This window comes from Marinobacterium aestuariivivens (assembly GCF_042661465.1).
GTDB classification, from domain to species: Bacteria; Pseudomonadota; Gammaproteobacteria; order Pseudomonadales; family Balneatricaceae; genus Marinobacterium_A; species Marinobacterium_A aestuariivivens.
Genome location: NZ_JBHSWE010000001.1, coordinates 2,895,802 through 2,952,388 on the forward strand (window position 1 = coordinate 2,895,802; position 56,587 = coordinate 2,952,388).

Genomic DNA, 56,587 nt, shown 5'->3' on the forward strand with positions numbered 1-56,587 from the left:
CAATATCGACTGGCGCTATCTGTGGCACTCGCTGAAAATCATGATTGTGCCCAAGCTGGTCGGCGTTTTCGGCCTGCTGACACTGCCGGGCGATATCATGACGACGATCATTTTCGGCATCGTCATCGTCTATGCCATCGGCTATGTGCTGAACCGGCCCTTTCGCAGCAACCACCCCTGGGTCGACAACCTCTTCCTGATGCTCGGCGGCTACGTCAGCGGCACTTCGCTGATCGGCGCGCCGCTGATCGTCGCCGTCTACGGCACCCATGTGGCCAGACATCAGCTGCGCGATACCCTGTTCGTGCTCTGGTTCATCCTGGTGGTGATCAAGATGGGGTCCTTCCTGATCGCCGGTGTCGATCTGCAGCTGATTCACCATCTCTGGCTGTTGCCCTGCGCCCTGGCCGGCCACCTGGTCGGCGAGCGCTTCCATGCCCATATGGTGAAATCCGAAACGCCGCTGTTCTTCCGGGTGCTCGGCACCGTGCTGATCGTCGTCAGCCTCATGGGCATCGCCAAAAGTCTGGAGGTGTTGTAGTGGTGCCGTTCGCGCCGCTCAGGGCACCGTGCCTGAGTCGCTGTAGGTTGGAATGAGTCCCGAAGGGGCGAATTCCGACATGTTCCCGGAATTCGTTGCGCTCATTCCAGGCTATGGTGTCCTGTAGGGTGCCGGTGAGCGTAGCGAACCGCACCGCGACATTGCCAGACCGTACACCAACCGGGGGCTATATCCGCCTGATGATCAGTCGGCCGGCTCGAGCCTTACCAGACGCCCCGGGTTCTCGTCGGTGAGCAGGTAGACGAGGCCGTCGGGGCCTACCTTCACCAGCCGGATGCGGCCGAGTTCGCCGCGCAGCAGCTGCTCTTCCGCCACCACTTCGCCGTCCTCCAGCACCAGCCGCGACAGCAGCTCGTATTTCAGCGCGCCGACCAGCAGGTTGCCCCGCCAGTCCGGAAACCTGTCACCCCGGTAGAACGTCATGCCGGACGGGGCGATCGACGGATCCCAGTAGTAGACCGGCTGCTCCATGCCCGGCTTGTGGGTGCCTTCGCCGATGGCGGTGCCGATGCCGTAATTGACGCCATAGGTGATCACCGGCCAGCCGTAGTTGTGTCCGACCTCGAGCCGGTTGACCTCGTCGCCCCCTGGGGACCGTGCTCGAGGGCCCAGACGGTGGTGCCGTCTGCGTCCAGGGCCAGTCCCTGGACGTTGCGATGGCCGTAGCTGAAGATCTCGGGCCGGGCGCCGGGATGTTTCGCCAGGACATTGCCGGCCGGCACCGTGCCGTCGTCCCGCACCCGGATCATGGAGCCGTTATGATCGCCCAGGTCCTGGGCGCGGTCCCTGTCGCCGCGATCGCCGAGGCTGATATAGAGCAGGCCGTCGCGGTCGAACAGCAGCCGGCCGCCGAAATGGCGCCCGCCGTTCGCCTTGGGACTGGCGCGGAAAATGACATCGACGTTCTGCAGCCGCTCGTCCAGCAGCTCGGCCCGGGCGACTTCGGTACCCAGGCCGCCCGCACGGCCGGAGCCGGCCGAGTAGCTGAAGTACAGCAGCCGGTTATGTTCGAACTGCGGATGCAGCGCCAGGTCCAGCAGCCCGCCCTGGCCTCTGGCCGCGATCTCGGGCAGTCCGGCCAGCGGCGCCGACAGGGTGCCGTCGACGGCGATCCGCCGCAGCCGCCCCGGCCGCTCGCTGACCAGCATCGAGCCATCCGGCAGGAACACCAGTCCCCAGGGTGTTCCAGCTGGTCGGACAGGGTGACGGCTTTGACGGCACTGGGCGCAGGCGCCGGAGCATCGGTGATGGCCGCCAGCACCGGCGCGACGAGGAACAGCCATAGGCTCAGGGTACGCAACATCACGCGACTCCTTCAGTATTTCGGGGGCATCCGAAACAGTTTAGCCAGTCCTGAAGCGGTGGGGAGAAGTGCATGAAGCTTCGTCATGGAGTCTGCAGCCATGCCGATGTTTCACCGCTGCTGATCAGCCTGCGATCAGTTCGCGCCAGGCGACGAGGACATCGTTGAAATCATCCAGACCGCAGCCGGCCTCGAGTTCCTCGTCGTAATAGTCCAGATCCTCGAGGTCGAACCCGTCGGCGTCATGGTCCAGGCTGTGGGCACGGATGCGTGCCTCCTCCCGGTCCAGTTCAAGACGGAACTCCCGACCGTCGAGCCGGTAGTCCCGAAGCTGCCGCTGCTGAAGTCCTGCGATTGTTTCAAGCAGCTGTTCGAGGCTGGGCAGGTCGCTGCCGAGCTCCTCGCTCAGCCAGCGACCGATCGCTTCCTGCCCCATTGAAAATTCCGCGAAGTAACGCCCCAGTTCGTCGCGCCCGACCGTGTAATCCACCGCTCTTCCGTATCCGTCGAGTAAAGACGCCATAGTGCGCCATATTGGCGAAGTGGAAAAGTCCTGCCGTCGCCATCGGCAAATCTGGGCTAACCTTTCCGCAGTGGCAGCTCAGCCATGCGCGCCTTGCCGCCGGCAATCGGGGCAGGGTGCCGGCTGCGCGAGTGACAATAGAAAAAGGGTATCCCGGCATGAATACACTGGAAGAGGTGGATCTCTATTGCCCCTACTGCGGTGAACATATCAGCGTGCTGGTGGACTGCAGCGAGGCCGAGCAGCAGTACGTCGAAGACTGTCAGGTATGCTGCAGTCCGATGCTGCTGTCGGTGAATGTCGATGGCTCAGGGCTGCCGATGGTGGATGCCGCGCGCGAAAACGAATGACAGCCGGGGCCTCAGGCACCGGGGCCCGGTAAACGCAACTATTTCAGGCCAGGTTAATAAGGGTATCCGACGAGACTGGATCGGAGGAGGTACCATGCAGCTCAAGCATCCGGCGCTGCTGAAAACGCAGCTGTATATCGACGGTCAGTGGCGGGATGCCGCGACCACTTTCACCGTTCGCAACCCGGCCAGCGGCGAGCCTCTGGCCGAAATCGCCAAGGCCGGCGGCGATGAGACGAAGCAGGCGATCACAGCGGCTGAACGGGCCTTTGCATCCTGGCGCAAGCGGCTGGCCAGGGAGCGCAGCCAGATGCTGCGGCGCTGGAGCGAACTGATGCTCGAGCACCAGGAGGATCTGGCCGCGATCATGACATCGGAGCAGGGCAAGCCCCTGACCGAGGCGAAGGGCGAGGTGGCCTATGCCGCCAGCTTCCTGGAATGGTTCGCCGAGGAGGCGAAACGCGTCTACGGCGATATTATCCCGAGCCACAAGACCGATGCCCGCATCCTGGTGACGAAACAGCCGGTCGGCGTCGTCGGTGCCATCACGCCCTGGAATTTCCCGCTGGCGATGATCACCCGCAAGGCCGGCGCTGCGCTGGCGGCCGGTTGCACCCTGGTCGCCAAGCCCGCCACCCAGACGCCGCTGTGCGCCAGCGCCCTGGCGGTACTGGCGGAGGAGGCCGGCATCCCGGCCGGTGTCTTCAACGTCGTGGCCGGCGATACCCGGGCGATCGGCGAGGCGCTGATGAGCTCGCGAACAGTGCGCAAGATCTCGTTCACCGGCTCTACCGGCACCGGCAGGCTGCTGATGCGCCAGGCCGCCGACAGCATCAAGAAGCTGTCGCTGGAACTGGGTGGCAACGCGCCCTTTATCGTCTTCGACGACGCCGATATCGAGACCGCCGTAAAGGGGGCTATGGCCTCCAAATATCGCAACACCGGCCAGACCTGTGTCTGCGTCAACCGCTTCCTGGTGCAGGAGGGCATCTACGAAGCCTTTACCGAGGCGCTGGCGAAGGCGGCCTCGGGGCTCAGGGTCGCGGATGGCTTCGCCGAAGGCGCCGAGCAGGGGCCGCTGATCAACCAGGCGGCTTTGGACAAGGTCGAGGAGCATGTCGCCGATGCGGTGAAACTGGGCGGCAAGCTGCTCTGCGGCGGCAAGCGCCATACGCTGGGCGGAACCTTCTACGAACCGACCGTCATCGCCGACGCGAATCCGCAGATGCGACTGGCGTCGGAAGAAACCTTCGGCCCGGTGGCCGCCTGCTACCGCTTCAAGACCGAGGCGGAGGCGATCGCCCTGGCCAACGACACCGAATTCGGGCTGGCCGCCTATTTCTATGCCCGCGATATCGGCCGGGTCTGGCGCGTCGCCGAAGCGCTGGAAGCCGGCATCGTCGGTATCAACGAGGGGCTCATCTCGACCGAGGTGGCGCCGTTCGGTGGCGTCAAGGAGTCGGGGATGGGGCGCGAAGGCTCGAAATACGGCATCGACGACTACCTCGAGATCAAATACATGCTGATGGGCGGGATCTAAAGACAGCTGTAGGGTGGAATGAGCTTGCGAATTCCACCGGTGAGTCGCACACCGGTGAGTCGCACTCCGGTGAGTCGCATTCGAAGCCATTGGTGGAATGCGGGCCTTCGGCCCTTATTCCACCCTACGCATAATCAAGCGCAATACCTTTTCGAACAGGCTGAGGTGCGTGTCCAGGCTGTGCTCGGCGGCCTCGGTCAGCAGTGCGCCGCCGCTGTCTTCGATGGCGCCGACCATCATCAAATTGTCAGCCATGTCGAAGCGCTCGATCGTCAGGCCGTCGGCATCGGTGTCGGCGCCGTCGGCGGCGATGCGGTCGGCATAGAGTCGGCCATCCAGCGTATAGCCCCAGACCGGTTTGCCGCGCGCGGTCATGTAACCCAGCTCGAACGCTGTGCCGACGTCCATGCTCGGGCCACGGAACGGCGTCATATTGGCGATGACCAGGTCTGCCCGCTGCATCAGACCGATATTCGCGCGGAAGATTGCAAGGCCTGACTCATAGGGCGGGAGACCGGCGAGTTCGAGTTCCGTATCGAGCGGGAAGAGCCCTTCGCAACCGTAACGCTTGCAGAGATCGACCTTGGCGCGGCCGGCCTCGCGAGCGTTGGGCCAGAATACATCGGGGCCCGCGAGATAGATTTTTGCGTTAGGCATCATGGCATCTCCGTTGACGTGGCGGTCCGGGCCATGATGCCGGTATTAAGGCCGCTGTGCACCTGTCACGGACTCAACCGGCCAGCAGCCAGGGGTTCTTGCGTGCTGCGCGGGCACTGGAGCGCTGGGCCGGACTCATGTCCTCATCGGATGCGACGAACGGTGGGCGTTCGGTGACCGGTTTCTCCGGTGTACGTTGAAGGTGGCGCAGAAGTCGTTTCAGCGGATTGACAGACATGGTAGTCGTTCCTCCCATGGGAGATTCCCCTGTGAGCCGGCGGGGGCCGTACCGTACTGCGTATCATGTAATCGATCTTTCGATAACCGATACGGCAACGGCCGCTTTCAGGATCAGTCGATCATGGCGGAAATTATCGGTCGGGTAACTGAAACCTGACTGAAAATGCGGACTGCCGGGACTCGGTACTGGGTTTGGACCCGATTCAAACCTCGTCCAGCACGGCATCGACGAACGCCCGCCGCAAATCGCGGGTACTCGGGATAACCCAGGTCGGCGTCTCATAGGTAAGGGCGTTATTGGGTTCTTCCCGGTAAGTAGCGCTCGCCCGGGCGCCCAGATCGATATCCAGCGGCAACTCCTTGCGGGCGATGCTCAGGCGTTCGGATTCCCAGACGTCGATGGAGCCTATCAGGGCATCCAGTTCGACGAAGATTCGGCCGCCGAGGTCGACATACACCGTTGGGCTGACCACGGCATCGAGCCTTGCGGTCACGGCAAAGCCGTTCTGGATGTTCCACGACGGGCGTACCTGGGCATCGAGTTCGCCGTTCAGCATGGCCCCCACGGTGAGCTCGATCTCGCCCCCGCCGCGCAAAACCAGCACGCGGGCCGAGAGGCCGACCTGCAACGAGCCCTCCAGTCCCGCCTGCGCGTCCATGTGGAGCCGGCGTTGCCCTCGACGGTGGTCGCGTTCGGGTCGTCGAAATCGTAGAACACATTGAGGCGTACATCCTGCAGGGTGAAGGGGCTGGTGCGGACGTAGGCATTGAGCGAGCCGCCGAGCCTGAGCGCGACATCGGCGACGCCGATGGACGCCAGCGGAATATCGACGTCGAAGGAAGGGCGGCGGCTGCGGGGCAGCTCCAGGTCAGGCGTCTGTTCGTCGCTGAGGATTTCGATATCCTCGGTCACCTCGATGGCGCCGCGCAGGCTGATGCCGCCGTCACGGGCGAACTCGACCCCGGCGGTGGCGTCCAGCCAGGGCGTCAGGGCCAGGGTGACACTGCCGCTGCCGTAGAACACCAGCGCTTCGGTCGCCTGTCCCTCGATCGGGTTGCCTTCGGCATCGATGGCCTGGTTGGTGACACCCACGGTGACGGTGCCGCTGGCGATGTTGCGTTCGAAAGCGCTGCGCAGGGTGGAGTTGAAAATGCCGTTTTCCAGCGACCCGCTGAAGCGGGTCTCGGTAAGCCCCGGTACCCGGGAGGTGTCCAGGTCCGCCTCGATCGACCCGCCCAGGGCCCAGACACCCTCGGTATTCTTGCTGACGACGACATTGACCGTGCCGCTGTTCAGCCCCGGAACCTCCCCGGTCAGCTCGACGCCGCCCCGGACCTCGAGCCCGCGTGCCTCGCCGTAGGCCAGGTTGAGGGTGCCGCGGGACAGCCAGGGATAGCTGAAGCCGACTTCGCCGTTGCCGGTCAGCACGCCTTCCGCCCAGTTGACGCTGATAGTGCCGTCGGTGACGCCCGGAATAAGCCCCTCCTCGAAGCCGACCATGCCACCGAAACTCCAGGCGCCGGCGCTGTATCCCACGGTCAGCGTGGCGGGGTTGAACAGCGTGGATTCGAAGTTGAACTCGCCGCTGGCGGCAAGCCCGGTGTCCGGCAGCAGGCTGGCGGTGATTTCGCCCTGGCCGACATTCTCGATGCCGAAACTGACCCGGCCGTCGAGGCTCCAGTCATTGTCCAGGCTGTAGGAGACCCGCAGGCTGCACTCGTCGACGGAGAAGGGCGCCGGTACGGCGATATCGTCGGTGCTGAACTCCTTGAACACCGATACGGTGCCGTCTCCGAGGCGGATGCCGATCGTGGTGGCCTCGCTGAAGAACGGCAGGCTGACGTCGATGTTGCCCTCGGCGACGATGCCGCGGTCGCCCGCCACGTCGATGTTGTTGAAGGTGATCGGGCTGAAGTGATCGGCCTTGAGGCCGCTGATGGTGGTGCGCAGCGACTCCTGCAGAATGCCGCCGTAGCGCGCGCCGATGAAGCGGTTCAGCGGCAGGTCCACCGGCTCCGTGCTCTTGAATACCTTGTCGCGCTGGGATACGTGCACACGCAGGTAGCCGAAGTCAGGGGTCTCCACCACCGATTCCGGCTCGGTGCGGAAGTACTTGTGGGTAATGACCAGCGGCTTGAGCCAGTAGCGCTCCCGCGGCAGGCTGGACGGGACTTCCTGTTCCGCCGTGGTATCGCCACTCCAGGTGAACTCCCGGCTTACACCGCCGTTGGCGCGGGAAAAGATCCGTGCCAGGCCCGGCCCGCCGATCTTGGTCGGGTCCGCCGCCACTACCGCGCTCAGGTGGGCGCCGCTCTCGATATCGGAGCGCTCCCAGAAGTCCGTGTTGCCGACACTTGGCCCGCCGCTGCCGCGGGCGCCCTCGAACACCAGGGTGAAACCGCGCTTGATATCCGGCTCGGTATCGCCGTAGGCGCCGTCGGTGGCGCGGATAAAACCGCTGATCTTGTCACTGATCGCTTCCCGGACCATCCGGCCCGAGGTGGTGTTGGCGTTGCCTTCCAGCAGTTCGTAGTTTTCCAGCGCGTTGCCTTCGGGGCTGTGGGGCCAGTTCGCCAGCTGCAGTTCGACGATATGGTCGACATGGAAAAAGCGGGGTTCCGCCCGCGGCTGCCTGCCGCCCCAGGTGGGGATCAGGAACTCGGTGGCGAGACTGTCGAGGGAACCCACGTAGTAGCGGTTCTGCTGGGCCTTGGTCCGCACCTCGAACACATGCTGGTCGCCCGCGGGCATTTCCCCCGCATTGGCGGTCTTGAGCTTGTTCTCGAGCTCTTCGCGAATGGTGCTCTTGTCCAGCGAGGTGAGCCAGTTGTCCCGCTGCGCCGGATCGTTTTCGCCGCTGCGGTCCACACGCTCGCCCTGTCCGCGCCGCAGCGGTGACAGCGCCTGATAGCGGGTGCCGCGGTGGCCGCGGTTCTTGAATGTCGGGACGGTGATGCTGGACCAGGTGATGGTGCCGGCGGCGGTATCGACCAGGCCGGTGGTCTTGTCACCGGCGACGGCGGCGGGAGCCGCCGGCGTCTCGGGCGTTGGCTGCGGGGCGGTGGTGTCGCGCTGGATCAGCTTGGGCTGCACGGCGCCGCCACCTCTTCGCTGCTGCACCACGTGGGTCAATTCATGGGCCAGGAGCTGCTGGCCGGCGCGGGTGTCGGGTTGGTACTCCCCGGCATTGAAGAAGACATCGCTGCCGGTGGTGAAGGCTCGAGCGCCGAGGTCTGAGGCGAGACGGTGCGCGGACGGGGAGTCGTGGATCCGGGTGTCGGCAAAACGGGTGCCGAAACGGGGCTCGAAATAGCTCCGGGTGGCGGCTGTCAGGCTTTCCCCGCCACCGCGCGCGGCACCGATGCCGCGCTCGATATGGCTGTCGGGTTCGCCGACCGGCCCATCGGCCGAGGCTTGCAGCAGTTCCTCTTCCTCGTCGCGGGTGGCAACGGCGCCCTCGGGCATTCTCTGGATGGCAAGCATGTCGAGCGGGCTGATACTGACCGCCTGAGGCGTGTCCGCCGTGACCCGCTGAGCCACCTGGTCGGCCTCCCGCTCGTAGCGGTCGTTGGCCTTACCGACCTGCATCTTGGTTTGCACGGCCTTGCGGCCCGCACCGCGGTTCAGCAGGGCTTTCACCTGCCTGCTGTGGCGACTGTCGCTGCTGCGGTCGGCACCGGATGCGCCGGCCGGCTTGTGGGCGTAGGTGTGCATCTCAGTAAAACGCCTTGCCGTAGTTGGCCACCAGCCAGTCGGTCAGTGCCCGGTCTTTCTTGCTGTCGCCCAGCAGGGCGCCGTATGACTTCAGGGTGGCGTCGATCAGCTGGTCGCTGGCCTTCTTGATTTCGGTTGCGTCCTTCGGCGTCAGCGGCAGCTTCAGCGAGCCCGAGTGACCGCCCATATCGCTGACCACCCGGGCGATGCTTTCCGCCAGCACGATATCCAGCTGCGTCACCGTCTCATGGCCGGCCGCCTGGCGGTGCAGGCTGAGGCCCATCAACTTCGATATTTTCTTCAGTTCCGCAAGGTCGGCCTTGAACTTGGCGTGCTTCGACGCCAGCAGGTCCTTGCGGTATTTCACCAGCGCGAACTGCACCTCGACGGCGGCATCCCAGCCATGGCGGAAATACTCGGTCGTCGCCAGCCGGACATCGTCCTCCAGGGTCAGGGCCGCGCCGCTGACCGCCTTGCCCGGCGTGAACTCGGTATCCTTGTCGTAGGCGCTGGTGTTGAGCCAGCGACGCACAAACTCCTCGTAATGGGCGGCGTTTTGCAGCTTGCGCGTTTCCGCCATGCCGGCAAAGGCATCCTTGCCGGTGCTCGGGGGTAGTAGCCATGATCCTCGATGGCGCCGTCGGCGAGATGCGCCGCTTCGTGCACCAGGGTGGCGACGGACTCCTTGCTGTCGGTCACCATCGCCACACCGGGCTCGAGGTGGATGACCTGGTCATCGAAGTCGGCCCAGCCACCCAGGTAGAGCGCGGCGTCATCGCGGTTGTAGTCGGTGTTGACGCTTTTATCGAGGGCTGCGGTGTTGTCGACGAAGGCCTGCAGCCGGTCGCCGGCCTTCTTGTATTTGCTGGCGGCGTCGGTCTGCTTGCTGCCGAATATCCGCGTGAGCATGGTTTTCGAAGCTTCCGCCTTGCGTATGATCTTGATCGCCCACTTCATCGCCGAGCGCAGCTTCGGCCGGTCCTTGTCCTTGATCCTGGCATTGGTATCGAGCACCGACATGTAGATGACGGTGCGATCCGCAGCATCGACCGCCGTCTCGAAGGCCGCCTGGTCGATGGTACCGGGTGCGGGAAAAATGGCGTCGATGATGGTATCCAGCGAATCCTTGCTCTTGAGCCGGTTGTCTTTTTTCAGCCGGATCAGTGCCGTCTTCACCAGTTCCTTCAGTTCGGCCTGGTCGAGCCCCAGGGTCTTGCTTTCGGTGATGTCCTTGAGGTTGTTGAAGCGTGGCAGCCGGTAGCGGCGGCGGCCCCGGCCGAAATAGCTGCGTCGGACGTCGCCGGGGATGGCGAGCGAAACCCTCCCGCTGCGGGCGATCGCCGCCGGCGCTCTGGCCTGCTGGGCGCTCTGCGGCGTGGCCGGTGCAGCGACGGGGGCTCGACGCTGGGTGCGCACGGCGTCATGCCCCCTTCAGTCTGGCTTTGGCCTCGCGGCTGATGGTCCGTGCCGTGGTCTCGTCGATGCCGGCCTGCACCAGTTGGGTGGTGGTCACCTTCGATAGCTCCGCCACCGTGCGGATGTCGAGTTCGCGCAGCGAGGCGTCCACTTCAGGCGACACCGCGCTGATGCTCCGGACCGGGCGGTCAGCGGTAATTTCCCGGTTGATTTCCGTGCGCATGACTCTGATTTCCTCCAGATCGCTGCGCAGGGTGTTGAGGCCGCTGGTCAGTTCCCGGTTCTGTTCCGTCATTTCCGCCAGCTGCGTCTGCTGCCGGTCCCGTTCCGCCCGGACCTCGTCGAGCTGCTTTTGCAGCGTGCTGATTTCCGACTCGGTCTGTAGCTTCTGCGTTTCCAGCCGCTGCAGCTCCTGGCCGGCCTTGTCCAGTTCCAGTGCTGCCTTGCGGCGCTCCAGGGCCTCGAGCTCGTCTGCAGACAGGGCCAGTTCCGGTGACGTTTTTTCAACGTGGTAGAACTCGATGACGCCGTCTTTTTCGATCAGGGTGACCCTGGTGCCGGGCTCGATCACCTGAGGTGTGCCGGCATAGGCTTCGGCATAACGGCCGGCATAGCGCTCGTCGTACGTCTCGACGGTAGCGACTTCGATGCCGCGTTTTTCCAGCTCGGCCCGGGTCGTCGGGGTGTCGCTGCCAATGTAGGTTTGCTTGGACACGCCCGGCTCAGCGGTCTGGGCGCCCCGAACCCGCTGCATGCCCGCGTCCATGAAGGTCTTGCCGTAAAAACTCAGGGATTTTTTCTGCTGCTCCCATAGCGCTCCCCTATCGGTGCGGTTGAAGGATCTCTGGGTTTGCTTGATGGCACCCGCTTCGGTCAGGGCCTTTTGTCCGCTCTGGTTGTCGCGACCGGGTTCCGGCAGCAGCTTGTCCCGGAAGGCGCCGAAGACATCCGGCAGTATCGCGCAGCAGAACCTGGCGATGCCCTTTTTCAACAGCGGCAGGACGGGAATGAGCGAGGCCCAGTACTCCAGGGTGGGGAAACTTTTGACGGTCTTGCGCCTGTCGAAATTGCAGATCTTGTAGACCTGGCCATCGCGTATCTCGACGGTCGCCAGCCAGAGCTTTTCGTCGTCGTCGCAGGTTGGGCACTTCACCAGCAGGTGATGACAGAAGCAGTCTTTCAGGTATTGCAGGACATTCGAAACCAGGCCCCAGAAAGCCAGCAGAATTTCGTAGCGGTAGCTCTCCAGCGCATCGTTGAAGGCGCTGGTCGGCGCGAGCTCGCTCACCGGTGTCACGGTGACGGTCTTGCTGACGAAGTTGAGGGTGTAGACCGCTTCCATCGCGGCCGATGCGGCCATGTCCACCGGCCCCACCTGCACCGGAATGCGGGCGCTTTCGGTCGGGCGGGCATCGCGGTCCAGCGGCTGGAGACGGCATTCGTTCTCCACGGCCACCAGCAGGCGCTCACCGGGTGCGTGCCAGTGCAGCCAGAGATCCGAGGTACCCAGGCTGGTGCCGCCGGTTTCGACCATGCCGTCGGGGCTCAGCGGCAGCGGGAACGCCGATACCCGCTTGCTGGCGCCGGCGGAGCCCTGGGTGATGCAGTAAAGCCGGGCGCCTCGCTCGCCAGTGGTCGCATTGGTGCTGTCCTCGGCGCGGCTCATCGCCAGGTTGCCGCTGCCGAGCAGGCTTTGTCCCTGGGCGTTGCGCAGCGGCGTGGTGATCTGGGGCGTGAGGTTCTCGCCGCTGGCGCCGAGGTCACACTGCACGATGTTCCGATACAGGCCGTCGCTGGCGGTTTCGTCCGAGGATGCGCACCAGGCGGTCCGGCTTTCGAGGTCCACGACGACCTGCCCGCTGGCCTGAAAAGCGTAAAAAGGCGTCAACTGCGGCTTGGTGTCCGCCGCGATCACATCGGGCTCGACACGATACAGGCCCTTGCCCTTGCCGATGGCATAGATCAGGTCCTTGTCCCGGTTCGCCATCAGCATTTCGGTCACCAGGATGTCGCAGAGTACGCTCGATTGTTCCCATTCGTGGGTTTCGCCGATGCGAGCGGCACCGAACAGGGTGTCGGTGCCGCGAACCGCGGCGCAGGCGTAAAGCCGGCTGCCATCGTTGCTGAAACAGAGGGCGGTGATTTCGGCCCCTGGGCGGCGGGCATTTCCAGCACGTCCACCAGCCGTTTGGATTCGAGGTCGAAGCGGTGGATGCTGTTGTCGGTGCCGCCATAGCTATAGAGATGTTTCTGGTCGGGGTGCAGGGCAAGGCGGCTATGGTCGCCGCGGCTGAAGAGGGTGTCGATCCGGTGTTCTTCGAAGGGGTACGGCGGAAACTCCGCGTCCTGGAACAGGGCGCAGAAGGTACGGCTGCGCAGCAGGTCCCGCAGCCGGTTGTAGAACTCCAGCAGAATCCGGTGCTCCCGCTGCGAGGTCCAGACGAAGTGGCCGTGATGGCCGAACAGGAACCAGGCGATGAGGTTGAAGACACTGATGGTCTTGCGTCTCTGATCGGAGATCAGCACCCCCTGTTCGGATTCGATTTCCTCCAGCTCGTCGTCGTCCTGAAAGCGGATCTCCACCGCCAGCGCCATCACCAGGTCCTGCAGGCAGTGCTGGTAGAAATCGTACAGCAGGGTGCCGTCGAGCCAGGCGTACTTGTTGTCCTTGGACCAGGGCTCGACCACGAACCGGGGCTCCGGATCGCCTTTCTCGATGCGCAGGCAAAAGGTGCCGTCGCCGTCCACCAGCAGCGTCTCGTCCCGCTGCTGTTCCAGCGCCGCGATCATATCCAGAATCGGCACCTCTGTCGGCTGCGGGCCTTGCAGCACCAGATCCTCCCCTGGCAGGTGAGGGCATAACCCGGGGTGACGCAAAGGCTGCGGCGCCCGCCGGCACTGGCTGTGCCCTCGTCCGTGGGTTCGTCCGCCGGGTCGCCGTGCCCGGCGCAGCATTCGGCGATCAGGCCGCAGACGATGCCCCAGCCGTGCAGGTGCTTGTTGTGCCACTTCAGATCCCGCTGGCGGCACAGGTGATCCAGCGCCTCCTGCACATTGTCCACGTCGGGCATGTCACAGACGCTGTTGTCGTAGCAGACGTCTTCGGCGCGGATATCGGTCAGCGGCGGAAACTCGAAGCGCTTGCACTGGTCGCTGTCGTAGAGCCTGAATTCGCCGTCGACCACCGAGCCGATGGTCATGTAGCGGTGCTCGATGCCCTGCGGCGGGGCATCGTCCAGTAACAGTGGATCCAGCGCATGCACCGCTTCGCGCACCGCGATCTGCCAGTAGTCCCCGCTCAGCAGGGCGTTGTCGTCCAGTGCCAGTGTCAGGGTGATCGCATCCAGCACCAGGATGACGGTGCTGCCGTTGCTCACCCGGCCGGGCGTATTGGCGCCCAGCCCGGTGGAGAGTTCGACATTACGATCGAAGCCGCTGTCGAGCTGCCATTCGTCCGCGACCCGGTCTAAGGTCGCAAAGCCGTCCCAGCGGCGCACCAGCGGCAGGTTGGCGGGCTCGGAGCCGGCACTGGGGAAGCCCTGCACCAGCTCGCCGCGGGTTGCTGAAAAGCCTTCGGCGAAATGCCGGCCGAGATGCTTCTCGGAAGCGAACCCGGTGTCGGCGCCGCTGAAGAACTCGTAGCACCAGGATGCCTTGGCGAACCCGGGCGGCAGGGTATCCAGCGCATGCTGCTCGGCGCCGTTTTCCGACGACCACTTCAGCACCAGCCGCGACGGTTGTCCGCCGGCGTCGTATTCGACCCGGTGAACCTCCACCCGGAACAGGTAGTTGCCGATCTTTTCCTGCAGTGCCAGTTCCTCGGCACAGGGATCGCAGAGATCCGGCTCGGTGCTGCCTTCGCGCAGTTCCAGGCTGAGTCTTGCCGTGCCCGTTTTCGGATTGACCTGCGGGTCCTCCGGATCGATGTCGGGGCCGCACCACTTCAGCTGGCACATGACCTGGCGTCGGCTGCAGGTGTCGGCACCGTTGAGTGCGGGGTCGATGACGTCCGGATCCTCCAGCGCGGTGACGGTGCGTTCCCAGACGTCGAGGTAGAGACGGTGGTCGCCCCCGGGAAGCGGACAACCGGGGAAGTCCGCCTGGTTGCGAATATCGCCGATGCTGCCGTCCGCGGGCGCCTCGTCCGCCGCCGCGGGCACCAGCCGGGCGGCGACGCCTTCGATCACGGCATCGCCGTAGTGCAGGACGACGGCGCCCGCCGCATCGCGGCGGACGATGCCGCTGTCCCGCGGGGTGCCGGTCAGCACCGCCTGCAACAGCGCCTGTCGCACGCGCTCGCCATCGATGAAATTGAGTTCGTTCCAGTCCGCGTCGGTGAGCATACGGCCCATCTGCTGGAAAACGCCGTTGTATCGTTTGCCGGGATCGAAGCTGTTGCGCGACAGTTGGGTTTTCATAGTCGTTCCATCGTCAATTCAGGGCAGTTGCAGCAATTGAGGATCGGGTATCAACACCGCGTGCCGCCCCATGGGCAGGAAGTCGTCCAGTTTTTCCACCACGGCCTCGAACAGCCGGGTCAGGTACAGATCGTGATAGCAGCCGGCTTCGGTGCCGTCCTCCGCGGCGCGCTTGACGGCGTCGGGACTCGCCGGGTGAATCACGGCGCAGCTGCGCTCGCCAAAGCGGTGGCTGAAAAATACCGGCCGCTCGGTGGAGCAGGCATGCAGCCTGAGCCCGCCGGTCGGCTGACCGGCGGGCAGGACGCAGAACCGCAGGCAGCCGGCCTTGGGGGGCTCGTGGCTGTCGTGGTCGCTTTTGAAGTCCCCGGTGAAGATGCAGTCCGATGCCTGCAGCTGTTCGCTGAAACAGCTGTTCAGCACCGTGCAGTACTCCAGCCGGGTCAGGGCGCGCGCGCCCTGGAGACTCTTGAACAGGGTGTTGCGCGCCTTGATTACCGGCGTTTCGAGGTCAATGGCGTGGGCCTCGACCCGTCGCACCGCGCAGTCGACGAACTCCACGCGGCCGCCGTCGAGCTCCAGGCTGTTGTCCAGGATCAGGCCCTCGAAGCGGACGGTGAGGGCATCGGCGGGCCCGACGCCGCTGTCTTCCTGCAGCAGCCTGATCACCCGCCGGATGCGCACGGGCCTGTACCCGGCCTGGCCATGGGAGCGGTTGCGATAGATCCGCAGGCCCGGCTGTTCGATGATTTCGATGTGCTCGAGAAAGGCGGTACCGGGCTCGTCCTGCCACTGTACGGTGGTGATCGGCGGCTGGAAGAACCCCGGCGGTGGTGCCGTGTAGAGCAGGATACTGGCGGGGTGGTGATGTCCGGTCTGCCAGTCCGGGCAACGGATATCGACGGTGCGGCGGGATACGTCATCGAAGGCGCCGGGGTGGCAGGGGGCGCCGTGGCGGCTGGCCTGGCGCCAGACCCGGGTCTCGCCGTCGACGGTGCTCTGCTGGCTGCCGGGGCCCTGCTCCGCGGTGATGGCGCCCGCCGGTCGCGAGATGTCCGGGGTCACCGCCGGCAGCCCCGGGTGCAGCGCCGCGAATGAAGGCGGCGTGTCCGGCACATCCCCGTCGTAGCCGAAGTGACGGGCGGACACCAGCGGCATGTTCAGGCGCGGGGTAGTGGCGACCCGCTGCCAGCCTTCGTGAACCACGACCTCGAGCCCGGCGATGGCCTCGGCGATCGCTTCGAGGGTCTGCAGGCTGCCCTTGCCCTGGCGCCAGGCGACGGCATTGGCGACTTCGGCACGGCGGCCCTCGGCGGTGGGCGAGACCAGGCGGACGTCGAAGAGGTCGGCGAAATAGGGGATCAGCCAGTCCTGCAGCGGCGCCTCGTCCTGTTCCGGAGCGGCGACGAAGTTGTCGGCGAAGCGCTGTCGCAGTGTGCCTTCTATCTGGTCCAGCAGATGGCCGGCGCCGGCCAGCAGTTTCTGCAGGTCGCCGCTGTCCCGGTTACGGTAGACGGCGGGGAGGACGTCGTAGAGTACCGCGGCTGCGCCTTCGAGATCGTTGCGTGCCATCACAAACTCCATTCGTGGCTGCGGATGGTGATGCGGGACAGGGCGTCATCCAGGTACAACAGCTGCTCCGGGCGCGCGCTGATGCGGCGCACCGAGCCGTCGGGGGCCTGAACGACCCGCGCGGCGGTGGCCGGGTTGCCGTTGCCGTCCAGCAGCTGCGCATCGACGGTGACGCTGCAGTTGCTCACGCCCTCGACGCTCTCGATGGCCGCTATGATCTCCGAGCGGAACAGCGGCGTACCCAGTCTGCGCCGGCTCAGGGAAAAGGTATCCAGCAGGGCTTCGCGCACGGCGTCGACCACGATCTCGGGCTCGAACGCCGCGCTGTCCACGGCGATGCTGGCATCGACGGAGAAGATCAACGGCTGCCAGGGGGCGACCTCGACCTGGACATGGGGCTCCGCGCGCTGTTGCAGGAAACTCTGCAGGTCCTGCTGCAGGTTGCCCAACTCGCTGCCGCCCGCGGGCAGAACGACGACCCGGACGATCTCGCCGGGGCGGGCATCGGCCGGCGGCCTGAAGGCCCGCGCCTGCCAGACGCCGGACTGGCTCGTCGCCAGATGCTGGAAGTCCACCAGCGACACCGCCCGCCCCAGCGTCAGGGTCGAGGCCGGGGCATTGTCCCGCAGGGTGGCGGTATCTTCCCGGTCATTGCCGCCGCTGGCGGGCAACGGCTGCAGGAAAGCATCGATCCAGGGGTGGCTGCCGACCGTCTTGACCAGCCTGCCGGGGAAAGGTTGCCGACCAGGCCTGCGCCGCGCCGGTAACGCACGCGCACATTGTTGTTGCCGGTGGGCAGGCGGCGGCCGTGCGTGCCATCGCCGAAGCTCAGGCTGGCGTTGCCGTTCTCCAGCAGCGCCACGGCATAGTGATGATCCTCCGGTCCGGAGTCGCCGAGGCTGTACACCTGCAGCCACTGGCGGTCGTCGACCCGCACTTCGATATCGGCCCGGACGCCCTGGGCGAAGGCGGGATCGGCGATATGGCTGAGGTCGTCCGCCTTGAGTTCAAAGGTCTGGTTGCCGAGCGTGGCGTCGCCCGACCCCAGTACCTTTTCCCTGGCGGTTTCGCCGTGGCCGGCGGCGACCGCGTTGCCATAGATCAGGGTGTTCCAGGCCGCGAACCCCTCTGCGGGCGGCTGCAGCCGTATCCGGTTTGCTGCCCGGTCGACCTGGGTGACCAGGGCCTGCCGGGCCCGGGCGCCGTCGCTGACGATCACCCTGCGCCCGGGTTTCAACGACGCGGGCAGGCTCTGCAGGCGGATGTTGTAATCCCCGTCCATGATGCTCGCCGTATTGCGGTCGAAACCGGCGGGGCGCAACCGGTGCCTGAAGTTGCCCTGTAGCAGGGCGGCATTGACGGGCGAGGGTGTCAGTTCCAGCTGCACCGAATCCGCACCGGCGTCCAGCGACTCGAGGTGTGCTGCGGAGTATTCGCCGTCCTGGTCTTCGACCACCAGCAGATCGCCGGTGCTCAGGGATTCAGCCTTGCCGCTCAGCTCCACCGACAGCTGGCTGGCATAGGAAACGCTGTCCAGCAACTGGTCGCCGGTGGTGTAGTACAGCCAATAGTAGCCGGGACTGGCGAGATAGTCGTGGGCATCGCTGACGGTCTGCACCGAGGCTTCGCCGACGCGGACCAGCCCCGGGGTAAACAGCGCGCCGGACTGGCGGTCGGCCTCCAGCGGCAGGACGATGCGGTTCTCCTCATGGCCGTCATCGTCGATGGTGTAGCGCTGGCGATGAGCTTCGAGCGCCAGGAACACTTCAGTACCGGCGCTCGGCCCGTTGCGGTCGAGGACAATGCGGGAGCCCTCCGAGGCCTCGACACGCGCGGCCTGCCAGTTGCCTCCCTGGTACCACATCAGCACCGAGCCGTCCGCGACCGGAATGCCGCCGGGCGGCAGACTGACGACGTTCTGGCCGGATACCTTCGGCGCCCGGCGCGAGCGGGCCGTGAGCCACAGCGTGGTGTCCGCCAGCGACGGTTGGGCGGGCCAGCCCGGCGCGGGGTTGTGCAGCTTGAGCTGCAGCGCATCGGGTGCGAGACCTGCGAGACTCACCGCGACGAAGGTGTTCATGCAGGCGAGGACGCCGACATCGCCCACCGATGAGCCCTCAAGGGCAGCCGCCAGCGGGAAGGTGACGATATCGCCGCTTTGCGCCAGCGTTGCCGTCGAACGGTTCCAGTCCGCCGCCCGCAATGCGTTCAGATCGGCGTCGAGGTCGATCGCCTCGAGGGTTTCGAAGATGACCGGTGCCGAGCCGTCGTCGGGTTTGCTTTTCACGCCGAAACCCTTGTCGAAGGTGCCGCTGATGCCCTCGGCCGCCAGCAGCGCCAGGGTCGTGCTGGCGGAGGACTGGGGCGCGGGCCGGTAATTCAGCAGCGCCACCAGCTTGCGCAGGTTTTCCCATTCGGTGGCGGTGGCGAGGAAGGTTTCGTTGCTGTTGGCGTCGATATGCTCCGTCAGCACGTGGGCGGATCGGGCGAGAGCGCGCATGATCTCCCAGGCGTAGTCCCGCCGGGGGCCTGGTACTGTTGGCGCAGGCACTCGGTTTCCGTGGTGGCGCCGCCGGATTCCGTATCGATTTCCAGTTCCGGCCACTGCAGCCCGGATGCGGAGTTGAAGGCCCGCGCCAGGCCCTGGCGCAGGGTTTCGAGATGGGTGACGGCGTTGCCGTCCACGTAGCGCAGGCGCGAGAGGCCGGCGCGGTTCCAGCGGGTCAGGTCGGTACGCTGCAGGCGGTCTTTCATCCCTTTTCTCCTCCCTGCACCTTGATGCGCAGGGTGCCGCGCTCCGGCGCGCCGGGACGGCTGTCGCAGATGGCGATTTCGATGCCGTCGAGCCGGATCAAACCGGCGCCGGACTGGTCCGGCCAGCGTTTGCCGACCCTTTTGAAACGGTTGAGGCAGACGGCCTCGACGCCGTCGAGTGCCATCACCCGTTCGACGATGTCGCTGGCATGGATGTCCTCGCCGAAGCGCAGTCGGCCCGGGGCGAAAAAGTCCCGGATCTCGTCAGCCACGGCGCGGCGGATTTCCGACTGGTAGTAATTGGCGGCCGCCCGCACCGCCAGCGAGATGTCGATGCCGATGCGCTCGGCATCCCGCAGCAGCACCTCCTGGCCCGCCATGCGCCAGCGGTCCACCAGCGGGCGCAGCAGGGTGCGGGCGCTGATATCCGGCGCCCACAGGAGCGGCGGCAGCCGGTTGGCCCGATGGAACGCCTCGACCTCGTAACGAAAGCGGGGAAACGCCGTTCCGAGCTCGCTGCTCAGGGTCTCCAGGTCCAGCGGGATGTCCTTTAGCAGGGTCACCGCCACCTCGATGGTCTGCCAGGCGCCGGACCAGCGGCTGCCGGCTTCGGCCCGCAGCACCAGCGGGTGCTCGGCGAGATTGCCGAAGTCCGGCAGCGTTACCATGCGCCGCTGGCGACCGATCCGCCGCGGGCCGTCGCGGCGGGCCTGGTCCATGGCGTCGGGGTACAGGGTCCAGAACCGCTCCAGGGTATGGCGGCGGCAACGGCGGACGAACGCCGGTGCGCTGTCCAGCAGGTCCTGCACGCTGTCCATGATGTTCTCGTCCGCGGCACCGGGCTCGGACAGAAAGGCCAGCACCCGCTGCTGGTCGGCAGGGGGCAGTGCCTGCAGGGCCTCGTCGAGCTGCGGTCGCAGCGCCCGGAACGCCGGCAGGAATGCCGACAGCCGGCGCAGGCGGGCTTCCTGCGTCTCGTCGAAGCCGGGCACGGGTTCGGGAACCGCTGCACGGGAAGGCGCCTCGGCCACGGCGTCGTAACCGATCATCGACAGCAGTTTGCGCACGCTGTCCGGGCGTCGTGCCGTTTCCAGAAAGGCCTCGGCCTGGCTGCGGTCCAGACTGTCCGAGTACTGGTCCAGCAGCACCGAGAAGGCTTCCACCAGCACCACTTCCATATCCGCCGGCGTCCAGCGCCTGCGCTCCGGGAAGCGGGCGGCGAGTTCTTCGAGCATCGCGAGGCGGAAGCCGTCGTAATCCCGCTGCAGCCAGTCGAAATCGTCGCCCAGGCGCGGCAGGGCCTCGGGCAGGACGGCCTCGCGGCGACCGCAGTCGCCACAGTGATCATGAAAGGTCAGCGCCAGTTTCGGTGCATCCGCCATCAGAGTGCTCCCCTTCGGCAAAGCGCAGCTTCTCGGTGTGGTTGATGGCTGCGAGGGTGTAGGCGATGGTGATGATGAGTTTTTCGCCGTCGGGCTCGACGGAGACGTCCAGGCTTTCGGGCACCACTTCGCCTTTCAGGGCATCGATCAGGGCGGCGGTCAGCCGCTTGTTGGTCACCTCCGCCAGCGCATGGTTGTTGGGTTCGAAGATCAGCGCCCGCACGCCGATGCCGAACTCGGGGCGGAACCAGCGCTCGCCGGGGCTGGTGAAGAGTATCTGCTCGATCTGCTCCCGCACGTGCTGGCGCCGGTCGCTGGTGACGCCGCCGCCGGCCGCGATCTTGAGCGGAAAGCGCAGGAAATCCTGTTTGTTCAGTTGCGTGCTCATGATGCTGTGGTCTTCAGGGTCATGACGGCGGGTGTGAGCGGCGGAATCGGCGGCCCCGAAGGCGATCCCGGCGCCGTGCAGGCGTGGGTGTGGGAGTTGAACAGCGAGAGAAAGGTCTGGGCCTTGATCAGGGCCTCCCCGCCGCTGCCGCCGATCGCAACCTGCTGGCCCTCGATCTTGATGACCGTGCCCTTGATGGTGATGCCGGCGGCCGCCATTTCGGTGCTGTTGCCGTTACTGTCCTGAATCTGCGTGCCGCTGCTGTCCATGGTGATCCGGTTGCCGGAGGCGTCGGTCAGTTCCACCCTGTTGTTCTCGGCATCCAGGTGCAGCACGGCGCCGCTGGCGTCGGTCCAGTTGACGCTGCCCTGGGGCGAGACGGTCAGCTCGGTGCCGGCCGGATGCGTGAGGCGGAAGCTTTCCTCGCCGTCGGTGTCGTCGAATTCCATGACATGGCCGGAGGGGTGGCGAAGCGCCTTTTCTCGGGCGGGACGTCGCCGGCACTGGTGTCCGGTTGCCAGAAGGTGCCGACCCAGATGGGCTGGTCGATATTGCCGGCTTCGAACTCGACCCAGACCTGGGCGTCGATCTCCGGAATGGTATAGCAGCCCTGGCCGTCTGCGCCGCCAAAGGGCAGGCAGGGCAGCGCCCAGTTGGAAGTCTGGTCGCCGAGCACGGAGGGCACCTGCAGCTTCAGGCGGCCGCGGTGCTCCGGATCCTGGTTGTCCACCACCCGGCCCCGATGTTTGCCGAATACCCGTTGCTGTGCCTCGGTCGCGAGCCGCCTGAGTATCTCGTCCATCACACCTCCTCTATCACACTACCGCGGCCAGGGGTTGGCCGTGGCCGACTGATCGTCGCCGTAGCCGTTGCGCAGCAGTTTGAAGCTGACCCTGTAGCCGTTGCTGTCGAAGCGGTGGGTACAGGCGTCGACGTACCAGCGGCCGCCGTAGCGTTCTCCGGCGCCGTCGACGAGCACCGGCTCGCCGATGCGCAGCACGTTGGCGTAGCGGCTGCCGTCCAGTTCCCCGGAACCCTTGATACGCATGGCCGCCCGGTTGGCGGCGGCCTGGGCGCTGACACGTGCCTGCTGGTCCGACACCCGTCCGGCGCGCGGCACCTGCCAGGTGAAATCCCCCGGTGCATCGCTGGTGGCCGGGCGCGTGCCCAGCAGGGGGCTGTCGGGCTCGACGGTTTCCACCTCGGGCTCGGTGCCTGTTTCCGCCGCCAGCTGGTACTGCACCTGGTCGGGCTGGTGGCCGTCGTCGTCGACGGAAAAGCTGATGCAGTTGGTATCGGTGCCGGCGTAGACCAGCATCGCCGGCTGGGGCTCGAGGTCGAGGCGCATCGGGCCAATGTAGAGGCTGTCCTCGAGGAAGATCATTTCGTTGCCGTTGGCGTCGGCCCGCTGCTTGAGAAAGCGCAGGTCGGTGGCGTTCTGGTTGAGGTTCTGGATCGGGAACACCGGACCTTCGTAGCGAATGTCCTGGTCGCTGCGCCGGGCGATGATGTCGGCGATCCGGGCGTCATCGGTGGTGGCGTCGTCCTCCGCCCACACCTGGTTGATGTGGGTTCGGTCCATCAGCAGCGAGGCATCCTGGCATTCGACGCTGAGTTTCGCGGCGCCCTGGTCTTCGGGGCATTCGAGTTTCACCTGCCGGACGTAACCGCCCATCAGGTATTGTTCCTGGTCGCCGAACACCGCTCTGATATCGATCCGGCGCCAGGGCTTGATGCGCTCGTCGTCGGCCACAGTCCAGTTGCCGTCCTCGATGCGCCGGGTGTCGAATTCCAGCTTCGCCGTGGTCCAGTTGCCGCGGTCGGCATCCACCTCGACCAGCGCCAGGGCCGGGTACAGGTCGTCGATCTCGGCACCGTCGATCAGCACCCGGCACTCGGCCGGCCCCAGGGTATCGCCACCCAGCAGGTCTATGATCGACATGATGACTCCCTCGACCTCGGAATCAGGATCACCCGGTCCGTTAAGGCCGCGTCCGGCGCCGCGCGGAAAAAGGTGTATGTGGGGTTGGCGTCGATCTCTGTGCCGGCGACCAGCACCGGCATTTCGCCGCCGGCCCCAGGGCTCGCCACCCAGCAGGTCTATGATCGACATGACTACTCCCTCGCCCTCGGAATCAGGATCACCCGGCCGACCATGGCGTCATCCAGCACCTCGCGGGCGAAGGTGGCTGTAAATGTGAGCGTGGGGTTGGCGTCGACGATCCGCCACCACAGCCGGCAGTCCTTGTAATAGTGCTGCGCCAGCCGGTCCAGCCGGTCGCCTTCCACCACTTCGTGCTCGATGACGCCGCTGGCCGCGCCGATGGCGCGGGTCTGCAGCCCCGGGAAAATCTCCGGGTTGCTGAAGCGCGAGGTGTTCCGATAGCGGGATTTTTTGCTCAGCATGATTCATACCCCTGTTCATATCACTGCGGTCGCAAGGGTGGGCACGACGTTCAGCGCCGCACCGACGGCCTGACGGATCTGCTCCACCTTGTAGAAGGGGTTGTCGCCCTCGATCACCTGGAAACTCAGGGTGACGTTGGCGCGATAGGGTTGCAGCGTGGGCAAATGGGCGGTTTCCTCGACCTGCACGCTGGTCAGGAACACCGGCAGAATGTGCGTGCCCCAGATCAGCAGCAGCACCGACGGGTGGGTATCGCGCTGGAAGGCCCTGGCGCTGCCGAGGCCCAGGGCGGCCAGGGTGGTGAAGCCGCCCGGCCCCTGGACTTGGGTTCCACCATGCTGCGCAGGGTATCCAGTTCCGGTTCGATGCCGAGGGTGATCGCGTTGCCATGCCCGATGGCATTGGGGTCGGCCATGCGGTCGGTGGCATCGAGTAAAATGCTGAGGTCGAATTTCTCCGGCTCGACGGATACGCCCTGGGCCACGCGGGGCGTGTCCAGCGGCGTGGTGAAGCCGTAGCCGCCCTTGGTGCCCGGGGCGTTGCCCGTGGTGATGTTGACCGTGCGGGTCCGGGTAATGGTCTGGGGATTGAACTCGAAGTACAGCACCAGGGGCGGCAGGTTGAAGCCGTATTCCATCAGAAAGCCGTGGCTGAGGTTGACTGCCATGGTCTATATCTCCTGTGCAGCGCCGCTGCGCAATTGCCGGCAGATGGCCTCCGCGATCTGCAGACCGAGGCGCCTGTCGCTCAGGGCCGGGTCCAGTTCGAGGGGGGACATCGAGCCGTTTCAGGGTTTTCGTCTGCTGCCCGAGCGCCAGGTCACCGAGCAGCTGCTGGCGCAGGCCGGCCCCGACCTCGCGGGCGATGGCGCCGGCGCGGTCCTGGAAAGCGGGCGCAAGGCGCAGCTCCAGGCGCCCTATGCTGATATCGATCATCCCGTGGCCTCCGCGATCAGGTGTTCCGGCAGGTACGCCGCGAGCTGGCCCAGATCCCCCGGCTGCAGCCGCGTCCGCTCCTTGGAGAGTTCCCGCCATACGGCGGTGGCGATGTGACCCAGTTGAATGGCGCCGTCGTCGGCGGCGGCGAGGTAGGCGGCATAGAGCGCCGCGTTACGGATCTGTCCGCCGGTGAGGTTGACCGCCTGTGCCAGCTGTTCGAGATCGACGTCCCCGGCCAGCGGCGCGCGCGGCGGCAACAGCACGCGCCACAGCCGGGCGCGCTCCGCCGCCTGGGGTTTGGGGAACTCCACCACCAGATGCAGGCGACGCAGAAACGCCTGGTCCAGCTGCGCGCGCAGGTTGGTGGTGAGAATGCAGGGACCTTCGTGGGCTTCCATCCGCGTCAGCAGGTAGCTGACTTCCATGTTGGCGTAGCGGTCCCGGGCATCCTTGATCTCGCCGCGCTTGCCCATCAGGGCATCCACTTCGTCGAACAGCAGCACCACCGGCCGCCGGTGGGCGGCGTCGAACAGGCGCGACAGGTTCTTTTCCGTTTCGCCGATGTATTTGCTTACCAGGCTCGCCAGGTCGACGCGATACAGCGGCCAGCCCAGCTCGTTCGCCAATACCTGCGCCGCGAACGTCTTGCCGGTGCCGGAGGCGCCGCTGAACAGCGCCACCGGGCCACCCGAGCTGCGCGCACCCCAGGCGTCGACGACTTTCTCCCGGTACTTGAAGTGATAGGAAAACTCGCGCAGCAGGCCGAGGCGGTCGGGCGGCAGCACCAGTGCGTCGAACCGCGCTTCGCCGCCGACGCGGCTGGCGCCGGGAATCGACGAGACTTCGGGCCTTTGCAGCAGCCGCGAAAGGGTACCGGGCTCGGCACGAATGGCGGCGGTGACGTCCTCGGCGCTGACGTCGAGCAGCCGGTCCTCACCGCAGGCGAGATTCCGGATCAGGTAGTGGAGCCTTTCGTTCTCGTCCACATCCAGCGCCAGCAGGGCGTGGATCAGTACGGCGCTGGCATGATGGTGCTGGCCGCCATTGAGGTCGCGGTATATCCAGGCCAGTGGCGGATGGGCCTGGGGACCGATGACGCAGGCAAGCAAATCCATTGCCAGCGGCGGCGCCTGGGTGCGCAGCAGCCGGCGCCAGGGGCTGAAGGGACCATTGCGGAGCTGGACGACCTGCGCCTGCAAGTTTTGCAGCTGTTTCAGGGTGTCGCTGTCGGGGGCCCTTCCGGACCGCGAATCGAGCAGGCAGCGTCCCAGCACTTCCAGGCGCAGCCACTCGGCATCCAGCGTCGGTGTGCTCTCCACGGCTTGCTGCGGCGTCGGACTGTTCATCAGCTGCTCCGGTACAGGTTGATCAGTAGCGGATTGCTTTCCAGCCGGATGGGCGCCGCGCCGGGAAAGGGCGCCACCTCACGGCTGGCCGTCAGCAGACCCTGGGCCGCGTCCTGGTCGGGCGCAAGCGCAAACGGCAGCGCAACCTGCAGTGGAAAGGTACCCGGCTGTGGAGCCGGAATGGCATCCGGGGTAATGGCGTCGTGGCTGGGCGAGGCGGCTACCGGGGCACCGCTGTCGTTCCACTGCGAATCGTCCCAGACTTTCCAGTTCAGCTGCACCGGCTCCCCCGGTACACCGGCCAGCCAGATTCGGGGCGTGAACGCGGCGAACTCGGGGCTGTCGACATCGAAGCTCAGGGTATGGGCGCAGACATCGTCGAGTATCCAGCACAGCGCCGGTTGCCACTGGGGATTGTCGACGTCGATGCGTACCGGGTGCACAACCGGGTGCTCCACGATGCCGGAAAACCCGGCGTGGCGGGCACTCATGTCGACCAGGGCTTCCTGGCCGATGGCGGCGACCAGCGGCGGTTTGGCGGCGGGCGTGATCGGCGTGATCACCGCCAGCGCCATTTCGTAGATCAGCGAGGGACGGTAGGTGGTGTCGCCCTGGGTGGACCAGACCTGGTTGATCTGCTCGTCGGTCACCGGGCTGAATATCACCTGCAGGCGAATCTCTTCTCCGTCCGCAGACACCGGCTGCAGCACCGGCGTCTGGCGAAACAGCTGCATGATATGGCCGAGGATGCGCAGGTCGTTCTCGCCACTGGCAATGGGATCTTCGTCGACGGCGAAGGCGGTGATCAGGCAGAAGAGCCGGATGTGCCAGGGCTCGCCCGGTCGCAATCCGGCCTCGAAGCCGCCGGGCTCGAAGCGGTAGAAAAACAGGTTGACGCGATGCCCCGGCGCCACTGGCAGGTCCGCCGGTGCCCCCGTGCTGACCGTGACCGAGTTGCCGCCGGCGTTGAGGCCGTTGCGTACGAAGCTCTCGACCTCCCGGCAGACGATTGATAACGACGACGCTTGCGGCATCACAGGCTCCTGAGGAAATAGCGGCTGCCGGGATCAGGGTCTCGCTCAAGCCCGCCCCGGCGTTCCTTGTCGGGCCTTGTGGACTCCACCACCACGTTGATCTGTTCGATCCTGAGCTGTGGCGCTGCGCTTTGAGGCGACGGGCTTCGACGGGACGGCCCTGCCGGCTCGCGCAGCCAGGTTGCCGCTGTCGAAACCGGGGATGGCGGCGGCCGCTCCGTGACGCCGTGCTGTGCGACCGGATGGCTAAGCTGCCGTTGCAGCGGCTCGCGCCCCTCCCGCCCCTCCCGCGGCATGGGGCCGTTCTGTTGCCGCGATTCGCGGATTTCCGTGTAACTGACGGACCGGTGCTGAGAGATACCCTGTTCAGGCACAGGGCGTGCCGCGGCTTTAACCGATACCTCCGCACGCTTGCCGGCAGCGGCTTCGGCAGCGGGCGACGCCTGCGGATCGAGTCCGCGGGCAGTGGTTTCGGGCGACTGGGCAGAGGCGGGCGTGTCGCCGATATCAGCTCCGGCGGGCGCACCCGGCTGGCGTCGTTGCATCAGGATTCGCTCGGATCTTTCCACCAGGGTCTGCTGACTCAAGCGCAGCAGGTGCTCATGCAGGGTCGGCTGCGTGCTGGCCGGTCCGTCGGACCCGGCGGCGCCCTTCGCGGGTTTTGCTGCAGCGACGTGTTCGCGAGCGGGCTGAACATCGAAGGACTTGGGCTCGCCGTCATCAGGCTCGATCGTCGCCGCGTGCTCTGGCGGGAGCTGCGAAGGCGCAACGGTGTTACCGGCCTCTGTGCCGGAGTTGGCAGTGTCGCTTCCACCCGGCACGGTCAGTTCGACGGCGTCTTCAAAGCAGGTGGGGTTTAGCCCGGTGCCGCGCCGGTCCCGGGCATCGGCCACGATATCCGCCAGGTAGCCCATCAGTTTCCGGCCTCCGCGCCGCTATTGCCCCGGTTGGCTTCGATCAGCTGCAGGTAGTGGTGGCGCCGCCGTCTCGGCAGATCCAGGATCTCGCGTTGCGACCAGTGATAGGTGCTGGCCAGCAGATGGATCTCGGCGAGCAGGTTGTCGGGCGAGGTGTCGAGGCTCTGGTACGGGTCCACGTCGACGGTATTTTCCGTCTGGCACTGGGGACAGGGTGCCAGCAGCTGCAGGGCGACTTCCGGCGCCATGGCTTCAAGAGCCTGGTCCAGCTGTTCGATATCCTGCAGTGACAGCGTCGTCATATCGGGAGCGGGCCGCAGCAGCCCGGCCAGCAGCTGCCGTTGCTGCTCTTCTGCAGTTGCGCCGGGATCCAGGCGTGCCTGGTCGGACCCCGTGGGCAGCCTGAGCCGGTAACCGGCCGCGCCGATCTTTACGGACTTTTCGGGGTAACCGCCCCCGGCGGTTTTGACCGGCAGGGTGGAGGGCCGGTAGCTCAGATCGAAGAGCGCATCGCAGGCGTTGCAGCGCACGGTGAGCCAGCGCGGACTGTCGTCCAGCAGGGCGCTCAACTGACGCATCAGGAACTGGCGATCGCCCACCACCAAGTGTTCGACGAGCAGGGCGTCCGGTTCCCGGCCGGCCAGGGTGGCCAGGGCGCAGGCGAGCACCGCGGTCACCCTGTCCGCGGTACAGCCGTCGTCCGCGGCCGCTTCCGCCAGCGACAGTTCCAGCTCGCCGCAGAGGGGCTTGAAGCGATAGTCCCGATGCAGTTCGCCGTCGATGACGAGGCCGCCCGGCAGGGATCGGGGTGTCATCAGCTTTCCGTCGGCTCAGTGATCGCCAGATCCCGTTCCCAGCCCTCGTGCTGCAGCACGATGGTCTGGATACCCACCGCATTCATGGTGCCGGCGTCGAATTCCGGTAGCGCCTGGTACTCCGACACCCAGGCGCGGTGCAGCATGTAACTGATGACAGGGGTGCCCTGCAGGTTGAGCACGTTGAGCGTGATGTCCTTGCGGTAGTTGAGCAGGGACATGGCGGCGTTGCCCTTGATGTTGTTGACCAGGTTGGCCCAGTTCTCGAAAACCGGATCGTGTGTCAGCCCCTGCTCGAGGGTAACCGGTTCGTAACTGGTACCGCCCGGCATCACCCTTTCGTGGGCGGGGTCGCCGGCCGAGCGCCATTTGACGGCTTCGGTGGTCTTTTTCAGAACGCTCATCTTGCGCAGTCCCGCCACGACCTGGCCATCGATCACCACCTGAAACATGAAGGTGCGATAGGGGTCGTAGCGATGGGTGTTGACGGGAAAAATAGGAGCGGCCATGAGTTCTCTCCTCGCTCGGTCAGGATTGTTCGCCAACTTTCTGCTGGATGCGGATGATGACGAACTCGGCGGGTTTCAGAGGGGCAAAGCCGACCTGCACGATGACCTGGCCGCGATCGATATCGCCCTGGGTCATGGTGTCGCCGAGTTTGCATCGCACGAAATAGGCCTGGTCGGCGGTGGCGCCCTGGAACGCACCGGCGCGGAAGAGTCCGTTCATGAAGGAGCCGATGTTGCCTCGCAGGGCGCCCCAGAGCGGCTCGTCGTTGGGTTCGAACACCGCCCACTGGATACCGTTGTAGATACTCTGCTCGATAAAGATCGCGGTCCGGCGCACCGGCACATAGCGCCATTCCGGCGAGGCCCGGGTCGCCAGGGTACGGCTGCCCCAGATCACCGAGCTGTATCCCGGCAGGCGGCGAATGACATTGACGCCCAGGGGTTGAGCTGATCCTGTTCCAGGTCTTCGGCGGCGAACTGCAATGCCGCCACGCCGTTCAGTTGCGTCTCGACACCGGCGGGCGCCTTCCATACGCCGCGACGGGCATCGGTGCGCGCCCACTGGCCGGCCGCGAGGGACGAGGGCGCAATGGCGACAGTCCTGGGCGCGGTGGGGTTGCGGTCGGCGTCGTAGGCCGGGTTGGCGACGCTGACCCAGGGGTAGTAGAACACGCTGTAGGTCGAGGTCGGCAGACCCAGCGATTTCACAGTGGTGGCCTGGTCCAGCTCCAGTCCCGAAGGCGGGTCCAGGATCAGCATGCGATTGCGCATGTTTTCGCAGTGCGCCAGGGTTTCGGTGATGACCGGGTTGGTACCGCTCTCGGGCCAGGGATTGCCCGGCAGCACGATAATGCTGACGTCCCTGACCTTGCGCAGGACGTTGGCATAGAAGGCGTTGTATTCCGCCGCGCTTGGGGCGTTGGCGACGCCGCCGGTGAGCGGCACGCCCTGCTCCAGCAGACCGAGGCTTTCGATCGGGATCACCTGGCTGACACCCAGTTCACGCTGGCGTCCCGCCGTGGCCACCGGGTTGTCGGCGGCATTCATGCCGAGGATATCGGCAAGGTCGCCGTCGGTCACCTGAATACCCGACACCCTGACCGCCGACGAGCCCGAGCTGAAGCTGAACCGGGTCGCACCGGCGTCGTAACGCGCGGAAAAGCCGGCCAGCGATTCGCGACCATTGGCCCCAGCCCGCACCGCATTCTGAATGGCGAGGGCGATGGCGGCGCCGGACGTATCGTTATTGCCGGTCAGGTTCAGTTCGGCGGTATCCAGCGAAAGCGCGACCTCATGACCGTCGATACTCAGCGTGAGGCTGGTCACACCCAGTGCGGCGACACTGGTCGCGAAAGGCAGGTCGCCGGCGTCGACGGTGGCGCCGGTGATGCTGGCCGTATCCTCGGGCCTGAGGCGAAGCAGTTCGGCAAGATCGCCCCCGAATATTTCCACCGAGGCCAGGCTGCCGTCTTCGGCGGCGGTAAGGGTGAAGCGGTCGGTGGCACCGTCCCAGCTGGCGCTGAAGGTCTGGTAGGCATCCTGCGGTCCCAGGGACTGGACCGCGCTTTCAATGGCGCTGGCAACGTCGCCGGGGTCGTCTGCGGGCGTAACCGTCACCGAGATCTGTTCGGTCTGCAGCCCGTTGATGGCCAGGTTCATCAGCATCGAGCTACCGGTTGCTGCGGCAAAGGGGTTCGGGTCCGGCAGAGCCCCTCCCACCAGGCTGGCGGCCTGGTAATTGGCCTCCACCGCAGATCCCAGCGTCAGGCTGAGGAGTCTGGATTCGCCGTTGACCCGCGTCAGGGCGTAATCGGGCGAATCGGCATTCATCGACAGGTTGCTGAACGCCTCGTCCACCACCAGTTCGCCGTCCTCGCGATGTCCGGCCACCAGGTCGAACAAATCTGCGTCCGCATCCGGTTTTATGATCTGCACGTAGACGTCATTGCCCCAGCCGCCGACGTTGCTGGCACTGACGACGAGGCCGGCATCCGCGAGAGAGCCTGCGCCGGCAGGTCCTTCGCCGTCGACACCGACGCTGGCGGCGGCGGAGCCCTCGCCCGCCAGGCGGCAGATGTAAGCGGCGCCGCCACCGTTGAGATAGAAGGACTGCACCGCCAGCCCCATGGCGTCGTCAGCACCGGCGACGCCGCCGAAATCGCGAACGTAGTCGTCGAACTTGCCGATCAGGGTGGCGCCGGTCGGTCCGCGTGAACAGGCCCCGACGAAGGCGGTGACGGATGTCGAAACGCCCTCTATGGGTCTGGCGCCACTGGGGACTTCTTCGATGTAGACGCCGGGATGTAGATAGCTTGCCATGCTCTGACTCCTGAAGGTGAAGTCCAGGAGAGACCGGCAAGCGAGCGGGCAGACGGCCGCCGGGGCTTCCCTTTTCCCCTGAATGCTGAATCCCTGTTACTGCGACTGTGGGCGGGTTCTAACGCTTGTTTTAACGTAGTTCAGGATGATAGCGGGCCAAGTTGAGAGTCCTGCAACAAAAAATCAGGTTAAATGAGTGGGATTTTAGAAGGGTTACTGTTGTTTGTATTTTGAGTCGTTGTCGGTTCGGATCGTGCCGATAATGTTTGTCTTTGGCGTCAGGCGTGGCGTTGCATGTCGTGGATTGCAAACACTGTCTTTGCAATGAAATTTATCAATCGGCTTGCGTGTTCCGATAGTTTATCGGACAGACGCCTGAGGTACGGAACGGCGGCAGCCCCGGGGGCCAGGGGCTGCCGGATGCGCGCTCATAGCTGCCAGCGGGCGAAGCGCCGGCGCCAGCGTGGCAGCAGCGAACCGAGGCGACCGCCGCGGGACTCGAGCATAGAACCCACCAGAATGGCCAGCATGCCGATCAGCGCCAGGCTGAGCCAGCCTCCGAGATCGAACACCACCAGGATGCGGAACAGCAGGTAGACCAGGCCGCAAGCGGCGATCAGCAGGCCGCTGGCGAACAGCAGCAGGTGTCGTCCCAGCCGCCCCAAGGTCGCCAGCACCGCCCCCGCGACGATGGCTGTCAGCGCTGTTCCCGGGCCGCCGAAAAGCACCAGATTGCCGAGCAGCCCGCCGACCAGTGCCAGCATCGACATCACCCGGTACAGTGGCGGGGCCATTTTCACCCGGGTCGAGAGTTCGTAAAGCAGTGTTGCCGCCAGAAGGCTCGCGGCCGGCAGCAGCAGCTCTTCGGCCAGCCAGCCGTCGAGCAGCACGACGGTGCCTGTGGCGATCAGCGGCGTCAGCAGGGCACTGCCGACCTCCAGCAGACCGCGCAGGATGGATTGCCCCGGCAGCAGCAGACTCAGCTGGCGGGCGGCCAGGAACAGGATCAGCAGGCTGGAGGTGAACAGAAAGGCTCCGGCGTCATAAAGCCAGAGACTGCGACCCATCAGTATCGCCGGTGGCAGGTACTGCAGCAGGCGGGCGAGCATGCCGTCCGGTGTGCGGGCGCAGAGGTGCTGCTCGCGATTGCGCTCGTTGTTCGCCAGTGTCAGCAGGGCCAGTGGCAGCGCCATGGCCGCGATCAGTGTCGGGTCGCGCACCGGAATCAGCAGTGCGACGTTGCCGGCCAGGTACAGCAGTGACAGTGATTTTCCGAGCGGCCGGGCCAGTATCCGGAAGCCCAGCCAGGTCAGCGGTGCCAGCAGCAATGTGGCGACGCCGACGGTGACGCCGGTCGTGGTCAGGGAGTCCAGCTGCCAATGGGCGTAGTCCGGGTAGGAGGGCAGGCCGCTGCCGAGCCGGGCATAGAGGAAGGCGCCGAGAATCGCGAAATTGACCGGTACCGACACCAGGGACAGACTCGTCAGCAGGCGGGCGCCCCGGGGCTCGCGCAGCCAGTGACCGCTGGCCAGTCCCAGGCCGCACAGGAGCAGGCTGTGGCCGAGCAGCAGGACGTAGCGCAGCAGATCGTTGCTGTCCTGCCAGCCCTGTACCAGGAAACTGTACATCGCCACCAGCAGGGCCGCCGCGCCGGCCAGGCGCAGCAGTTGCGGCAAACGTTGCATCAGCTGGGGCGGCGTGAAGGTTTCTTCGGCAATGGTCGGCTCCCGGGCCTCGTCGAGACGGTTCATTGTTTCTTCTCCTGTTGCAGCAATACATCGAGCTCGGCGCGCAGGTCTTCATCTCTCTCGCGGCGACTGAAACCCTCGTCCAGCGGATCTTCGGGGGCGATGTCCCGGAGGCTGAGTTCCCGCTCGGTCAGGCGCGTATCCCAGCGTTCGAAGCAGGCTTCCACTTCCCGCAGCAGCTCGGTCTCCTGACCGGCCGTCCGGGCAGCGGTGCCGCACTGGCGTGCCCGCATCAGTGTATGGCGCTGATGCAGAAGCTGCAGACGCGTTTCGCCCTCCTCGACGTCACGCATCAGCCGTGCGGCGCCGTCGCGGCAGCCGTCCAGGCTCTGCTGCAGACGTTCGGCTTCGCGGCGGCACTGGCGCCGCCGCTCGAGGCAGCTCAGGGCCCGGGCTTCATCCTCTGCCGCGCAGCGGCGGGCTCTTTCACCCCAGCGCCCGGTGTCTTCGCGCAGCCGGTCGATGCGATCGACAAGCTGCTGTTCGTCGCGCTGCATCTGGTTCAGGCGGGCCCGGGCCCGGGCAACCTGGTGTCGCAGCTCGTCGATGCTGGTCTGTACGACCGCTTCGTGGTCTTCTATTTCGCTCACCACGCCGTCCAGGCGGGCGAAGAGGGTGGCCGATAGCCGTTTGATCAGCGACATGGTGGGACGCCTCCTTGGAATGGGTTCGGAAGCATTCTTGGACTGAATCGAGGATTAATAAACCAGAATGGAAAAAGCACTGCTATTATCCACTTCAGGTATATAAAAACGATACTTTTGGCTGGGGTTTCATGGCACAAACCGAAGCGATCATTGCCACCTTGAAGCGCACCCTGAGGGCCAGCGGCCTGACCTATGCCGATGTCGCCCGCGGGCTCGGGATGAGCGAGGCCAACGTCAAGCGGCTGTTCGCCTCGGAGCGCTTCTCGCTCGCGCGGATCGAACAGATCTGCCAGCTGATGCAGATGGATCTGTCCGAGCTGTTTCAGCGTTACGAGAGTTCGCGTTCGCGTATCACCCGGCTGAGCGAGGAACAGGAGCGGGAACTGGTGGCGGACCCGCTGCTGCTGATGATCGCCGTCTTCGTGCAGAATCACCTCGGTTACGACGATATTATCGGGCGTTACAACATCAGCGAGCGCGACTGCATCCGCTGTCTGGCCAAGCTCGACCGGCTCCATGTCATCGATCTGCTGCCGAACAACCGCATCAAGTTGCGTATCGACGAGCGCTTCAGCTGGATTCCGGGGGCCGATCGAACGCTATTTCGAGCGCGAGGTCCAGCAGCAGTTTCTGCGCGGGGGCTTTCGCCGCAACGGCGCTACCCGGCTGTTCTTCACCGGCATGCTCAGCGAGCATTCGCGCCAGCTGATCGCCCGCCGGCTGGAGGCGCTGGGCCGTGAGATCGCCGACCTGCAGCGCCAGGACGCCAACCGCCCGGCGGAGGAGCGTCACAACACCGGTGTGCTGCTGGCCCTAAAGGAATGGGAGTTCTCGGCGGCGCAGCCGTTCCTTAAATCTCCGTAGTCAGTAGAGGCCCGTAGGCCGAAGCCCAACTCCGTGCCATCTGCGGCGAAACAACGTATCCCAATACCCTGGGGTTCGGGATCGCAAAATGCCAACCGAAACCGATCGATCGGGACTGCGATCGATATGATGGGTTAAGCGATGCCCGTACGACGCGGAAGCATTCAAGATTGCAGCCATCGCATCGCTGCACCCATCCTACAATTCTCCATAGCAATAGTGTTTCCGAAGCTTCGAAGTGGGGAGGGCAGGACGATGGGGATTAGAGAGATTCCTCTGTTTATCGACGGTCAGGCGGTGCGATCCGAGAGCAGCAACTGGCACGAGGTGCGCAATCCGGCGACGCAGCAGGTGGTGGCGCGGGTGCCCTTTGCGACCCGGGATGAAGTCGACCGGGCGGTTGCCAGCGCCAAAGCCGCGTTCGCCGGCTGGCGCAGGGTGCCGCTGGTCCAGCGCATGCGTATCATGCTCAAGTTCCAGGAACTGATCCGGCAGAATACCGAACAGCTGGCCGGGCTGATCACCGAGGAGCACGGCAAGACGCTGCCCGATGCCGAGGGCGAGATCGGCCGCGGGCTCGAGGTGGTCGAACACGCCTGCTCGATCTGTTCACTGCAGCTGGGTGAGATGGCCGAGAACGCCGCCGGTGGCGTCAATGTCTATACGCTGCACCAGCCGCTGGGTGTCGGGGCCGGGATTACCGCCTTCAACTTTCCGGTGATGCTGCCCTGTTTCATGTTTCCGCTGGCGATAGCCGCCGGCAACAGCTTCGTGCTGAAACCCTCGGAGCAGGACCCGTCGTCGACGATGTATCTGGTGGAGCTGGCCCACCGGGCCGGGGTGCCGGACGGGGTCTTGAACGTTGTACACGGCGGCCCCGAGGTGGCCGAGCGGCTCTGCGACCACCCCGATATCAGGGCGCTGTCCTTCATCGGCTCGACCCGCGTCGGCAGTGTGCTCCACGAGCGGGCCAGCGCCGCCGGCAAGCGGGTGCAGGCGATGATGGGCGCCAAGAATCACTGCGTCATCATGCCGGACGCGAACCGCAGCCAGGCGATCAACCAGATCCTGGGGTCCGCCTTCGGTGCCGCCGGCCAGCGCTGCATGGCCAACTCGGTGCTGGTGCTTGTGGGCGAGGCCCAGCAGTGGCTGCCGGAAATCGTCGAGCGGGCCAGGGCGCTGAAAGTCGGCCCCGGCATCGATCGCCAGGCCGATCTCGGACCGCTGGTATCGCGCGCGGCCCGGGAGAGAGTGACCGGGCTTGTCGACGCCGGCGTGGCGGAGGGGGCGGTGCTGGAACTGGACGGACGGGGCATCGGTGTCGAGGGCTTTCCCGAGGGCAACTTTATCGGCCCGACACTGTTTTCCGGGGTGAACGCCGGGATGCGGATCTATCGCGAGGAGATCTTCGGCCCGGTGCTCTGTGTGGTCGGTGTCGACAGCCTGGATCAGGCCATCGAATTCATCAATGCCAACCCCAATGGCAACGGCACGGCGATCTTCACCGGTTCCGGCTGGGCGGCGCGGCATTTCGAGAGCGAGATCGATGTCGGTCAGGTGGGCATCAACGTCCCGATACCGGTACCGGTAGCCTTCTTCAGCTTTACCGGCTCCCGCGCCTCCAAACTCGGAGATCTGGGGCCCAATGGCAAGCAGGCTATCCAGTTCTGGACCCAGACCAAGACGGTGACGTCACGCTGGTTCGAGCCGGAGCATGAGTCACAGGGTATCAATACCACCATCTCGCTGTAAGAAAGCGACAAGCGGCAAGCTTCAATACTTGCGGGTGCAGCTTATAGCTCGCAGGTTCAGGGTTTCAGCGGGTGTCCGGCCGGCAACTGGCGCTCAATCCAGAGCGCCAGCTTGTGTTTCATGTTGCGTTCGTTTTCCTGGTCCTTCGCCAGCGGCTGGATCAGTTGATCATGGACCAGCAGCCGATAGAGGGCCCGGACTTTCTCGCTGGCGCTGTCGGTGGGCTCGAACTGCCCGGCGCCGCGTTTCTGCATGTAAAGTGCCCCGATGCGCAGTGCTTCACGTACCAGCTCGGCTTCCTGCTTCTCTCTGCTCATGACGATCTCCAGCTACAGGGGCTAATTCGCTATCAGAGTAGCACTTGCAGGCAAGCCTGTCGGCTAAGCTTAGCGAGGCAAAGTGGCAAATGCCGGAGATGGGGTATGGCTTTCCGACTGCGTCCGTCCAAACCCCTGGCGAAGGAGGTGCGGCGGATAGCGCGCGACGAATTGAAACGGCTGAAAACGCTGATGACCGAGCCGGTCGGGGACCGCGACGAGGGCATTCATCAGCTGCGGGTCGGCATGAAGCGCATGCGGGCGCTGCTGCACCTGATCCGGGATGCGCTGGCGGAGACCGAATTCGAAGCCGCACAGGCCCGGTGCAAGGCCCTGGCCGATGACTACGCCGGGGCCCGCGACGCCAGCGTGGGGCGCATTGTGCTCGAAGAACTGCTGCAGGGCTGCCATGAGCCCGAACAGCGCGAGCGTCTCAGGAACAGTTTCCAGCGCTCGCTGGGGGCCGTGGCCGGAGAGCCCCCGCCGCTCTGCGAGGCGGTCACGCGGCTGAAGCAGATGCGCCGGGAACTGAAGCGCTGGCCGCTGTCGAACCTGGGTCTCAAGCCGCTTGGCAGCCGGCTGGAAAAACAGTATCGCAAGGCGGCAAGGTTCGACCGGCAAGTCAGAGCCGACAGGGCGATGGCATTGATGCACGAGTGGCGCAAGGTCGTGAAACGGCTGTTGTATCAGCTCGAGCTGGTACAGGGCGACGATAAAAAACTGCTCAGGCGCCTCCGGCGGCTCGGTTCGCTGCTCGGTGACCTGCATGATCTCGACATGCTCGAACTGCAGGTCGAGTCGCATGTCGACCTGTTCTGGCTCGATGACCGCCAGACGTTGCTTCGATTGCTGAGGCAGCAACGCGAAAATCTGCGTTCCCGGGCGCTCCGGCTGGGTGACAAGCTGTTCGTGGAAGATCCGAAGTCCTTCGTTCGCGGCCGCTTCAGGCACTGGCGACGGGCTCGCTGATCGGTATACTGGGGTCAGATTCACTGACGCGGACGCGATATGAAATACAGCATTATTCCGGTGACGCCCTTCCAGCAGAATTGCAGTCTGATCTGGTGTGAAGAGACCGGCAAGGCCGCGGTGGTCGATCCGGGCGGGGATCTGGACAGAATACTCGCCCGGGCAGAGCAACTGGGTGTCGAGCTTGAAAAATCCTGCTGACCCATGCCCATATCGACCATGCCGGCGGCACCCACGAGCTGGCGACGCTGAAGGGCCTGCCCATCGAGGGGCCGCAGCACGGGGATCTTTTCTGGATCGAGGCGCTGGCGCAGCAGAGCCAGATGTTCGGTTTTCCACCGGTGGAGGGCTTCACGCCGGATCGCTGGCTCGAGGATGGCGATACCGTCACGGTGGGACATCAGCAACTGCAGGTGATCCATTGTCCGGGCCATACGCCGGGACATGTGGTGTTCTATCATGCCGCCGGCAAGCTGGCACTGGTGGGCGACGTGCTGTTCCAGGGTTCGATCGGGCGTACCGACTTTCCGCGGGGCAATCATCAGCAGCTGATCGACTCGATCCGCAACAAGCTGTTTCCCCTGGGCGACGACATCGACTTCATCCCGGGGCATGGCCCGATGTCGACGTTCGGCGAGGAGCGGCGCAATAACCCCTTTGTCGCCGACCGGCGCTACGGTTGATTGATATCGACTATGGAATCAATCGGTTAATAAAATTTCAAGCGATCAGGCCAGCGCCTCTATACTGCTTCCAAATCGTCATGCAAGGAGTGAGACCATGAGCAGCAAAGCTATCCATATCGGCATTGCCGAAACCGAACGCAAAGCCATCGCCGACGGTCTCAGTCGACTGCTGGCGGATTCCTACACCCTGTATCTGCAGACCCACAATTTCCACTGGAACGTCACCGGACCGCAGTTCCGCGAGCTGCACCTGATGTTCGAGGAGCAGTACAACGAGCTGGCGCTGGCCGTGGACGAGGTTGCCGAACGCATCCGCACCTTGGGTGCCGTCGCACCCGGGACCTACAAGGCCTACGCCGCGCTGAGTTCTATCAAGGAGATCGAGGACGTGCCGGCGGCCGGCGAGATGGTCACCATCCTGACCGAGGGTCACGAGCAGGTCGTACGGACTTGCCGCGAAGTGCTGAAGGTCGCCCAGGGCGCCGATGACGAGTCCACCGCGTCGCTGGTGTCCGACCGCATGCGGATCCACGAGAAGACCGCCTGGATGCTGCGCAGCCTGGCAGGCTGAGCTGACGAAGCAGGCGGGGCGCGTTCACTTCGAGGATCGCGAAACCCCGCCGCTGACCAGAAAGGCGGTGACCTGCGCCGCCGGAACCTGTAACGGCTGGATCCGGCTTCTCGGCACCACAATGAGGTTACCGGCAAAGTTGTACGACTGCGGCAGGTATACCGCCACATCATCTTCAAGCCCGAAAGCGGCCAGGGATTCCTGCGTCACGAAGCCGATCAGGCGCACGGCGCCGTCCTCGCTCAGCTGTACCAGCACCGGTTTGCTGAAACTCTTCTGATCACCGAGAAAAGCCCGGAACAGGTCCTTCAGGGCACTGTAGAGCATCTTCACGAGTGGAATGCGGTCGAGCAGCGCATCGATGCGCCCGAGCAGAAAACTGCCGAGGAAGTTCGAGGCGGCCAGGCCTGTCAGTATGATCACCGCCAGGGTAACGCCGATGCCGGTCAGGGTCACCAGCCAGCCCGGCTCGATGCCCGGGTAGAGACGCGCGAAGAGAGCGCCGACGGCAGAGAACAGGGTTTCGTTAAGGGCGGTGAAAATGAGCCAGACCAGGTAGACGGTCAGTACCGCCGGCAGCAGCAGGAGCAGTCCCTGGAAGAACAGCCGCATCAGATATTTCATAAAGCAGTCCGTGGGTCTAAGAGAGCCTAACTATACTGGGAAAACGATGAATCACTGATGTATGACGCCATGGCGAGCAGAAGGGAGCGCAGCATGCAGCATATCGACTATCGAGGATTCCGTATCACCCCCGGGTTCTGCCGACCGAGACGCCCGGTGTCTGGCTGCTGGAACCGAAGATCTACCATCAGGATCCGAAGGATACGATCTTCCATAATGCCGGCGAGCTTTCGGGGCAGGCCGAGTGCCGGGTCGAGGCATTCGACGAGGCTTCGGCGATGCAGTCCTGCGCCACCCTGGCCCGGCAGATGATCGACCACTACCTGGCGTCCTGATATGTCGCTATCAGGGCTGATGGGGACGCTGAAGATACGCCTCCGTCTGCATCTCCGTCAGGCGGCTGAAGGTGCGCCTGAACTCGAACGCCAGACGGCCACCGGGGTAAAGATGCTCCAGCGCGCAGCGGGTCGACAGGTATAGCCTGACATTGCGGTCGTAAAGCTCGTCGACGAGGCTGATAAAGCGCCGTGCGGGATCGTCCATCCGCGACCAGCGCACCTCGCGACTGCCGGTCGCCGTGACCGTATAGCTGCCATCTTCGGTGCCGCGGGCCTTGATCCATTCCCGGGTTTCACCGCTGAACGCCGGAACGCCGCTGACCATCAGCGTATGGTAGCGCTGTGCGAGCTCGACATAGTCCAGTGCCGAACGCGGCCCGCTGCAAAGAGCATCGAAATCGAACCAGACGACGCCGTTGCCGTGACGGCGAACCGGTATCGGCCGGTTGCAGACATTCAGCTCCCCGTTCTGGTCGGGGTTGTCCGCCAGTTGCTGGAACAGAGCCGCAAACTGATCATCGGCGGGCTCCCTGAACAGCACGGATGCCGTCTGCAACTGGCGCAAGCGGTGGTCCCGGCCGCCATCCAGCGCGTGGGTGTGCATATGCCGTTGCAGAAGCCGTATCGCCGGCAGAAACGAATCCCGCTGCAGGCCGTCCCGGTACAGATCCTCGGGGGCAGGTTGGAGGTGGCGACCATCGTCACGCCGCGTCGGAACAGCTCGTCGAACAGGCGCCCCAGCAGCATCGCATCGCCGATATCCGAGACCTGAAGTTCGTCGAAGCAGAGAACCGGGTGCTGTCGCGCAAGACGTCGGGCGATACGCCGCAAGGGGTCCGCATGGCCCGTTTCCTGTGACAGTTCGCGGTGTATCCGGGCCATGAAACGGTGAAAGTGCAGCCGCAACGCCGTCCCCGGGGGCAGAGAGGTGCAGAACAGGTCCATCAGCAGGGTCTTGCCGCGTCCGACGGGGCCCCAGAGGTAGAGTCCCGCGGGGGCGCTTCTGCGCAGCCAGCGCAGGGGCGTCCGTTTCTGCAGCTGGGCATGCAGCCGGTCGAGCAGGATGCAGGCATCCTGCTGCGCCTGATCGGGCACATGGTCGGGCTGCTGCTGATACTGGCGATAGCGTTCGGACGGGATCATGGAGGGGATGGTACCGGAAATCCCGCCCGCCGCGATACCGGTGCGAAAACGCCTATTTATGCAGCTGCAGCGCGATCTTGTAGAGTCTGGGGTCATGCTTGCGGTACTTGATCACGTCCTGCAGCGGGACCGGCATCAACTGGCGCCCGTCGCTGCCGATCATGATGTCACTGTAGTCCGCCAGCAGATAGTTCACCGCAGTGATGCCCATGCAGGATGCGAGCACACGGTCATGCCCCGTGGGGCTGCCGCCACGCTGGATATGGCCGAGAATGCAGACCCGGGCCTCTTCGCCAAAGAAACGCAGCTGATCGGCCAGACGTCCGGTCAAACCCGGCTCGGGGCCCTCGGCAACGACGATGATGCCGCTCGAGCCCCTGCCCGCCTTGCGGTTGCTGACCAGGGTGTAGCCGATGGACTCGACCACCGTCGGGTGTTCGGGAATCAGAATCATCTCCGCGCCGCAGGCAATGCCAACCTGGGTGGCGATGAAGCCCGAATTGCGTCCCATGACTTCGACCAGGAACAACCGTTCGTGGGACAGCGCGGTATCGCGGATGCGGTCGATGGCGCCGATGGCCGTATTGACGGCGGTATCGAAGCCTATGCTGTCGTCGGTGCCATAGATGTCGTTGTCGATCGAACCGGGCAGACCGACCACCGGGATACCGGATTCCTCGGTAAAGAGGTGGGCGCCGGTGAGGGTGCCGTCGCCACCGATGGCGACCAGCGCCTGGATGCCGTTCTGCTTGAGGATTTCGGCGGCCCTGCGACGGGTCGGGGCTTCCTTGAAGGCCTCGCAGCGGTCGCTTTTGAGGATGGTGCCGCCGCGCTGAATGATGTTGCTGACCGAGCTCGACGACATGCGGCGCATGTCGTCGGTGATGAGGCCGCTGTAGCCACGGTGAATGCCGTAGACCTTGATACCGATGTTCAGGGCCGTGCGGACGACGGCGCGGATGGCGGCATTCATGGCCGGGGCGTCCCCACCGCTGGTCAGCACCCCGATGGCATCGAAGGTGCGAACGGCTTCCAGTTCGGGCAGGCTGTACATGGTCTAAGCTCTCCTGATAGCGGCGTCCTTTTGAACTATAGATGAGGTGCCGGTAATGGCACCGTCGGTGCCTGACGGGGGCGCGTCGATGTTGCCCGGGGCCCGTGCCACTCCCGGGCCTGGGATGAACAAGGGACCTCAATTATATGACAGTGTTGTTTGCCGATCGCATTGCCGAAGCGGTACTGGAAAAATTCGCCGATTACCGCACTCGCTTCCAGACCATTACCGCCGCCTCCCAGCTTCGTTTCGAAAAGGCCGACTGGCATGCCATTCAGCGCGCGGGCGCTGCACGTATCGACCTCTACGAGGACAATACCGAAGCGGCGGCCGCGGCCATAATCGAACAGCTCGGCGAAGTCGTCTACGATGCCAACCTCTGGCATGACGCCAGGCGCTGCTATGCCGGCAGGATCAAGCTTCGCAACGATCCTGAGCTGGCGGAAACCTTCTACAATTCGATCTACCTGAAAGTATTCAGGCATCGCGAACTTGACGATGCCCACATGTTCATTCGCTCTGACTATGAAGGCCAGCAGATCGATACCGGCGACCGGCTCTGCCGGGTCTATACGCTGGATGACGGGCTGGTGGCCGTACTGGGCAGGATACTGGACGACTACGCGTTCAACATACCCTGGGAGAACAAGCGTCGTGATATCTGCAATCTGGTGTATTTCACGCGCAAGAACATTCCCCGCAGCGCCATCGACGAGACCCGAACGTCCATCGAGATCATCCGCAGTGTGTTTTTCCGCAACAAGGGCGCCTATATCGTCGGTCGCATCAACTTCGGCGATCGACCGGTTCCCTTCGTGCTGCCGGTTCTGCACAACGGCAACGGGGCCCTGTATGTCGATACACTGATCGTCGACGAGGACGACGTTTCGATTATTTTCAGCTTCACCCGCTCCTATTTCATGGTCGACGTCAACTCGCCGTCGGAGTTCGTCGGCTTCCTGCACTCCCTGATACCGATGAAGTCCAAGGCGGAACTGTACTGTTCCATCGGTTTCTACAAGCAGGGCAAGGCCGAGTTCTACCGCAGTTTTCTCGACCACCTCGACAGCTCGGATGACCGCTTCATCATCGCACCGGGAATCAGGGGGATGGTCATGACGGTGTTTACGCTGCCGTCCTTTCCAGTCGTGTTCAAGCTGATCAAGGACCGTTTCTCGTCGTCGAAAAACATCACCCGGGACCTGGTCAAACAGAAGTACCAGCTGGTCAAGCGACACGATCGGGTCGGCCGCATGGCCGATACCCAGGAGTTCGCCAATTTTCTGTTTCCACGGGACCGTTTCAGTCCGGAGCTGATCGAAGAGCTGCAGAAAGTGGCCGCATCGTCGGTCCAGGTGGACGACGGCCTGATCACGATCAGGCACCTCTGGACCGAAAGGCGCATGACACCGCTGAATATCTATATCGACGAGGCGCTGGCCAACCAGGATGAAGACCGGGTCTTTCATGCCATCAACGAGTTCGGCAAGGCAATCAAGCAATTGGCGGCCGCCAACATCTTCGCCGGGGACATGCTGTTCAAGAATTTCGGCGTCACCCGGCATCAGCGCGTTGTCTTTTATGATTACGATGAAATCATGTACCTGACCGACTGCAACTTCCGGCGCATTCCCGAGCCGATGTATCCGGAGCAGGAACTGTCGGGCGAACCCTGGTACTCGGTTGGTCCCAATGATGTCTTCCCCGAAGAGTTCAGCATCCTGACCGCCTGCAACCCGCTGGTGCGAAGAATTTTCAACGAACTGCACGGTGACCTGCTGGATGTCCGATACTGGCAGGGCATGCAGGATCAGGTTCGCAACGGCGAGATTGTCGACGTCTTCCCGTATCGAAAGCTCAAGCGCTTTCCGCGTTAAAAGGAGCCTTGAGTAGGGGCTCTTGCAGACGAATGACCGTCCCGTGAAAAAAATATGACAGGGCTGTTGACTCCTGAGGAACGGTGGGTAGAATACGCACCACTTCTCGCAACGAGACACGCCAGGCGGGTCTGGAAAGAGAAGCAGGTTTTGACTTAACTGATTGTTTCTAGTCGTTTTGTCGGGATCTGGAAACAGCTCTGATTCACAGTCGCCACGGCGACGAAAGTTGAAAAAAAGAGTTGACTTCGAAACCGGGCGCGCTAGAATATGCGCCCACTTGAGACGAAAGGCCAGTTCATCGGTCGCTTCTCGAGACGCTCTTTAACAGATTGATCAGGTAATTCGTGTGGGCGCTTGTCGGGATAGGGCAAACAAAAGCTTTATCAAGATAAGCAACCTTACATGTGAATTCATTTAAAGTTGTTTTAACTTGAGTCAGATTTAGAAGTGCTTCGGCATTTCGAAAATTTAAACTGAAGAGTTTGATCATGGCTCAGATTGAACGCTGGCGGCAGGCCTAACACATGCAAGTCGAGCGGTAGCACAGAGAGCTTGCTCTCGGGTGACGAGCGGCGGACGGGTGAGTAACGCGTAGGAATCTACCGAGTAGTGGGGGATAGCCCGGGGAAACCCGGATTAATACCGCATACGCCCTAAGGGGGAAAGTGGGGGCTCTTCGGACCTCACGCTATTTGATGAGCCTGCGTAGGATTAGCTAGTTGGTAGGGTAAAGGCCTACCAAGGCGACGATCCTTAACTGGTCTGAGAGGATGACCAGTCACACTGGGACTGAGACACGGCCCAGACTCCTACGGGAGGCAGCAGTGGGGAATATTGGACAATGGGGGCAACCCTGATCCAGCCATGCCGCGTGTGTGAAGAAGGCCTTCGGGTTGTAAAGCACTTTCAGTGGTGAGGAAAGGTGTGTGGTTAATACCCGCATACTGTGACGTTAGCCACAGAAGAAGCACCGGCTAACTCCGTGCCAGCAGCCGCGGTAATACGGAGGGTGCGAGCGTTAATCGGAATAACTGGGCGTAAAGCGCGCGTAGGTGGTTGAGTCAGTCAGATGTGAAAGCCCCGGGCTTAACCTGGGAACTGCACCTGATACTGCTTGACTAGAGTACGGTAGAGGGCAGTGGAATTTCCTGTGTAGCGGTGAAATGCGTAGATATAGGAAGGAACACCAGTGGCGAAGGCGACTGCCTGGACTGATACTGACACTGAGGTGCGAAAGCGTGGGTAGCAAACAGGATTAGATACCCTGGTAGTCCACGCCGTAAACGATGTCGACTAGCTGTTGGGAGACTTGATCTTTTAGTAGCGAAGTTAACGCGATAAGTCGACCGCCTGGGGAGTACGGCCGCAAGGTTAAAACTCAAATGAATTGACGGGGGCCCGCACAAGCGGTGGAGCATGTGGTTTAATTCGAAGCAACGCGAAGAACCTTACCTACTCTTGACATCCAGAGAACTTGCCAGAGATGGCTTGGTGCCTTCGGGAACTCTGAGACAGGTGCTGCATGGCTGTCGTCAGCTCGTGTTGTGAAATGTTGGGTTAAGTCCCGTAACGAGCGCAACCCTTGTCCCTATTTGCCAGCACGTAATGGTGGGAACTCTAGGGAGACTGCCGGTGACAAACCGGAGGAAGGTGGGGACGACGTCAAGTCATCATGGCCCTTACGAGTAGGGCTACACACGTGCTACAATGGCCGGTACAGAGGGTCGCGATCCTGCGAAGGGGAGCCAATCTCAGAAAACCGGTCGTAGTCCGGATTGGAGTCTGCAACTCGACTCCATGAAGTCGGAATCGCTAGTAATCGCGAATCAGCATGTCGCGGTGAATACGTTCCCGGGCCTTGTACACACCGCCCGTCACACCATGGGAGTGGACTTCACCAGAAGTAGGTAGCTTAACCGCAAGGGGAGCGCTTACCACGGTGGGGTTCATGACTGGGGTGAAGTCGTAACAAGGTAGCCGTAGGGGAACCTGCGGCTGGATCACCTCCTTAAACGACCTTGCCCATCCCGGCACAGCGTTCACACGAATTACCTGATCGACGTTAGAGAAGAGCAAAAACGCTTATGTAGGCTTGTAGCTCAGCTGGTTAGAGCGCACCCCTGATAAGGGTGAGGTCGGTGGTTCAAGTCCACTCAGGCCTACCAATCATCCTCGGATGGTTGAAGTAGCTCAGCTGGTTAGAGCGCACCCCACTCTTTACAGGGAGAAAGGGGTGAGGTCGGTGGTTCAAGTCCACTCAGGCCTTGCAGTCGTTCAAGCACGGTTGATGCTGTTACCTGGTCAATGGAATACTCCTGACTCAGGACGTACTGGGGCTATAGCTCAGCTGGGAGAGCGCCTGCTTTGCACGCAGGAGGTCTGCGGTTCGATCCCGCATAGCTCCACCATCTACGGATGGATGAAGTTTGGAATTGCACGCAGGAGGTCTGCGACGGAAGGCCGCCCCGTTCGATTCCGCATAGCTCCACCATTTTCCGCCACTCGGCGTTGGATACCTCGTCGCATAGCAGGCTATGCGTCCTCGGCATCCGCCTTGATTGACGAAAAATGGTAGTTCTCAAAAGTTTTAAAACATGCACTTGGCATCAAGTTCATCTTTTAAAGCTTTACGCTTTAAACGCTCTTTAACAATATGGATTCGAATTCAATTCGAGATAAGTCTTGTACTGAGTACAAGCGCCAATGGCGAAAAATCTTATCGTACTCTCGTCCTTGACAGACGCCTTCGGGTTATATGGTCAAGTGACGAAGCGTGCACGGTGGATGCCTTGGCAGTCAGAGGCGATGAAAGACGTGGTAGCCTGCGAAAAGCTTCGGGGAGGTGGCAAACAACCTTTGATCCGGAGATCTCTGAATGGGGAAACCCACCCGCTTTGCGGGTATTCCTTTCCTGAATACATAGGGATTGGAAGGCGAACCCGGGGAACTGAAACATCTAAGTACCCGGAGGAAAAGAAATCAATTGAGATTCCCTTAGTAGCGGCGAGCGAACGGGGACTAGCCCTTAAGCTCAGTTGTTGTTAGCAGAACGCTCTGGAAAGTGCGGCCATAGTGGGTGAAAGCCCCGTATGCGAAAGCGGCAATTGAGTGAAATCGAGTAGGACGGGACACGTGTTATCCTGTCTGAACATGGGGGGACCATCCTCCAAGGCTAAATACTCCTGACTGACCGATAGTGAACCAGTACCGTGAGGGAAAGGCGAAAAGAACCCCTGTGAGGGGAGTGAAATAGACCCTGAAACCGTGTACGTACAAGCAGTGGGAGCAGGCTTCGGTCTGTGACTGCGTACCTTTTGTATAATGGGTCAGCGACTTAATTTCAGTAGCAAGGTTAACCGTCTAGGGGAGCCGTAGGGAAACCGAGTCTTAATAGGGCGTTTAGTTGCTGGGATTAGACCCGAAACCGGGCGATCTATCCATGGGCAGGTTGAAGGTTGAGTAACATCAACTGGAGGACCGAACCGACTACCGTTGAAAAGTTAGCGGATGACCTGTGGATCGGAGTGAAAGGCTAATCAAGCTCGGAGATAGCTGGTTCTCCTCGAAAGCTATTTAGGTAGCGCCTCATGTCTCACCACCGGGGGTAGAGCACTGTTTCGGCTAGGGGGTCATCCCGACTTACCAACCCGATGCAAACTCCGAATACCGGTGAGTGCAATCATGGGAGACACACGGCGGGTGCTAACGTCCGTCGTGAAAAGGGCAACAACCCAGACCGCCAGCTAAGGTCCCAAAGTTATCGCTAAGTGGGAAACGATGTGGGAAGGCTCAGACAGCTAGGAGGTTGGCTTAGAAGCAGCCACCCTTTAAAGAAAGCGTAATAGCTCACTAGTCGAGTCGGCCTGCGCGGAAGATATAACGGGGCTAAGCGATACACCGAAGCTGCGGATGCCACTTGTGGCATGGTAGAGGAGCGTTCTGTAAGCCGTTGAAGGGGAAGCTGTGAGGCACCCTGGAGGTATCAGAAGTGCGAATGCTGACATGAGTAACGATAATGGAGGTGAAAAACCTCCACGCCGGAAGACCAAGGGTTCCTATCCAACGCTATTCGAGGTAGGGTGAGTCGGCCCCTAAGGCGAGGCAGAAATGCGTAGTCGATGGGAAGCGGGTTAATATTCCTGCACCGGCTGTAACTGCGACGGGGGGACGGAGAAGGCTAGGCCAGCGCGGCGTTGGTTGTCCGCGTTTAAGGATGTAGGTTGAGGAGTTAGGCAAATCCGGCTCCTTAAGACTGAGATCTGATGACGAGGTCCCATGTGGACCGAAGTGGTTGATGCCAAGCTTCCAGGAAAAGCCTCTAAGCTTCAGGTTACAGCTGACCGTACCCAAAACCGACACAGGTGGTCAGGTAGAGAATACCAAGGCGCTTGAGAGAACTCGGGTGAAGGAACTAGGCAAAATGGTGCCGTAACTTCGGGAGAAGGCACGCTCCTGACGGTGACCCCCTGCGGGGTGAGCGGTTGGGAGTCGAAGATACCAGGTGGCTGCGACTGTTTATTAAAAACACAGCACTCTGCAAACACGAAAGTGGACGTATAGGGTGTGACGCCTGCCCGGTGCCGGAAGGTTAATTGATGGGGTTAGCGCAAGCGAAGCTCTTGATCGAAGCCCCGGTAAACGGCGGCCGTAACTATAACGGTCCTAAGGTAGCGAAATTCCTTGTCGGGTAAGTTCCGACCTGCACGAATGGCGTAACGATGGCCACACTGTCTCCACCCGAGACTCAGTGAAATTGAAATAGCTGTTAAGATGCAGTTTACCCGCGGCTAGACGGAAAGACCCCGTGAACCTTTACTATAGCTTCACAGTGGACTTTGACATTACTTGTGTAGGATAGCTGGGAGGCTTTGAAGCGTGGACGCCAGTCTGCGTGGAGCCGACCTTGAAATACCAGCCTGGTACTGTTGAGGTTCTAACTCTGGACCGTGATCCGGTTCGAGGACATTGTGTGGTGGGTAGTTTGACTGGGGCGGTCTCCTCCCAAAGCGTAACGGAGGAGCACGAAGGTACCCTCAGCATGGTCGGAAATCATGCAATGAGCGCAAGAGTAAAAGGGTGCTTGACTGCGACACAGACACGTGGAGCAGGTACGAAAGTAGGTTCTAGTGATCCGGTGGTTCTGTATGGAAGGGCCATCGCTCAACGGATAAAAGGTACTCCGGGGATAACAGGCTGATACCGCCCAAGAGTTCACATCGACGGCGGTGTTTGGCACCTCGATGTCGGCTCATCACATCCTGGGGCTGAAGCCGGTCCCAAGGGTATGGCTGTTCGCCATTTAAAGTGGTACGCGAGCTGGGTTTAGAACGTCGTGAGACAGTTCGGTCCCTATCTGCCGTGGGCGTTTGAGATTTGAGAAGAGTTGCTCCTAGTACGAGAGGACCGGAGTGAACGAACCTCTGGTGTTCCGGTTGTGATGCCAATCGCATTGCCGGGTAGCTACGTTCGGACGGGATAACCGCTGAAAGCATCTAAGCGGGAAGCCCCCTTCAAGATAAGATCTCACCGGGACCTTGAGTCCCCTAAAGGGCCGTTCGAGACCAGGACGTTGATAGGCTGGGTGTGTAAGCGTTGCGAGGCGTTGAGCTAACCAGTACTAATTGCCCGTGAGGCTTGACCATATAACGCCCAAGGCGTTTGGGGTCGGGAGTTCAGGTGAAGAGCCTGAGATAAGATTTGAGCATTGGCTGAAGCTTGTGCACAGACAGGACAGGCGCGAGAAAGCGCTGAAAAATCCGAATTGAAGACTGGGGATATACCGGCCAATCACAGGTTATCCACAGGCAAAAGAATCCATATTGTGCCAGTTTTGCTTGGCGACCATAGCGAGGTGGAACCACCTGATCCCATCCCGAACTCAGTAGTGAAACGCCTTAGCGCCGATGGTAGTGTGGGGTCTCCCCATGTGAGAGTAGGTCATCGCCAAGCATCTAATTAAACAAAAGCGCCCCGGCCTCTGGTCGGGGCGTTTTTGTTTTATATGCTCTGACCTGCTCTCACATGGGGCATGTGAACAGCGCCGCTTGCGGCCGCCCTGCCCATGTAGAGTAGGGTCAAAACGGGACTTGTCGAAGCCTGCTTCGACCCGTTTTGACGGCTGCGGCGTGCATCGCCCGCAGCATGGCTCGCGCGTGCGCGAGGCGCCAAGCATCCCGTCAGGATACTCCGAGTACAGATCGAAGTACCGGCTTCAGTTCCTGCGTCACCACCTGATCCCATCCGCTCTTTATCCGCCGCCGGCGCTCAGTAGTGAAGCGTTTTAGGCCTGGACGGGTAGTGTGGGGTCTCCCCATGTGAGAGTAGGTCATCGCCAAGCATCTAATCAACGAAACAGCCCCGGCCGAAGGTCGGGGCTTTTTCGTTTATGGCCGTTCGGCGGCGATGACCCTCACAGGGGGCCGGTAGACAGCGCCGCTTGCGGCCGCCCTGCCCATTTAGAGTAGGGTCAAAACGGGACTTGTCGAAGCACAGCTTCGACCCGTTTTGACGGCTGCGGCGTGCATCGCCCGCAGCATGGCTCGCGCGTGCGCGAGGCGCCAAACATCCCGTCCGGATACTCCGGCTTCAGGCCGAAGCGCCAGTATCAGACCCTGCCCAGCCATCTCGTCGCCCGAAACCATTCGCTGCGGGGCGCAGCTCCTACGCCCGTTTTGACGGCTGCGGCGTGCATCGCCCGCAGCATGGCTCGCGTGTGCGCGAGGCGCCAAGCATCCCGTCAGGATATTCCGGCTTCAGGCCGAAGCGCCAGTATCAGACCCTGCCCAGGCATCTCGTCGCCCGAAACCATTCGCTGCGGGGCGCAGCTCCTACGAGGGAGACGCCAAGCATCGGGCTTCAGCATTTGCATCGCTGCGAGGGCGTGCTGCCCCACCACGGTTGTTGGGCTGCAGCCCAACCTACAAAAGCGCCAAGCATCCCGTCCGGTTGGCAGGGACTTATTCGCGGTGCCAGCCTCCCAGCGAAAAGCATTCGCTGCAAGGCAGTGCTCTTCGGCTACGCCGCTCCTGCGATAATCCGCACGTAGCTGGCTCCGTCGCGAATGGCTTTGAAATAGCGAACAATTGCAGACGCAACAAAAAAAGCGAAGAACGTTTCCGTTCTTCGCATAAAACACAGCAAGAAGTGCGTTACTGATTGAGCTGTATGATCAGTCGTTCGCTGTGTCGAGGCAGTGCCTGGGTCGCCTGCCGTCATCGGACTGAATGGTCCGATGACCGGGAGCTTCAACTATCAGAGATAGCCTTCTTTCTTGAGATCGGCCATGGTCGCCTCGATGCTCTCGCGTAACGTTGCGACCATGAAATCGACGTGCTCCCTGGTCAGGGTCAGCGGCGGCGACAGCACGTTCATGTGCGCCAGCGGGCGTACGATCAGGCCCCGGGCCTGGCAGTGGTCGGCGATGCGGTTGCCGACTTTTGCATTCGGATCAATCAGCTCCTTGGTCTCCTTGTTGGCGACGTTCTCGATGCACATCATGAACTTGCGGCCGCGTACATCGCCAACGATCGGCAGGTCGCCGAGTGTTTTCAGCTGTTGCTCGAAGTAGGTGCCCATCTCCTGTACGTGGCCACAGAGGTTTTCGCGTTCCATGATCTCGATATTCTTCACGCCGGCGGCACAGCTGACTGGATGGCCGGAGTAGGTGAAGCCGTGGGTGAAGATGGCGCCGTCCGCCTGCGGCTTGCTGATCACCTCGTAAATCTCGTCAGAAAGAATGGTGGCACCGAGTGGCAGGTATCCGGAGGTCAGACCCTTGGCGCAGGTGATGATGTCCGGCACGATACCGAATTCGTCCTCGGAGGCGAACATGTGGCCCAGACGACCGAAGGCGGTGACGACCTCGTCGGAGACATAAAGCACGCCGTACTTACGGCATACCGCCAGGATTTTTCTGTGGTAACCCTCCGGCGGCACGATCACGCCGCCGGCGCCCATGATCGGCTCGGCGAAGAAGGCCGCGACGTTGTCCGGTCCCAGTTCCAGGATCTTGTCTTCGAGTTCCTGCACCTTCTCTTCGCAGAACTCCCCGAGGCTCTGGCCTTCCGGGCGGCGGTAGGGATTGGGGCAGGAGATATGGTGCACCAACTGCTGGTCGATGTCGAAACCGATGTGGTCGAACTTCACGCCGGTGATCGACATGGCCATGTAGGTGCTGCCGTGGTAGCCGTCGATACGCGAGATGATCTTCTTCTTGCTCTTCTTGCCGAGTTGATTGAAGTAGAAATGAATGATACGCACCGCGGTATCATTGGCGACGGAGCCACCGCAGCCGTAGAAAACGTGATTCAGGCTGCCCGGCGTCAGTTCTGCGAGCTTCGCTGCCAGCTGAGCGGCCGGCACGGTGGTGTGGTGGCCGAAGCAGGAGTAGTAGGGAATCTGGCGGATCTGGTCGGCGATTGCCTCGGCCATCTCTTCACGGGCATAGCCTATGTTGACGCACCAGAGGCCGCCGATGCCGTCCAGGTATTCGCGTCCGTCACCGTCCTTGACGTGTACGTTGTCGCTGTCGGCCAGGACCAGGGAACCGGTTTCCTTGAAAGTTGAAAAGTCTGTCCATGGGTGGATGTAGTGGTCTTTGTCCTGCTGCCACACTTCCTGCATATCGATGGGTTTCTTGTCGGACATTTTTCAGGCTGCTCCTGGGTTTTAATTCTTGATGCTGAGTTACAGCTTCTACACTAAAGCGATGATCAGCATTGGTAAAATATGATTTTTGGTTTTCATGTATTAGTAAAAGCTATGCTGGTTGTAAGTGATATTCGAGCACGGGCGTGGAAGTGGCTTTAGCCACGAAGGGTGGCTGGCACGAAGGTAGTGGGAAAACGGCACATATACAGTAAAAGGCGAACCCCCGGATGGGGGTTCGCAGGAGGATTATTCCGCCTTCAGGACTTTCTCGATGGGTTCGGGTTTGAACAGCGGTTTCTTCATCACCAGCTTGACCCAGGCGATGCCGATGACCGAGACGATCGCCAGCACTACTCCGGCCGCACCGAAGATCTGGCCGCTCAGTTCCGGCGCCGGCGAGGCATAGAAGATCGCATAGATCATCCCGGCGATGCCGATGATCTGTGGCAGCGGGTAGAACGGCGTCTTGTAGGGCCGCGGCAGGTCGGGGTAGCGCTTGCGCAAGATCATGACGTCGATATGGGTAATGATGTAGGCCAGCAGCCAGGCGATCGCGGCGGCGATCAGCAGAAGTCCGATGGCGTCCGGATCGTCACCCATCACGATCATTGGCAGGCCGGTGATAGCGGCGACGAAAAGTACCGCGACCCAGGGCGTCTGGGTGCCCGGCATCAGTTTCTTGAGCTGCGGAAAGGCCTGGCCGTTCTGCGCCATGCCGTAAAGCATGCGCGGAATCGCCGCCAGCGAGGTGTTGACGGTACTGCAGGTAGCGGTTACGGCTGCGACGGCGAGGAAGGTCAACCCGGCGTCGCCGAATACAGCCTTGGCGAAGTCGTAGTGAGGCAACGCGGAACCGGCCAGGTCGTCCGCCGGAATATAGAAGAGGGCGCCGAGACAATAGATCGCGATGGTGGCGAAGATGATGGTGACGCCAAGGATCATCGAGCGCGGGATATTGCGTTCAGGGTTCCTGGATTCTTCGACCAGCGGGCAGACGAACTCGGCGCCAACATAGCCCCAGATCGCCAGCGCCACCAGGGTGATGACCTCGCCGCCAAGCGGATTCCAGCTGGCTGTCAGGTCGATGCCTGCCGGATGGGGCTCCACCGCGCCGAATACGGCGCTCAGTCCCAGCAACAGCAGCACCACAACCATGATGAAGGCCAGTGCCGACTGCAGCTTGGCAAAGAGGTCGATGCCCAGCAGGTTCAGTACCGTGAAGAGCGCGAGCAGGCCGAAGCCGACCGACATTGGCGGGAAAACGCCGGGATAGATCTTTTCGATGATGAAGTCGACCAGCAACAGTTCGGCCGAGAGCGCGAACATGGCGACGACGACGTAGCCCGAAAAAACGGCCAGGATCGCGGGGAAGTGCCCGATGGCGACCTCGGTGTAGCTACTGAGGCTGCCCGCCCGGGGAATCATCAGCGACAGCTCCGAGAAAGAGTAGACGTAGGTCAGTGCGAGGACATAGCCGATCGCCAGCGGGATGATGAAGCCCAGGCCGGCGATACCGGCACCCTGCAGCATCAGTACCATGACGCCCTGGGAAACGACCAGCCCGACGGCAACGGCGAGCAGGGACCCGAGTCCCAGGATGCGTTTGAACCCCGATTTTTCTTTTTCGCCACTGGCCGCATCGGCGGCAGTCGCGTAACCCATATGTTCAGACATGGTTGGCTCCTGTTGGATTTCTTATATTTCTGGCCTCAGGCGAGCTGTATTCCGTCTGTGTCGGAACCGGAGACCTTTGCTGGGAAAATGGTGTGCGTTGTGGTGACCCGGTTTTGCGTCGAACTCCTCCCGTTTGATTGGCTACCTGATACAGAGCCGGTCGATCAGGCGCGCCACCAAGGCCTCACACCGTTCGAGCTGACTCAACTGGATAAATTCATTCGGCTTGTGCCCCTGGTCCATGCTGCCAGGGCCGCAGACGACCGTGGGAATCGCCAGCTCCCGGCTGAACAGGCCCCCTCGGTACCGAAGTTGATGCTGGCGATAGTGTCGCGTTCTGCCAGTGTCCGTACGAAGGCAATCACCTCGGCATCCTCGGCGGTGCTGAGGCCGGGGTATTCGGTGGTGACTTCGATATCGATGCCGCAGTCCGGGCCGACCCGGCGCATATCGGTAACCAGGTCGTCGGCAAGGTCCCGCAGCTGCTGCAGCAGGCGCCGTGGGTCTTCGGCGGCGATATTGCGCATTTCGAACAGGAAGCTGCAGTGGTCGGGTACGATATTGAGCGCCGTGCCGCCTTGCACGGTACCTGTATGAATAGTGCTGTAGGGAATCTCATAGCCCTCCTCGAAGGGGCCCTCGCTGTGGCGCTTGAGTCCCTCGCGCTCCAGCCAGCCGATCAGTCGCGCGGCATAGTTCACGGCGTTGACGCCCTGCGGCGCCATACCCGAATGACACGCCTGGCCCCGTACCGTCACGCAGGCAGCGAGCTTGCCCTTGTGTTTGTTCACCACCTGCATGCCGGTCGGCTCGCCGATGATGCAGAACGCAGGCTGTACCGGATGCCGGCGCATCGTTTCGATCAGGCGTCGGACGCCCAGGCAACCGATTTCTTCGTCATAGGAAAATGCCAGGTGGATCGGCGTCTGCAGGTTCGCGGCCTTCATCTCGGGGACCGCGGCGAGTACCACGGCGATAAAGCCCTTCATATCGGCAGTGCCGCGACCATAGAGGCGGCCGTTCTCTTCCGTCAGGCGGTAGGGCGGGTGCGTCCAGTTCTGACCGGTCACCGGTACGGTATCGGTATGGCCCGAGAGCATGACGCCGGCTTTATTCACCGGCCCGACGGTGGCGTAGAGGTTGGCCTTGGTTTTCGCCTCGTCGTAGACCAGTTCGCTGTCGACGCCGAAACTGGAGAGGTAGTCCTGCACCCAGGCCATCAGCGCCAGGTTGGAGCGGACACTGGTGGTGTCAAAACCGATCAGCCGGCTCAGGACTTCTAGGGTCTGTTCATTGGCCATATGGACTCCTGGCAATGCGGGCAGGATCGGACTGTTCGCCCGACCCTGGACTCAGGTTATGGGATTGCATTGCATTCTTAAAATATTTTTAAATTTTTAAATGCATTGATAAAGCTGATCTAGCGGACAGTGATACAGGTGCAGTGCGCAAGGGCATTGACCTTGTGGGAGACGCTGCCCAGCAGCAAGCCCTCGATTTCGCCCAGGCCCCGGCAGCCGAGGATAATGGTATCCACATGCAAGTCCCTGGCGCACTTCAGGATGGTGGCGGCGGCGGATCCGCGCCGGACTAATTGCTCCACCCTCCCGAGGCGGTAGTCGTCAAGCAGGGCTGCCGTGTCGGCCAGGCTTTCCTCGGCGATCGCGCGCAGCGAAAGCTCGACCGGGCTGGCAGTATCGAAGGGGCCGACCCTGATCTGGGTATAGCGACGGTTGGTATAGGAGATATGGCGATAGACACTGAGCAGGGTAAGGCGCGAGCCAAAAGACTGTGCCAGCCGGCCTGCGGTCCGTGCGGCTCTGATCGCATTGTCAGACCCATCTACGGCGACCAGCAGGTGCCGAAAAATTCCGGGTGTCGGTAATGGTGATTCCATGGTCGGGCTCCGGTGGGTCAGGGCAGCATCAGATCCCGAAGGAGCAGGGCAATCTGAGGAAATAGCACCAGTAGTACAGAGGTTGCCAGCAACATCAGGATAAAGGGCGGTGTGCCGCGGATGACATCCATATAGGGACGTCTGAATATGGCGATGGCGGTGAAAATGTCGCAACCGAACGGCGGCGTTGCCGAGCCGATCGCGACCTGAAGCGTGATCATGGTGCCGACCAGGACCGGATCGAGGCCCGAGGAACGGATCAGCGGCAGGAAGATCGGAATCAGAATCAGCATCACCACGATGGGATCGACGAACATGCAGCCGATAAAAAAGGCAACGGCGATGCTGATCAACACCGTTGTCGGGGCAGCATCGGCAAGGTGAAGAGCGGCAATCAGGGTCTGGGGGATCTCGGCATAGGAAAGGGCCCAGGAGAAGGCCGCGCCGACACCGATCAGGATAAAGACCACCGCCGTTACCAGACTGGTGGACAGGGCGATCTCCGGCAGTTCCTTGAGCTTCACGGAACGAAAGACGAAGACCTCCAGCAGGATGGCGTAAAGCACGCATATCGAGGCGGCCTCGCTGGGGCTGAAAATGCCACCGTAGATGCCGCCGACGATGATCAGCGGGAATCCGGCCGGCCAGAGAGCGCGCCTTAATGCCAAC

At 62.9% G+C, this 56,587-nt stretch carries 48 protein-coding genes, 2 tRNA genes, 3 rRNA genes and 3 pseudogenes (2 of these 56 running past the window's edge); 15 read left to right on the plus strand and 41 right to left on the minus strand.

What is annotated here, in order from left to right; translation table 11 throughout:
- On the plus strand, positions 1-541 hold the 3' portion of the coding sequence (locus ACFQDL_RS15020; protein ID WP_379909749.1) for a TSUP family transporter. Its footprint begins 242 nt before the window's first position; the window shows 541 of its 783 coding nt (coding positions 243-783); its start codon lies off the left edge, out of view; the stop codon is at positions 539-541.
- A 204-nt stretch (positions 542-745) separates the two neighbouring features.
- Here ACFQDL_RS15020 and ACFQDL_RS15025 read toward each other — a convergent pair.
- Together ACFQDL_RS15025 and ACFQDL_RS15030 are read right to left on the minus strand one after the other, a co-directional pair.
- A pseudogene (locus ACFQDL_RS15025) lies at positions 746-1,845 on the minus strand (PQQ-dependent sugar dehydrogenase).
- Positions 1,846-1,989: 144 nt separating this feature from the next.
- Entirely contained in the window at positions 1,990-2,355 is a 366-nt protein-coding gene (locus ACFQDL_RS15030) for a YacL family protein (RefSeq protein ID WP_379909750.1), read from the minus strand.
- A 191-nt stretch (positions 2,356-2,546) separates the two neighbouring features.
- On the opposite strand from ACFQDL_RS15030, the gene ACFQDL_RS15035 reads away from it, so the two are divergent.
- Positions 2,547-2,738, plus strand: coding sequence for a CPXCG motif-containing cysteine-rich protein (locus tag ACFQDL_RS15035; RefSeq protein ID WP_379909751.1), 192 nt, complete (start codon positions 2,547-2,549; stop codon positions 2,736-2,738).
- Positions 2,739-2,832: 94 nt separating this feature from the next.
- The gene (locus ACFQDL_RS15040) at positions 2,833-4,278 is read left to right on the plus strand and encodes an NAD-dependent succinate-semialdehyde dehydrogenase (protein ID WP_379909752.1); all 1,446 of its coding nucleotides are present in this window, start codon (positions 2,833-2,835) and stop codon (positions 4,276-4,278) included.
- A gap of 114 nt (positions 4,279-4,392) precedes the next feature.
- On the opposite strand, the gene ACFQDL_RS15045 is transcribed toward ACFQDL_RS15040, so the two are convergent.
- The 30 genes from ACFQDL_RS15045 to ACFQDL_RS15190 all read right to left on the minus strand — a co-directional run bounded on the left by ACFQDL_RS15045 (position 4,393) and on the right by ACFQDL_RS15190 (position 33,497).
- The gene (locus ACFQDL_RS15045) at positions 4,393-4,935 is read right to left on the minus strand and encodes a nucleoside 2-deoxyribosyltransferase (RefSeq protein WP_379909753.1); all 543 of its coding nucleotides are present in this window, start codon (positions 4,933-4,935) and stop codon (positions 4,393-4,395) included.
- 73 nt (positions 4,936-5,008) lie between these two features.
- A complete protein-coding gene (locus ACFQDL_RS15050; RefSeq protein ID WP_379909754.1) occupies positions 5,009-5,173 on the minus strand; it encodes a hypothetical protein in 165 nt (54 codons plus the stop codon).
- Positions 5,174-5,378: 205 nt separating this feature from the next.
- Positions 5,379-5,732 carry a hypothetical protein gene (locus ACFQDL_RS15055; RefSeq protein ID WP_379909755.1) on the minus strand — a complete coding sequence of 118 codons (354 nt, stop codon included), beginning with the start codon at positions 5,730-5,732 and terminating at the stop codon, positions 5,379-5,381.
- Positions 5,726-8,890, minus strand: coding sequence for an eCIS core domain-containing protein (locus tag ACFQDL_RS15060; protein ID WP_379909756.1), 3,165 nt, complete (start codon positions 8,888-8,890; stop codon positions 5,726-5,728). Before ACFQDL_RS15060 ends, ACFQDL_RS15055 begins: the two co-directional genes overlap by 7 nt.
- A gap of 1 nt (position 8,891) precedes the next feature.
- Positions 8,892-9,422, minus strand: a complete 531-nt coding sequence (locus ACFQDL_RS15065; protein ID WP_379909757.1) for a hypothetical protein — start codon at positions 9,420-9,422, stop codon at positions 8,892-8,894.
- A complete protein-coding gene (locus ACFQDL_RS15070) occupies positions 9,341-10,306 on the minus strand; it encodes a M35 family metalloendopeptidase (RefSeq protein ID WP_379909758.1) in 966 nt (321 codons plus the stop codon). Before ACFQDL_RS15070 ends, ACFQDL_RS15065 begins: the two co-directional genes overlap by 82 nt.
- 4 nt (positions 10,307-10,310) lie before the next feature.
- Complete coding sequence (locus ACFQDL_RS15075; protein ID WP_379909759.1) at positions 10,311-12,299, minus strand: hypothetical protein; 1,989 nt, start codon at positions 12,297-12,299, stop codon at positions 10,311-10,313.
- Positions 12,300-12,304: 5 nt separating this feature from the next.
- Positions 12,305-13,138, minus strand: a complete 834-nt coding sequence (locus ACFQDL_RS15080) for a hypothetical protein (RefSeq protein WP_379909761.1) — start codon at positions 13,136-13,138, stop codon at positions 12,305-12,307.
- Positions 13,093-14,724: a DUF6519 domain-containing protein gene (locus tag ACFQDL_RS15085; RefSeq protein ID WP_379909762.1), complete on the minus strand. Its 1,632-nt coding sequence runs from the start codon at positions 14,722-14,724 to the stop codon at positions 13,093-13,095. Before ACFQDL_RS15085 ends, ACFQDL_RS15080 begins: the two co-directional genes overlap by 46 nt.
- An 18-nt stretch (positions 14,725-14,742) precedes the next feature.
- On the minus strand, positions 14,743-16,296 hold the full coding sequence (locus ACFQDL_RS15090; protein ID WP_379909763.1) for a hypothetical protein: 1,554 nt from the start codon (positions 16,294-16,296) through the stop codon (positions 14,743-14,745).
- Positions 16,296-16,967, minus strand: coding sequence for a baseplate J/gp47 family protein (locus tag ACFQDL_RS15095; RefSeq protein ID WP_379909764.1), 672 nt, complete (start codon positions 16,965-16,967; stop codon positions 16,296-16,298). The genes ACFQDL_RS15090 and ACFQDL_RS15095 overlap by 1 nt, the downstream gene beginning before the upstream one ends.
- Complete coding sequence (locus ACFQDL_RS15100) at positions 16,895-18,796, minus strand: baseplate J/gp47 family protein (RefSeq protein WP_379909765.1); 1,902 nt, start codon at positions 18,794-18,796, stop codon at positions 16,895-16,897. Before ACFQDL_RS15100 ends, ACFQDL_RS15095 begins: the two co-directional genes overlap by 73 nt.
- Positions 18,763-19,050, minus strand: coding sequence for a hypothetical protein (locus ACFQDL_RS15105; protein WP_379909766.1), 288 nt, complete (start codon positions 19,048-19,050; stop codon positions 18,763-18,765). The genes ACFQDL_RS15100 and ACFQDL_RS15105 overlap by 34 nt, the downstream gene beginning before the upstream one ends.
- Complete coding sequence (locus tag ACFQDL_RS15110; RefSeq protein WP_379909767.1) at positions 19,047-20,432, minus strand: baseplate J/gp47 family protein; 1,386 nt, start codon at positions 20,430-20,432, stop codon at positions 19,047-19,049. The genes ACFQDL_RS15105 and ACFQDL_RS15110 overlap by 4 nt, the downstream gene beginning before the upstream one ends.
- Entirely contained in the window at positions 20,395-20,820 is a 426-nt protein-coding gene (locus ACFQDL_RS15115; protein WP_379909768.1) for a GPW/gp25 family protein, read from the minus strand. Before ACFQDL_RS15115 ends, ACFQDL_RS15110 begins: the two co-directional genes overlap by 38 nt.
- A complete protein-coding gene (locus tag ACFQDL_RS15120; RefSeq protein ID WP_379909769.1) occupies positions 20,817-21,269 on the minus strand; it encodes a hypothetical protein in 453 nt (150 codons plus the stop codon). The genes ACFQDL_RS15115 and ACFQDL_RS15120 overlap by 4 nt, the downstream gene beginning before the upstream one ends.
- Entirely contained in the window at positions 21,203-21,622 is a 420-nt protein-coding gene (locus tag ACFQDL_RS15125) for a phage baseplate assembly protein V (protein ID WP_379909770.1), read from the minus strand. The genes ACFQDL_RS15120 and ACFQDL_RS15125 overlap by 67 nt, the downstream gene beginning before the upstream one ends.
- An 18-nt stretch (positions 21,623-21,640) precedes the next feature.
- Positions 21,641-22,762 (minus strand): phage late control D family protein, encoded by a 1,122-nt coding sequence (locus tag ACFQDL_RS15130; RefSeq protein ID WP_379909771.1) that lies wholly within the window; start codon positions 22,760-22,762, stop codon positions 21,641-21,643.
- A gap of 173 nt (positions 22,763-22,935) precedes the next feature.
- On the minus strand, positions 22,936-23,226 hold the full coding sequence (locus ACFQDL_RS15135; protein ID WP_379909772.1) for a hypothetical protein: 291 nt from the start codon (positions 23,224-23,226) through the stop codon (positions 22,936-22,938).
- Between the two features lie 15 nt (positions 23,227-23,241).
- Positions 23,242-23,466 carry a hypothetical protein gene (locus ACFQDL_RS15140; RefSeq protein WP_379909773.1) on the minus strand — a complete coding sequence of 75 codons (225 nt, stop codon included), beginning with the start codon at positions 23,464-23,466 and terminating at the stop codon, positions 23,242-23,244.
- Positions 23,454-23,894, minus strand: coding sequence for a hypothetical protein (locus ACFQDL_RS15145; RefSeq protein WP_379909774.1), 441 nt, complete (start codon positions 23,892-23,894; stop codon positions 23,454-23,456). Before ACFQDL_RS15145 ends, ACFQDL_RS15140 begins: the two co-directional genes overlap by 13 nt.
- Before the next feature lie 264 nt (positions 23,895-24,158).
- Positions 24,159-25,511 (minus strand): ATP-binding protein, encoded by a 1,353-nt coding sequence (locus ACFQDL_RS15150; RefSeq protein WP_379909775.1) that lies wholly within the window; start codon positions 25,509-25,511, stop codon positions 24,159-24,161.
- Complete coding sequence (locus ACFQDL_RS15155) at positions 25,511-26,545, minus strand: Pvc16 family protein (RefSeq protein WP_379909776.1); 1,035 nt, start codon at positions 26,543-26,545, stop codon at positions 25,511-25,513. Before ACFQDL_RS15155 ends, ACFQDL_RS15150 begins: the two co-directional genes overlap by 1 nt.
- The gene (locus ACFQDL_RS15160; protein WP_379909777.1) at positions 26,545-27,459 is read right to left on the minus strand and encodes a hypothetical protein; all 915 of its coding nucleotides are present in this window, start codon (positions 27,457-27,459) and stop codon (positions 26,545-26,547) included. The genes ACFQDL_RS15155 and ACFQDL_RS15160 overlap by 1 nt, the downstream gene beginning before the upstream one ends.
- Positions 27,459-28,277: a hypothetical protein gene (locus tag ACFQDL_RS15165; protein WP_379909778.1), complete on the minus strand. Its 819-nt coding sequence runs from the start codon at positions 28,275-28,277 to the stop codon at positions 27,459-27,461. The genes ACFQDL_RS15160 and ACFQDL_RS15165 overlap by 1 nt, the downstream gene beginning before the upstream one ends.
- Positions 28,277-28,786: a phage tail protein gene (locus tag ACFQDL_RS15170; RefSeq protein ID WP_379909779.1), complete on the minus strand. Its 510-nt coding sequence runs from the start codon at positions 28,784-28,786 to the stop codon at positions 28,277-28,279. Before ACFQDL_RS15170 ends, ACFQDL_RS15165 begins: the two co-directional genes overlap by 1 nt.
- Before the next feature lie 19 nt (positions 28,787-28,805).
- The gene (locus tag ACFQDL_RS15175; RefSeq protein WP_379909780.1) at positions 28,806-29,183 is read right to left on the minus strand and encodes a phage tail sheath C-terminal domain-containing protein; all 378 of its coding nucleotides are present in this window, start codon (positions 29,181-29,183) and stop codon (positions 28,806-28,808) included.
- Complete coding sequence (locus ACFQDL_RS15180) at positions 29,180-31,105, minus strand: hypothetical protein (RefSeq protein WP_379909781.1); 1,926 nt, start codon at positions 31,103-31,105, stop codon at positions 29,180-29,182. The genes ACFQDL_RS15175 and ACFQDL_RS15180 overlap by 4 nt, the downstream gene beginning before the upstream one ends.
- A 428-nt stretch (positions 31,106-31,533) precedes the next feature.
- The gene (locus ACFQDL_RS15185; protein ID WP_379909782.1) at positions 31,534-32,856 is read right to left on the minus strand and encodes a hypothetical protein; all 1,323 of its coding nucleotides are present in this window, start codon (positions 32,854-32,856) and stop codon (positions 31,534-31,536) included.
- Complete coding sequence (locus tag ACFQDL_RS15190; RefSeq protein WP_379909783.1) at positions 32,853-33,497, minus strand: PspA/IM30 family protein; 645 nt, start codon at positions 33,495-33,497, stop codon at positions 32,853-32,855. The genes ACFQDL_RS15185 and ACFQDL_RS15190 overlap by 4 nt, the downstream gene beginning before the upstream one ends.
- 131 nt (positions 33,498-33,628) lie before the next feature.
- On the opposite strand from ACFQDL_RS15190, the gene ACFQDL_RS15195 reads away from it, so the two are divergent.
- The 3 genes from ACFQDL_RS15195 (at position 33,629) to ACFQDL_RS15205 (ending at position 36,116) form a co-directional block, all read left to right on the plus strand.
- Positions 33,629-34,240, plus strand: coding sequence for a helix-turn-helix domain-containing protein (locus ACFQDL_RS15195; RefSeq protein ID WP_379909784.1), 612 nt, complete (start codon positions 33,629-33,631; stop codon positions 34,238-34,240).
- Positions 34,182-34,364, plus strand: a complete 183-nt coding sequence (locus tag ACFQDL_RS15200; RefSeq protein ID WP_379909785.1) for a hypothetical protein — start codon at positions 34,182-34,184, stop codon at positions 34,362-34,364. Before ACFQDL_RS15195 ends, ACFQDL_RS15200 begins: the two co-directional genes overlap by 59 nt.
- 255 nt (positions 34,365-34,619) lie before the next feature.
- Positions 34,620-36,116, plus strand: coding sequence for a CoA-acylating methylmalonate-semialdehyde dehydrogenase (locus tag ACFQDL_RS15205; protein WP_379909787.1), 1,497 nt, complete (start codon positions 34,620-34,622; stop codon positions 36,114-36,116).
- A 56-nt stretch (positions 36,117-36,172) separates the two neighbouring features.
- On the opposite strand, the gene ACFQDL_RS15210 is transcribed toward ACFQDL_RS15205, so the two are convergent.
- A complete protein-coding gene (locus tag ACFQDL_RS15210) occupies positions 36,173-36,433 on the minus strand; it encodes a DUF5062 family protein (RefSeq protein WP_379909788.1) in 261 nt (86 codons plus the stop codon).
- A 105-nt stretch (positions 36,434-36,538) separates the two neighbouring features.
- Here ACFQDL_RS15210 and ACFQDL_RS15215 point away from each other — a divergent pair, with 105 nt between their 5' ends.
- The 3 genes and pseudogenes from ACFQDL_RS15215 to ACFQDL_RS15225 all read left to right on the plus strand — a co-directional run bounded on the left by ACFQDL_RS15215 (position 36,539) and on the right by ACFQDL_RS15225 (position 38,659).
- On the plus strand, positions 36,539-37,402 hold the full coding sequence (locus ACFQDL_RS15215) for a CHAD domain-containing protein (protein WP_379909789.1): 864 nt from the start codon (positions 36,539-36,541) through the stop codon (positions 37,400-37,402).
- A 39-nt stretch (positions 37,403-37,441) separates the two neighbouring features.
- Positions 37,442-38,085, plus strand: a pseudogene (locus ACFQDL_RS15220) (MBL fold metallo-hydrolase).
- A gap of 97 nt (positions 38,086-38,182) precedes the next feature.
- Positions 38,183-38,659: a Dps family protein gene (locus tag ACFQDL_RS15225; protein WP_379909790.1), complete on the plus strand. Its 477-nt coding sequence runs from the start codon at positions 38,183-38,185 to the stop codon at positions 38,657-38,659.
- A 24-nt stretch (positions 38,660-38,683) separates the two neighbouring features.
- Here ACFQDL_RS15225 and ACFQDL_RS15230 read toward each other — a convergent pair whose 3' ends face one another.
- The 3 genes and pseudogenes from ACFQDL_RS15230 to pfkA all read right to left on the minus strand — a co-directional run bounded on the left by ACFQDL_RS15230 (position 38,684) and on the right by pfkA (position 41,818).
- Entirely contained in the window at positions 38,684-39,283 is a 600-nt protein-coding gene (locus tag ACFQDL_RS15230) for a DUF502 domain-containing protein (RefSeq protein ID WP_379909791.1), read from the minus strand.
- Positions 39,284-39,628: 345 nt separating this feature from the next.
- Positions 39,629-40,860, minus strand: a pseudogene (gene zapE / locus ACFQDL_RS15235) (cell division protein ZapE).
- Entirely contained in the window at positions 40,817-41,818 is a 1,002-nt protein-coding gene (pfkA, locus tag ACFQDL_RS15240) for a 6-phosphofructokinase (protein WP_379909792.1), read from the minus strand. Before pfkA ends, zapE begins: the two are co-directional and overlap by 44 nt.
- Before the next feature lie 146 nt (positions 41,819-41,964).
- On the opposite strand from pfkA, the gene aceK reads away from it, so the two are divergent.
- From aceK to rrf, 6 genes are all read left to right on the plus strand, one after another.
- The gene (gene aceK / locus ACFQDL_RS15245; RefSeq protein WP_379909793.1) at positions 41,965-43,695 is read left to right on the plus strand and encodes a bifunctional isocitrate dehydrogenase kinase/phosphatase; all 1,731 of its coding nucleotides are present in this window, start codon (positions 41,965-41,967) and stop codon (positions 43,693-43,695) included.
- A 473-nt stretch (positions 43,696-44,168) separates the two neighbouring features.
- A 16S ribosomal RNA gene (locus tag ACFQDL_RS15250) occupies positions 44,169-45,709 on the plus strand.
- Positions 45,710-45,786: 77 nt separating this feature from the next.
- Positions 45,787-45,863 (plus strand) — tRNA-Ile (locus tag ACFQDL_RS15255).
- Between the two features lie 167 nt (positions 45,864-46,030).
- Positions 46,031-46,106, plus strand: a tRNA-Ala gene (locus tag ACFQDL_RS15260).
- A 349-nt stretch (positions 46,107-46,455) separates the two neighbouring features.
- A 23S ribosomal RNA gene (locus ACFQDL_RS15265) occupies positions 46,456-49,340 on the plus strand.
- 191 nt (positions 49,341-49,531) lie between these two features.
- Positions 49,532-49,647 (plus strand): 5S ribosomal RNA (gene rrf, locus ACFQDL_RS15270).
- The 16S, 23S and 5S rRNA genes sit together here with 2 tRNA genes alongside, the layout of an rRNA operon.
- A 1,302-nt stretch (positions 49,648-50,949) precedes the next feature.
- Here rrf and ACFQDL_RS15275 read toward each other — a convergent pair.
- The 5 genes from ACFQDL_RS15275 to ACFQDL_RS15295 form a co-directional block, all read right to left on the minus strand.
- Positions 50,950-52,344: an aminotransferase gene (locus ACFQDL_RS15275; RefSeq protein WP_379909794.1), complete on the minus strand. Its 1,395-nt coding sequence runs from the start codon at positions 52,342-52,344 to the stop codon at positions 50,950-50,952.
- Between the two features lie 249 nt (positions 52,345-52,593).
- Positions 52,594-54,021 carry an APC family permease gene (locus ACFQDL_RS15280; RefSeq protein ID WP_379909795.1) on the minus strand — a complete coding sequence of 476 codons (1,428 nt, stop codon included), beginning with the start codon at positions 54,019-54,021 and terminating at the stop codon, positions 52,594-52,596.
- Between the two features lie 203 nt (positions 54,022-54,224).
- Positions 54,225-55,322, minus strand: a complete 1,098-nt coding sequence (gene argE / locus ACFQDL_RS15285) for an acetylornithine deacetylase (RefSeq protein WP_379909796.1) — start codon at positions 55,320-55,322, stop codon at positions 54,225-54,227.
- A 119-nt stretch (positions 55,323-55,441) separates the two neighbouring features.
- Complete coding sequence (locus ACFQDL_RS15290) at positions 55,442-55,918, minus strand: universal stress protein (protein WP_379909797.1); 477 nt, start codon at positions 55,916-55,918, stop codon at positions 55,442-55,444.
- A 17-nt stretch (positions 55,919-55,935) separates the two neighbouring features.
- Positions 55,936-56,587: the 3' portion of a TRAP transporter large permease gene (locus ACFQDL_RS15295; protein ID WP_379909798.1), read on the minus strand. Its footprint extends 629 nt past the window's final position; the window shows 652 of its 1,281 coding nt (coding positions 630-1,281); the start codon falls outside the window, past its right edge — the gene reads right to left on this strand; it ends in the stop codon at positions 55,936-55,938.

What these genes read in the sequence shown, in the direction of transcription:
- ACFQDL_RS15035 (WP_379909751.1), top strand. Translation starts at nt 2,547, where the DNA reads ATGAATACACTGGAAGAGGTGGATCTCTATTGCCCCTACTGCGGTGAA.
- ACFQDL_RS15040 (WP_379909752.1), top strand. Translation starts at nt 2,833, where the DNA reads ATGCAGCTCAAGCATCCGGCGCTGCTGAAAACGCAGCTGTATATCGAC.
- ACFQDL_RS15045 (WP_379909753.1), bottom strand. Translation starts at nt 4,935, where the DNA reads ATGCCTAACGCAAAAATCTATCTCGCGGGCCCCGATGTATTCTGGCCC.
- ACFQDL_RS15050 (WP_379909754.1), bottom strand. Translation starts at nt 5,173, where the DNA reads ATGTCTGTCAATCCGCTGAAACGACTTCTGCGCCACCTTCAACGTACA.
- ACFQDL_RS15055 (WP_379909755.1), bottom strand. Translation starts at nt 5,732, where the DNA reads ATGCTGAACGGCGAACTCGATGCCCAGGTACGCCCGTCGTGGAACATC.
- ACFQDL_RS15060 (WP_379909756.1), bottom strand. Translation starts at nt 8,890, where the DNA reads ATGCACACCTACGCCCACAAGCCGGCCGGCGCATCCGGTGCCGACCGC.
- ACFQDL_RS15075 (WP_379909759.1), bottom strand. Translation starts at nt 12,299, where the DNA reads ATGCTGATGGCGAACCGGGACAAGGACCTGATCTATGCCATCGGCAAG.
- ACFQDL_RS15085 (WP_379909762.1), bottom strand. Translation starts at nt 14,724, where the DNA reads ATGAAAACCCAACTGTCGCGCAACAGCTTCGATCCCGGCAAACGATAC.
- ACFQDL_RS15090 (WP_379909763.1), bottom strand. Translation starts at nt 16,296, where the DNA reads ATGGCACGCAACGATCTCGAAGGCGCAGCCGCGGTACTCTACGACGTC.
- ACFQDL_RS15100 (WP_379909765.1), bottom strand. Translation starts at nt 18,796, where the DNA reads ATGCGCGCTCTCGCCCGATCCGCCCACGTGCTGACGGAGCATATCGAC.
- ACFQDL_RS15105 (WP_379909766.1), bottom strand. Translation starts at nt 19,050, where the DNA reads ATGAAAGACCGCCTGCAGCGTACCGACCTGACCCGCTGGAACCGCGCC.
- ACFQDL_RS15110 (WP_379909767.1), bottom strand. Translation starts at nt 20,432, where the DNA reads ATGGCGGATGCACCGAAACTGGCGCTGACCTTTCATGATCACTGTGGC.
- ACFQDL_RS15115 (WP_379909768.1), bottom strand. Translation starts at nt 20,820, where the DNA reads ATGAGCACGCAACTGAACAAACAGGATTTCCTGCGCTTTCCGCTCAAG.
- ACFQDL_RS15120 (WP_379909769.1), bottom strand. Translation starts at nt 21,269, where the DNA reads ATGGAATTCGACGACACCGACGGCGAGGAAAGCTTCCGCCTCACGCAT.
- ACFQDL_RS15125 (WP_379909770.1), bottom strand. Translation starts at nt 21,622, where the DNA reads ATGGACGAGATACTCAGGCGGCTCGCGACCGAGGCACAGCAACGGGTA.
- ACFQDL_RS15130 (WP_379909771.1), bottom strand. Translation starts at nt 22,762, where the DNA reads ATGTCGATCATAGACCTGCTGGGTGGCGATACCCTGGGGCCGGCCGAG.
- ACFQDL_RS15135 (WP_379909772.1), bottom strand. Translation starts at nt 23,226, where the DNA reads ATGCTGAGCAAAAAATCCCGCTATCGGAACACCTCGCGCTTCAGCAAC.
- ACFQDL_RS15145 (WP_379909774.1), bottom strand. Translation starts at nt 23,894, where the DNA reads ATGGCAGTCAACCTCAGCCACGGCTTTCTGATGGAATACGGCTTCAAC.
- ACFQDL_RS15150 (WP_379909775.1), bottom strand. Translation starts at nt 25,511, where the DNA reads ATGAACAGTCCGACGCCGCAGCAAGCCGTGGAGAGCACACCGACGCTG.
- ACFQDL_RS15155 (WP_379909776.1), bottom strand. Translation starts at nt 26,545, where the DNA reads ATGCCGCAAGCGTCGTCGTTATCAATCGTCTGCCGGGAGGTCGAGAGC.
- ACFQDL_RS15160 (WP_379909777.1), bottom strand. Translation starts at nt 27,459, where the DNA reads ATGGGCTACCTGGCGGATATCGTGGCCGATGCCCGGGACCGGCGCGGC.
- ACFQDL_RS15165 (WP_379909778.1), bottom strand. Translation starts at nt 28,277, where the DNA reads ATGACACCCCGATCCCTGCCGGGCGGCCTCGTCATCGACGGCGAACTG.
- ACFQDL_RS15170 (WP_379909779.1), bottom strand. Translation starts at nt 28,786, where the DNA reads ATGGCCGCTCCTATTTTTCCCGTCAACACCCATCGCTACGACCCCTAT.
- ACFQDL_RS15180 (WP_379909781.1), bottom strand. Translation starts at nt 31,105, where the DNA reads ATGGCAAGCTATCTACATCCCGGCGTCTACATCGAAGAAGTCCCCAGT.
- ACFQDL_RS15185 (WP_379909782.1), bottom strand. Translation starts at nt 32,856, where the DNA reads ATGAACCGTCTCGACGAGGCCCGGGAGCCGACCATTGCCGAAGAAACC.
- ACFQDL_RS15190 (WP_379909783.1), bottom strand. Translation starts at nt 33,497, where the DNA reads ATGTCGCTGATCAAACGGCTATCGGCCACCCTCTTCGCCCGCCTGGAC.
- ACFQDL_RS15195 (WP_379909784.1), top strand. Translation starts at nt 33,629, where the DNA reads ATGGCACAAACCGAAGCGATCATTGCCACCTTGAAGCGCACCCTGAGG.
- ACFQDL_RS15200 (WP_379909785.1), top strand. Translation starts at nt 34,182, where the DNA reads ATGCTCAGCGAGCATTCGCGCCAGCTGATCGCCCGCCGGCTGGAGGCG.
- ACFQDL_RS15205 (WP_379909787.1), top strand. Translation starts at nt 34,620, where the DNA reads ATGGGGATTAGAGAGATTCCTCTGTTTATCGACGGTCAGGCGGTGCGA.
- ACFQDL_RS15210 (WP_379909788.1), bottom strand. Translation starts at nt 36,433, where the DNA reads ATGAGCAGAGAGAAGCAGGAAGCCGAGCTGGTACGTGAAGCACTGCGC.
- ACFQDL_RS15215 (WP_379909789.1), top strand. Translation starts at nt 36,539, where the DNA reads ATGGCTTTCCGACTGCGTCCGTCCAAACCCCTGGCGAAGGAGGTGCGG.
- ACFQDL_RS15225 (WP_379909790.1), top strand. Translation starts at nt 38,183, where the DNA reads ATGAGCAGCAAAGCTATCCATATCGGCATTGCCGAAACCGAACGCAAA.
- ACFQDL_RS15230 (WP_379909791.1), bottom strand. Translation starts at nt 39,283, where the DNA reads ATGAAATATCTGATGCGGCTGTTCTTCCAGGGACTGCTCCTGCTGCTG.
- pfkA (WP_379909792.1), bottom strand. Translation starts at nt 41,818, where the DNA reads ATGTACAGCCTGCCCGAACTGGAAGCCGTTCGCACCTTCGATGCCATC.
- aceK (WP_379909793.1), top strand. Translation starts at nt 41,965, where the DNA reads ATGACAGTGTTGTTTGCCGATCGCATTGCCGAAGCGGTACTGGAAAAA.
- ACFQDL_RS15275 (WP_379909794.1), bottom strand. Translation starts at nt 52,344, where the DNA reads ATGTCCGACAAGAAACCCATCGATATGCAGGAAGTGTGGCAGCAGGAC.
- ACFQDL_RS15280 (WP_379909795.1), bottom strand. Translation starts at nt 54,021, where the DNA reads ATGTCTGAACATATGGGTTACGCGACTGCCGCCGATGCGGCCAGTGGC.
- argE (WP_379909796.1), bottom strand. Translation starts at nt 55,322, where the DNA reads ATGGCCAATGAACAGACCCTAGAAGTCCTGAGCCGGCTGATCGGTTTT.
- ACFQDL_RS15290 (WP_379909797.1), bottom strand. Translation starts at nt 55,918, where the DNA reads ATGGAATCACCATTACCGACACCCGGAATTTTTCGGCACCTGCTGGTC.